Origin of the sequence: Tatumella sp. JGM94 (genome assembly GCF_018257595.1) — a bacterium.
Taxonomy (GTDB): Bacteria; Pseudomonadota; Gammaproteobacteria; order Enterobacterales; family Enterobacteriaceae; genus Tatumella; species Tatumella punctata.
This window is the reverse complement of sequence record NZ_JAERJN010000001.1, coordinates 57,672-115,342: the sequence shown is the minus strand read 5'-3', so window position 1 is coordinate 115,342 and position 57,671 is coordinate 57,672. Positions and strand designations below refer to the sequence as shown.

General features: G+C 52.5%; 56 protein-coding genes and 3 pseudogenes (1 of these 59 only partly in view). 16 read left to right on the top strand and 43 right to left on the bottom strand.

Features of this window, described 5'->3' with window-relative positions; translation table 11 throughout:
* Positions 1–423: 423 nt before the first annotated feature.
* Positions 424–1,524, top strand: coding sequence for an ABC transporter substrate-binding protein (locus tag JK216_RS00535; RefSeq protein WP_212711688.1), 1,101 nt, complete (start codon positions 424–426; stop codon positions 1,522–1,524).
* An 11-nt stretch (positions 1,525–1,535) separates the two neighbouring features.
* On the opposite strand, the gene JK216_RS00530 is transcribed toward JK216_RS00535, so the two are convergent.
* The 3 genes from JK216_RS00530 to JK216_RS00520 form a co-directional block, all read right to left on the bottom strand.
* The gene (locus JK216_RS00530; protein WP_212711689.1) at positions 1,536–1,847 is read right to left on the bottom strand and encodes a hypothetical protein; all 312 of its coding nucleotides are present in this window, start codon (positions 1,845–1,847) and stop codon (positions 1,536–1,538) included.
* Between the two features lie 408 nt (positions 1,848–2,255).
* On the bottom strand, positions 2,256–3,722 hold the full coding sequence (locus JK216_RS00525) for an aspartate aminotransferase family protein (RefSeq protein ID WP_212711690.1): 1,467 nt from the start codon (positions 3,720–3,722) through the stop codon (positions 2,256–2,258).
* A gap of 13 nt (positions 3,723–3,735) precedes the next feature.
* Entirely contained in the window at positions 3,736–5,121 is a 1,386-nt protein-coding gene (locus JK216_RS00520; RefSeq protein ID WP_212710150.1) for a diaminobutyrate--2-oxoglutarate transaminase, read from the bottom strand.
* A 426-nt stretch (positions 5,122–5,547) separates the two neighbouring features.
* Between JK216_RS00520 and JK216_RS00515 the strand changes: the two genes are divergently transcribed.
* Positions 5,548–5,859 (top strand): cupin, encoded by a 312-nt coding sequence (locus JK216_RS00515; RefSeq protein ID WP_212706963.1) that lies wholly within the window; start codon positions 5,548–5,550, stop codon positions 5,857–5,859.
* 154 nt (positions 5,860–6,013) lie between these two features.
* Here the strand turns inward: JK216_RS00515 and tssD (JK216_RS00510) are convergent, their stop codons facing one another.
* The 8 genes and pseudogenes from tssD (JK216_RS00510) to JK216_RS00480 all read right to left on the bottom strand — a co-directional run.
* On the bottom strand, positions 6,014–6,493 hold the full coding sequence (tssD, locus tag JK216_RS00510) for a type VI secretion system tube protein TssD (RefSeq protein ID WP_212715372.1): 480 nt from the start codon (positions 6,491–6,493) through the stop codon (positions 6,014–6,016).
* A gap of 26 nt (positions 6,494–6,519) precedes the next feature.
* On the bottom strand, positions 6,520–6,726 hold the full coding sequence (locus tag JK216_RS17185; RefSeq protein WP_349290148.1) for a hypothetical protein: 207 nt from the start codon (positions 6,724–6,726) through the stop codon (positions 6,520–6,522).
* Between the two features lie 3 nt (positions 6,727–6,729).
* Positions 6,730–7,422, bottom strand: a complete 693-nt coding sequence (locus JK216_RS00505; protein ID WP_212706961.1) for a hypothetical protein — start codon at positions 7,420–7,422, stop codon at positions 6,730–6,732.
* Between the two features lie 38 nt (positions 7,423–7,460).
* Positions 7,461–7,942: pseudogene (locus tag JK216_RS16970) on the bottom strand (recombinase family protein); the annotation flags it as partial.
* Between the two features lie 264 nt (positions 7,943–8,206).
* Entirely contained in the window at positions 8,207–8,686 is a 480-nt protein-coding gene (tssD, locus tag JK216_RS00490; RefSeq protein ID WP_212711345.1) for a type VI secretion system tube protein TssD, read from the bottom strand.
* A gap of 47 nt (positions 8,687–8,733) precedes the next feature.
* On the bottom strand, positions 8,734–8,922 hold the full coding sequence (locus JK216_RS16965; RefSeq protein WP_249212940.1) for a hypothetical protein: 189 nt from the start codon (positions 8,920–8,922) through the stop codon (positions 8,734–8,736).
* 2 nt (positions 8,923–8,924) lie between these two features.
* Complete coding sequence (locus JK216_RS00485; protein ID WP_212710146.1) at positions 8,925–9,617, bottom strand: hypothetical protein; 693 nt, start codon at positions 9,615–9,617, stop codon at positions 8,925–8,927.
* Positions 9,618–9,655: 38 nt separating this feature from the next.
* Positions 9,656–9,986: pseudogene (locus JK216_RS00480) on the bottom strand (helix-turn-helix domain-containing protein); the annotation flags it as partial.
* A 2-nt stretch (positions 9,987–9,988) separates the two neighbouring features.
* Here JK216_RS00480 and JK216_RS00475 point away from each other — a divergent pair.
* Positions 9,989–10,213: pseudogene (locus tag JK216_RS00475) on the top strand (hypothetical protein); the annotation flags it as partial.
* A 252-nt stretch (positions 10,214–10,465) separates the two neighbouring features.
* Here the strand turns inward: JK216_RS00475 and JK216_RS00470 are convergent.
* The 4 genes from JK216_RS00470 to JK216_RS00455 form a co-directional block, all read right to left on the bottom strand.
* Entirely contained in the window at positions 10,466–11,206 is a 741-nt protein-coding gene (locus JK216_RS00470) for a carbonic anhydrase (RefSeq protein WP_212711344.1), read from the bottom strand.
* A gap of 444 nt (positions 11,207–11,650) precedes the next feature.
* Positions 11,651–12,793 (bottom strand): thiolase family protein, encoded by a 1,143-nt coding sequence (locus tag JK216_RS00465; RefSeq protein WP_212706959.1) that lies wholly within the window; start codon positions 12,791–12,793, stop codon positions 11,651–11,653.
* Positions 12,790–13,944 carry an AMP-binding protein gene (locus tag JK216_RS00460; RefSeq protein WP_212706958.1) on the bottom strand — a complete coding sequence of 385 codons (1,155 nt, stop codon included), beginning with the start codon at positions 13,942–13,944 and terminating at the stop codon, positions 12,790–12,792. Before JK216_RS00460 ends, JK216_RS00465 begins: the two co-directional genes overlap by 4 nt.
* Positions 13,941–14,645 (bottom strand): nitroreductase, encoded by a 705-nt coding sequence (locus tag JK216_RS00455; RefSeq protein ID WP_212710143.1) that lies wholly within the window; start codon positions 14,643–14,645, stop codon positions 13,941–13,943. Before JK216_RS00455 ends, JK216_RS00460 begins: the two co-directional genes overlap by 4 nt.
* Positions 14,646–14,765: 120 nt before the next feature.
* On the opposite strand from JK216_RS00455, the gene JK216_RS00450 reads away from it, so the two are divergent.
* Complete coding sequence (locus JK216_RS00450) at positions 14,766–15,665, top strand: EamA family transporter (protein WP_212706956.1); 900 nt, start codon at positions 14,766–14,768, stop codon at positions 15,663–15,665.
* 63 nt (positions 15,666–15,728) lie between these two features.
* Here the strand turns inward: JK216_RS00450 and JK216_RS00445 are convergent, their stop codons facing one another.
* The 4 genes from JK216_RS00445 to JK216_RS00430 form a co-directional block, all read right to left on the bottom strand.
* Positions 15,729–17,360, bottom strand: coding sequence for a GMC family oxidoreductase (locus JK216_RS00445; RefSeq protein WP_212711343.1), 1,632 nt, complete (start codon positions 17,358–17,360; stop codon positions 15,729–15,731).
* Positions 17,361–17,401: 41 nt separating this feature from the next.
* The gene (locus JK216_RS00440) at positions 17,402–18,889 is read right to left on the bottom strand and encodes a cytochrome c (protein WP_349290147.1); all 1,488 of its coding nucleotides are present in this window, start codon (positions 18,887–18,889) and stop codon (positions 17,402–17,404) included.
* Positions 18,890–19,002: 113 nt separating this feature from the next.
* Positions 19,003–19,596 (bottom strand): sugar dehydrogenase complex small subunit, encoded by a 594-nt coding sequence (locus JK216_RS00435; protein WP_212710141.1) that lies wholly within the window; start codon positions 19,594–19,596, stop codon positions 19,003–19,005.
* 509 nt (positions 19,597–20,105) lie between these two features.
* On the bottom strand, positions 20,106–21,128 hold the full coding sequence (locus tag JK216_RS00430) for an LLM class flavin-dependent oxidoreductase (RefSeq protein WP_212711342.1): 1,023 nt from the start codon (positions 21,126–21,128) through the stop codon (positions 20,106–20,108).
* 390 nt (positions 21,129–21,518) lie between these two features.
* Here JK216_RS00430 and JK216_RS00425 point away from each other — a divergent pair, with 390 nt between their 5' ends.
* Positions 21,519–21,968, top strand: a complete 450-nt coding sequence (locus JK216_RS00425) for an L-alanine exporter AlaE (protein WP_212711341.1) — start codon at positions 21,519–21,521, stop codon at positions 21,966–21,968.
* A gap of 190 nt (positions 21,969–22,158) precedes the next feature.
* Here the strand turns inward: JK216_RS00425 and JK216_RS00420 are convergent, their stop codons facing one another.
* Together JK216_RS00420 and JK216_RS00415 are read right to left on the bottom strand one after the other, a co-directional pair.
* Complete coding sequence (locus JK216_RS00420; protein WP_212711340.1) at positions 22,159–22,989, bottom strand: fumarylacetoacetate hydrolase family protein; 831 nt, start codon at positions 22,987–22,989, stop codon at positions 22,159–22,161.
* 243 nt (positions 22,990–23,232) lie between these two features.
* Positions 23,233–24,357: a succinylglutamate desuccinylase/aspartoacylase family protein gene (locus tag JK216_RS00415; RefSeq protein WP_212711339.1), complete on the bottom strand. Its 1,125-nt coding sequence runs from the start codon at positions 24,355–24,357 to the stop codon at positions 23,233–23,235.
* A gap of 257 nt (positions 24,358–24,614) precedes the next feature.
* Between JK216_RS00415 and JK216_RS00410 the strand changes: the two genes are divergently transcribed.
* Complete coding sequence (locus JK216_RS00410; RefSeq protein WP_212711338.1) at positions 24,615–26,024, top strand: MFS transporter; 1,410 nt, start codon at positions 24,615–24,617, stop codon at positions 26,022–26,024.
* 76 nt (positions 26,025–26,100) lie between these two features.
* Here JK216_RS00410 and JK216_RS00405 read toward each other — a convergent pair whose 3' ends face one another.
* The gene (locus JK216_RS00405) at positions 26,101–26,835 is read right to left on the bottom strand and encodes a glutamine amidotransferase (protein WP_212706948.1); all 735 of its coding nucleotides are present in this window, start codon (positions 26,833–26,835) and stop codon (positions 26,101–26,103) included.
* Positions 26,836–27,100: 265 nt separating this feature from the next.
* Here JK216_RS00405 and JK216_RS00400 point away from each other — a divergent pair, with 265 nt between their 5' ends.
* A complete protein-coding gene (locus JK216_RS00400; protein ID WP_212706947.1) occupies positions 27,101–27,736 on the top strand; it encodes a carbonic anhydrase in 636 nt (211 codons plus the stop codon).
* A gap of 225 nt (positions 27,737–27,961) precedes the next feature.
* The gene (locus tag JK216_RS00395; RefSeq protein ID WP_212711337.1) at positions 27,962–28,120 is read left to right on the top strand and encodes a hypothetical protein; all 159 of its coding nucleotides are present in this window, start codon (positions 27,962–27,964) and stop codon (positions 28,118–28,120) included.
* Positions 28,121–28,206: 86 nt separating this feature from the next.
* Here JK216_RS00395 and JK216_RS00390 read toward each other — a convergent pair whose 3' ends face one another.
* The 6 genes from JK216_RS00390 to JK216_RS00365 form a co-directional block, all read right to left on the bottom strand.
* Positions 28,207–28,383, bottom strand: a complete 177-nt coding sequence (locus JK216_RS00390) for a hypothetical protein (protein WP_212710132.1) — start codon at positions 28,381–28,383, stop codon at positions 28,207–28,209.
* 110 nt (positions 28,384–28,493) lie between these two features.
* Positions 28,494–29,135 (bottom strand): HTH-type transcriptional regulator RutR, encoded by a 642-nt coding sequence (gene rutR, locus JK216_RS00385; protein ID WP_212711336.1) that lies wholly within the window; start codon positions 29,133–29,135, stop codon positions 28,494–28,496.
* A gap of 179 nt (positions 29,136–29,314) precedes the next feature.
* Complete coding sequence (locus tag JK216_RS00380; protein WP_212711335.1) at positions 29,315–29,917, bottom strand: dienelactone hydrolase family protein; 603 nt, start codon at positions 29,915–29,917, stop codon at positions 29,315–29,317.
* A gap of 9 nt (positions 29,918–29,926) precedes the next feature.
* A complete protein-coding gene (locus JK216_RS00375; protein ID WP_212706943.1) occupies positions 29,927–30,868 on the bottom strand; it encodes a glutathione S-transferase family protein in 942 nt (313 codons plus the stop codon).
* Between the two features lie 13 nt (positions 30,869–30,881).
* Positions 30,882–31,286 (bottom strand): DoxX family protein, encoded by a 405-nt coding sequence (locus JK216_RS00370; protein WP_212711334.1) that lies wholly within the window; start codon positions 31,284–31,286, stop codon positions 30,882–30,884.
* Between the two features lie 103 nt (positions 31,287–31,389).
* Positions 31,390–32,301: a LysR family transcriptional regulator gene (locus JK216_RS00365; RefSeq protein WP_212706941.1), complete on the bottom strand. Its 912-nt coding sequence runs from the start codon at positions 32,299–32,301 to the stop codon at positions 31,390–31,392.
* Between the two features lie 450 nt (positions 32,302–32,751).
* Between JK216_RS00365 and JK216_RS00360 the strand changes: the two genes are divergently transcribed.
* The 4 genes from JK216_RS00360 (at position 32,752) to JK216_RS00345 (ending at position 35,481) form a co-directional block, all read left to right on the top strand.
* A complete protein-coding gene (locus JK216_RS00360; RefSeq protein WP_212706940.1) occupies positions 32,752–33,348 on the top strand; it encodes a TetR/AcrR family transcriptional regulator in 597 nt (198 codons plus the stop codon).
* Between the two features lie 103 nt (positions 33,349–33,451).
* The gene (locus JK216_RS00355; protein WP_212706939.1) at positions 33,452–34,489 is read left to right on the top strand and encodes an NADP-dependent oxidoreductase; all 1,038 of its coding nucleotides are present in this window, start codon (positions 33,452–33,454) and stop codon (positions 34,487–34,489) included.
* Between the two features lie 16 nt (positions 34,490–34,505).
* Positions 34,506–35,189 (top strand): type 1 glutamine amidotransferase domain-containing protein, encoded by a 684-nt coding sequence (locus JK216_RS00350; RefSeq protein ID WP_212711333.1) that lies wholly within the window; start codon positions 34,506–34,508, stop codon positions 35,187–35,189.
* Between the two features lies 1 nt (position 35,190).
* On the top strand, positions 35,191–35,481 hold the full coding sequence (locus JK216_RS00345) for a DUF1330 domain-containing protein (RefSeq protein WP_212706937.1): 291 nt from the start codon (positions 35,191–35,193) through the stop codon (positions 35,479–35,481).
* Between the two features lie 100 nt (positions 35,482–35,581).
* Here the strand turns inward: JK216_RS00345 and JK216_RS00340 are convergent, their stop codons facing one another.
* The 14 genes from JK216_RS00340 to JK216_RS00275 form a co-directional block, all read right to left on the bottom strand.
* Complete coding sequence (locus JK216_RS00340) at positions 35,582–36,076, bottom strand: Lrp/AsnC family transcriptional regulator (protein WP_212706936.1); 495 nt, start codon at positions 36,074–36,076, stop codon at positions 35,582–35,584.
* A gap of 102 nt (positions 36,077–36,178) precedes the next feature.
* A complete protein-coding gene (gene gabT, locus JK216_RS00335; RefSeq protein WP_212706935.1) occupies positions 36,179–37,480 on the bottom strand; it encodes a 4-aminobutyrate--2-oxoglutarate transaminase in 1,302 nt (433 codons plus the stop codon).
* 149 nt (positions 37,481–37,629) lie between these two features.
* On the bottom strand, positions 37,630–38,763 hold the full coding sequence (locus JK216_RS00330) for a M20 aminoacylase family protein (RefSeq protein ID WP_212711332.1): 1,134 nt from the start codon (positions 38,761–38,763) through the stop codon (positions 37,630–37,632).
* Positions 38,763–39,689, bottom strand: coding sequence for a glyoxylate/hydroxypyruvate reductase A (locus JK216_RS00325; protein ID WP_212706933.1), 927 nt, complete (start codon positions 39,687–39,689; stop codon positions 38,763–38,765). The genes JK216_RS00330 and JK216_RS00325 overlap by 1 nt, the downstream gene beginning before the upstream one ends.
* On the bottom strand, positions 39,689–40,543 hold the full coding sequence (locus JK216_RS00320) for a GNAT family N-acetyltransferase (RefSeq protein ID WP_212706932.1): 855 nt from the start codon (positions 40,541–40,543) through the stop codon (positions 39,689–39,691). Before JK216_RS00320 ends, JK216_RS00325 begins: the two co-directional genes overlap by 1 nt.
* A 10-nt stretch (positions 40,544–40,553) precedes the next feature.
* Complete coding sequence (locus JK216_RS00315; protein WP_212711331.1) at positions 40,554–41,885, bottom strand: FAD-binding oxidoreductase; 1,332 nt, start codon at positions 41,883–41,885, stop codon at positions 40,554–40,556.
* Between the two features lie 24 nt (positions 41,886–41,909).
* Positions 41,910–43,571 carry an ABC transporter ATP-binding protein gene (locus JK216_RS00310; RefSeq protein ID WP_212710126.1) on the bottom strand — a complete coding sequence of 554 codons (1,662 nt, stop codon included), beginning with the start codon at positions 43,569–43,571 and terminating at the stop codon, positions 41,910–41,912.
* On the bottom strand, positions 43,568–44,419 hold the full coding sequence (locus tag JK216_RS00305) for an ABC transporter permease (protein WP_212710122.1): 852 nt from the start codon (positions 44,417–44,419) through the stop codon (positions 43,568–43,570). The genes JK216_RS00310 and JK216_RS00305 overlap by 4 nt, the downstream gene beginning before the upstream one ends.
* A complete protein-coding gene (locus JK216_RS00300; protein WP_212711330.1) occupies positions 44,419–45,372 on the bottom strand; it encodes an ABC transporter permease in 954 nt (317 codons plus the stop codon). Before JK216_RS00300 ends, JK216_RS00305 begins: the two co-directional genes overlap by 1 nt.
* 14 nt (positions 45,373–45,386) lie before the next feature.
* Positions 45,387–46,991, bottom strand: a complete 1,605-nt coding sequence (locus JK216_RS00295; protein ID WP_212710116.1) for an ABC transporter substrate-binding protein — start codon at positions 46,989–46,991, stop codon at positions 45,387–45,389.
* Between the two features lie 30 nt (positions 46,992–47,021).
* Positions 47,022–48,299, bottom strand: a complete 1,278-nt coding sequence (locus JK216_RS00290) for an FAD-binding oxidoreductase (RefSeq protein WP_212711329.1) — start codon at positions 48,297–48,299, stop codon at positions 47,022–47,024.
* 16 nt (positions 48,300–48,315) lie between these two features.
* On the bottom strand, positions 48,316–48,984 hold the full coding sequence (locus JK216_RS00285; RefSeq protein WP_212710114.1) for a haloacid dehalogenase type II: 669 nt from the start codon (positions 48,982–48,984) through the stop codon (positions 48,316–48,318).
* A 26-nt stretch (positions 48,985–49,010) separates the two neighbouring features.
* Complete coding sequence (locus tag JK216_RS00280; RefSeq protein ID WP_212706925.1) at positions 49,011–50,483, bottom strand: aldehyde dehydrogenase family protein; 1,473 nt, start codon at positions 50,481–50,483, stop codon at positions 49,011–49,013.
* Positions 50,484–50,967: 484 nt separating this feature from the next.
* Entirely contained in the window at positions 50,968–51,501 is a 534-nt protein-coding gene (locus JK216_RS00275; protein WP_212711328.1) for a lysozyme inhibitor LprI family protein, read from the bottom strand.
* Positions 51,502–51,953: 452 nt separating this feature from the next.
* Here JK216_RS00275 and JK216_RS00270 point away from each other — a divergent pair, with 452 nt between their 5' ends.
* Positions 51,954–52,703 (top strand): transporter substrate-binding domain-containing protein, encoded by a 750-nt coding sequence (locus tag JK216_RS00270; RefSeq protein ID WP_249212954.1) that lies wholly within the window; start codon positions 51,954–51,956, stop codon positions 52,701–52,703.
* A gap of 48 nt (positions 52,704–52,751) precedes the next feature.
* Here JK216_RS00270 and JK216_RS00265 read toward each other — a convergent pair whose 3' ends face one another.
* Complete coding sequence (locus JK216_RS00265) at positions 52,752–53,927, bottom strand: M20 aminoacylase family protein (protein WP_212710111.1); 1,176 nt, start codon at positions 53,925–53,927, stop codon at positions 52,752–52,754.
* 533 nt (positions 53,928–54,460) lie between these two features.
* Between JK216_RS00265 and JK216_RS00260 the strand changes: the two genes are divergently transcribed.
* The 3 genes in view from JK216_RS00260 to JK216_RS00250 are tightly spaced (at most 50 nt apart) and all read left to right on the top strand, a layout consistent with a single transcriptional unit that may run on beyond the window.
* Complete coding sequence (locus JK216_RS00260; protein WP_212706922.1) at positions 54,461–54,964, top strand: sugar dehydrogenase complex small subunit; 504 nt, start codon at positions 54,461–54,463, stop codon at positions 54,962–54,964.
* 50 nt (positions 54,965–55,014) lie between these two features.
* On the top strand, positions 55,015–56,619 hold the full coding sequence (locus JK216_RS00255; RefSeq protein WP_212706921.1) for a GMC family oxidoreductase: 1,605 nt from the start codon (positions 55,015–55,017) through the stop codon (positions 56,617–56,619).
* Between the two features lie 11 nt (positions 56,620–56,630).
* On the top strand, positions 56,631–57,671 hold the 5' portion of the coding sequence (locus tag JK216_RS00250; protein ID WP_212710109.1) for a c-type cytochrome. Its footprint extends 315 nt past the window's final position; the window shows 1,041 of its 1,356 coding nt (coding positions 1–1,041); the start codon lies at positions 56,631–56,633; its stop codon lies off the right edge, out of view.

Sequence of the window (57,671 nt, the reverse complement as noted above, 5' to 3'; positions counted from 1 at the left end):
CATTTTTCATGAATATATTTAAATTGCGTTAGTTATCCGCCGTGGTTATCCCTGCTATCGCTATCTGCTCCGCGGATATTATGTTGGAATGGTAAAAATGTGATATTGAACAGCTTGTCCTGTGTGAAATCTGCAGGGTCAGACCCCTGCTTTTCTCTCAGAATTCACGTAGCGCACCCTCCCCCGGATTGCCGGTAATCTGTACAGTATGGCTTCGTTTCTCACTGAAATACCGTTTTGCGATACGGCTTATGTCTCTCACTTAAAGAAATCGCTGTGCGGTTGAGCGTACAAGCATCATAACTATTACCCGGGAGTCATCTGCAGGTATAATTCGCAATTTGAAGTTAATGGCGGCCGGGGTCTGATCGCTAATCACAATAAAGCGAACTGTCTGTGGCGGTTCACTTTACAGGAGTTTTAATGAGAGCAATAAAGAACCTATGCTTTTTGCTGGCACTGGTATTACCGGTTGCAGCACAGAGTAAAGTGCTGACGGACAGTTTGCAGCGACAAGTGACTGTTCCGGACAACCCGCAGCGGATTGTTATTGGCGAAAGCCGGATGATTTATACCCTGGCCCTGGTTGAAGACGGTAACCCGGTCAGGCGTGTTGTCGGCTGGCCGGCAGATTTAAGTCGTCTGGATAGTCAGACCCTGGACAGATACATTAAAGCGTATCCGGAAATTGCCGGTATTCCATTAATTGGTAATTCTAACTTTTCTCAGTTAAATCCGGAGAAGATTATCAGTCTGCGACCGGATCTGGTGATCCTGCCGGTATATGCCCGAACCCCGCCAGAGACTGATTCCTTTGTAAACAAATTGTCCGCGGCCCATATTCCGGTGCTGTTTCTTGATTTCCGGGTAGACCTGTTAGGCAATACGGTGAACAGTCTGAGAACTCTGGGACAGGCGCTGAATGATCAGGCAAAAACTGAACGTTTTATTGCTTTTTATCAGCAACATATGCAATTAATCCGTGATCGCCTCTCCGGCTGGCATGGGGCTAAGCCGCGGGTATTTTTACAATTAAATCTCGGGAAAAAAAATGTATGCTGCACGACCGTATCCCACGGTAATCTGGCCGAGCTTATTGCTTTCGCCGGAGGCGATAATATTGCGGCAGGCCGGTTTTCTTCCGTCTTTGGCCAGCTAAGCCCGGAGACGTTATTAGTCGAGAATCCTGATATATATATCGCCACCGGGTCTGCCGGGCCGGAAAAGGCAGGCCAGCTGCAACTGGGGTCGCAGGTGTCGGCCGTCCAGGCTAAAGCTTCATTTTCGGCGGTGCTGGACAGTGACAGCACCGCCAGATTATTACCGGCAGTCAGGAATCATCATGCTTCTGCCCTCTGGCAAAATTTTTATATGAGTCCATGGCATTTACTTGCTGTTGAATTTTTCGCCAAAAAATTTCATCCGCAATTATTTGCTGATCTCTCTCCGGAACAAACTCTGCACCAGATGAACCAGCAATTCCTGTCATTACCTGAAACGGGAACCTATTGGGTGAATAACTGAATCTTAACTGGTCAGCATCGGCGGCCTTTGGCGACGGATGCCGACCAGTTAAAGTCTTTTACTTCACTGGCCGCGAGTGACTGTGGTTTTTTCTTTCGGGCTGGTTTTTTTTGCGCCTTTTCAGCGGCTGCTTTTTCTCTGCTGACTTTCTGTGACATGATTTGTTGTCTGGCTTCAGCAGTAAACTCTTTTTCTTTTTTTACATCTGGCAGCCTGCCCGTGCGTTGCCGGTATTTTTCGATTAACTGGTGATAAAGTATCTGTATTGCTTGCCGATCCTCAGTATCGAACTGGTCGATGGAAATCATTTTTTTATCAGCCATAACCAAAAACCTCTTCTGAAGATGATAATTCAGCATAACATGGCTCCGTTTGGGAAACGGAAAATATTGTATACTGAGGCTGTTTTTCAACTATTCTCCCGATTTAAGCGTAGTTCTCAATCAATCACTATTCCCGGTACTATGACGGGTATTTTTCATGTCGATAGCACCTTCTTCCATGCCGGGTAATCTCCCCGAAAATGGGCTTGCGAAGGTGCGGAATACCATTTATACGGACATCAGATATGCTTCCGGTCCCCCGTTGATAACGATAAGGTTGCCGGAAATAATGATTAATTTCTGTGGCTGATGTTTTGCACCTGTCTATTAAAAGACATAATTGTATGTTGTAACTAACGTGTGTATAAAAAAACCGGTAACACTAAATTACCGGTTTTGACTGAGTGATCAGGCGTTAAATAACTCCGCACCACACTGCTGTACGCTGTTAAGCAGCACGTTTACATCCGCTAAATTAACCACCGGATTTAACAATGTTAGTTTCAGACAGGTAATACCATCGGCTTCAGTCACACCGACATTGGCACTCCCTGATGCCAGCAATGTATCGCCAATATGCTGATTCAGTAACCCTATAGCCGCATCGACGGTGCGATTTTGCGGAACATAACGGAATAACACACTGGCCAGCTGTGGCTCCATCACCAGTTGCAGATTTGGCTGCGTCTTAATACAGGCCGCAACCTGCTGTGCCAGAGACACCCCGTTATCGATAATTTCTGCATACTTCTTCTGGCCCAGCGCTTCCAGACCCATCCATAATTTCAGGGCATCAAAACGTCTGGTGGTTTGCAGTGATTTAGAGACCAGGTTTGGAACCCCCTGCTCTTCATCAAAATCGGAGTTCAGATAAGCCGCCTGATAGCGCATCAATTCATAATGGCGGGCATCTTTTAACAGGAACGCGCCACAACTGATTGTCTGGAAAAACTGCTTATGGAAGTCGAGAGTCACTGAGTCAGCCGCCTGCAGCCCCTGCAGGTAATGACGATACTTTTCAGAGAGCAGTAATGCCCCGCCCCAGGCTGCATCCACATGAACCCAGATATCCTGTTCTGCTGCCAGCGCCGTGATTTCAGTTAACGGATCGATAGCACCGGCATCGGTGGTTCCGGCGGTTGCAACTATCGCCAGTACCTGCTCACCGTCAGCCTTCGCCTGTGCCAGTTTCTGTTGCAGATCATTGATATCCATCCGCGAGAAGGCATCGGTTTTTACCAGAGTCACTGACCGGTAGCCCAGCCCCATCAGCGCCATATTTTTCTGTACCGAAAAGTGGGCGTGCTCGGAACAAAACACTTTAATTTTGCTCAGGTCGCCTGTCAGTCCTTGCTGTTGTACAGAATGTCCCTGGCGGGCAAAAAAGGCATCACGGGCCAGCATTAACCCCATCAGGTTACTCTGAGTACCGCCACTGGTGAACACTCCGGCATCACCGGCCGGAAACCCGACCCGTTCACGCAACCATTCAATCAGTCTGACTTCAATAATAGTCGCGGACGGGCTTTGATCCCAGGAATCCATACTCTGGTTCGTGGCGTTAATCAGGACTTCTGCCGCCTGGCTGATCACCAGACTCGGACAATGCAAATGTGCCACACACTGCGGATTATGAACCGACAGACTGTCCTTCAGGAAAAACTCGACGGCACGTTCAATGGCAGCCTGGTTACCCAGTCCCTGAGCCGTGAACTCAAGATTAATACGCTCACGTAATTGCCCGGCCGTTTTCCCCTGATACATCTCAGGCTGCTGTAACCACTGCACAACGGCCTGTGAACTCTGTTCGATAGCCGCCTGGTAGGCAGCTATACTTTCGGCCGATCCGCAAAGGATCGGATTAATATCTGACATATTATGACTCCGCTTAGGCTGGCTGAACGCCGGCACTCAGCAATGCACGCTCAAATTTTTCCAGGAAAATGTCCAGCTCATCGTTAGTGATCAGCAGCGACGGCAGCAGACGTAATACGCAACCATGGCGGCCACCGCGTTCCAGAATCAGCCCTTCTTCAAAGCAGGTTTTCTGCAGCAGGCCTGCCAGCTCACCATCTGCCGGGTAGCAGCCCATAGCGTCCTGAGGCAGCTGAGGGTTAACGATTTCAATACCAATCATCAGTCCCGGGCCACGAACCTGCCCAATCACCGGATAACGTTTCTGCAACTCCTGTAACCTGCCCGTCAGCCATTCTCCCTGAGCAGCCACTTTCGCGGCAATATTCTCTTCTTTCAGGATTTTCAGGGTTGTCAAACCGGTGGCCATCGCCATCTGGTTACCGCGGAACGTCCCTGTGTGGTGGCCGGGTGACCAGACATCAATATCTTTCTTAATGCCCAGCACCGCCAGAGGCAGGCTTCCGCCGACCGCTTTAGACATCACGATAATATCCGGCTCAATTCCCGCATGTTCGAAGGCAAACAGTTTACCGGTCCGGGCAAAACCAGCCTGCACTTCATCAATAATCAGCACAATGCCATGTTCACGGGTAACTTTACGGATACGCTGCAGCCACTCAACCGGCGCAGGGTTAACACCACCTTCACCCTGCACTGCTTCCAGAATTACCGCCGCAGGTTTGCGGACACCACTTTCAACATCGTTGATCAGGTTTTCGAAGTAATAACCCAGCGCTTGCGTACCGGCTTCACCGCCGATACCCAGCGGGCAACGGTACTGGTTCGGATAAGGCATAAACTGTACTTCCGGCATCAGGCCGTCGACAGCTTCTTTAGGTGACAGGTTGCCGGTCACTGATAATGCGCCATGGGTCATACCATGGTAACCACCGGAGAAACTGATGATTCCGCTACGGCCGGTCGCTTTTTTGGCCAGCTTAAGAGCAGCTTCTACTGCATCAGCCCCGGAAGGACCGGTAAACTGCAGGCAATATTCTTTACCTTCACCCGGCAACAGCGACAGCAGATAGGCTGAGAATTCGTCTTTTAACGGTGTGGTCAGATCAAGCGTATGTAACGGTAAGCCGCTGGAAATAACACTTTGGATGCTGTGAAGCACTTCCGGATGATTGTGGCCCAGTGCCAGTGTTCCGGCCCCGGCAAGGCAGTCAAGATACTGTTTATTGTCTGCATCGGTGATCCATACGCCCTGCGCTTTGGTGATCGCCAGCGGCAGTTTACGTGGATAACTCCTGACATTCGATTCGAATCCGGCTTGTCTGGACAGAAGGCTTTCATTGCTTTGTGGTAATGAATTAGCACTCAAAGTATTAATACGGACTTTATCCGTCATCATATCACTCCTACAACCCGGACCACGCACTGGCCGGATTGAAAATAGTTAAAAAAAAGGATGTATATAAAGCGCGGCTAATATAGTTTTTTTTACCCGCCGGCTCAATAGTTAATTTGTGCGAAAAATCAGGAGATATCCTTAAGAATCAACAATAAAAGACAGGTTAATCCGGGAAAGGAGTGCTGGCTGCATTATAATTAATCAGCCGGTGTGCTGATGCCTGATTATCATGCAGAAAATCAGGCAGATAAATGTGCCTGCCCGCATCAGGAACGGGGATGGGTGATAAGAATATCGATATTAAGGTTGTTTATATACTCTGCTGACCGGGACATAAATGCGCCCATAATGGAGTTCTACGCCGGAAATTTCGGCGGTTCCGGCGTAGAACTCCTAACAAAATTTGTTTAATGTGAGTCTAAAGCCATGAAATTTATTCGAAGTAAGGATTTCGAAAGTAACAAGCCATGGGGGTCTTTACCTATTGCCATGTTTGACCAAACTAGCGTGAAATTACACTGGACTGATAGTCCTTACAAATGGCATATCAACGATGGGCAAGAGGTTTTTGCTGTTATGGACGGAGTTGTTGATATGCACTACAAAATCGGGAATGAAATTAAGGTAAAAACACTTCATGTTGGTGATATTTTTTATGCTAGTGAAGGAACTGAACATGTCGCACACCCTCAAGTTGCTAGTAGGGTTTTAGTAATCGAACAGCAAGGTTCGGTCTAAAGTCCCATCGAGGGAAAGCCAGGCTTATGGCTTGGGAATTCGGGTAAGGGTGTTATTTAATCTGTTCCGACCTTTCACGAGATACCCCGAGCCGGCATTGTCTCTCCTCAGTTGTGTCAGAGGAGGCATCCACCTCCTCTGATTTCCTTCGTTATCAGGCACAACAACGATCGTTCCATGAATCACGATAGATAATATTTCCTTCCGTATACTTCCAGGTAATCGCCTCATAACGCAATTCGAGCGTTTCAAGGTGAGTACTACTCATACCGTTAGGTGACAGGTATGGTGCAACTGTAGTGAACTTAACGTTTTCCAGAATGATATTGAAATACTCAGCCTCAATGCCCGATTCCAGAATACGGTACATCTTGATTGTCGCTTTCTTCATGGTCCGGCCTTCGCAGACAGCGCGATACAGAAGTGGCGTTGTCTGATCAAATTCTTTCACTATTGTGACAGGGCGGTGAACGCGCGTACCTGTAAGTTTTCCCCGGCTCGGGTCAACCGGAATAGTGACACCGTGAGAGAATGATTTTAACTCGATAGAACCCAGCCGAAGTGGCATCATGCAACTACCGACTACCGGAGAGCCGCTCTCATCTTCAAGCCATAAATGTGCGGGTGTAGACATATTATTTCCTTATAAATAAATTTACGTTAATGCCGGCGTTTGATCTTTACAATTTCACATATAGATAAAACAACCATCACAAAAACAAAAAATAAAGGGATGAGCCAGATCGGGCTGTCCGGGAATAAAAAACCCTGAACCAAAGCGAAAATTATTGTCAGCACTGCCGGGCCATAATACGAAATTAATGACCTGAATACCCGCCTGAAAAATCTTTTAATAAGATTCATCATGACTTACCGAATCATCCTGGTGATGATATCTGCAATACCATCATCCGATGCCGATTGTGCTTTAAATGCCTCAGCCCTCTCAAACAATGGTTCTATCAGGAAGTACATCATTTCCAGTTCTTGAGCATATAACGCTGAGTAGTACGCTGGATAAGTAATATGAAGACTATGCGCACTATCTGCCGCTTTCTGCACAACGCCATATACGCTAATAACCCCCGCAACACTTCCCGCTCTTCGCCCTGCTATTGCACTGAGTTCGAGACTTAGATTCATGCCTGCAGCAACAAATGATGCTGTTGCTAAAGCAAACCCCGCACTTGTGAGTGAACTTGCGGCAATATGGATATTAACAGCCATAAGCATTTTTTTGATATGCTCAAGCTGCTCTGAAGTTTTATATTTAAATATTTCCTCGAAATATATTTTTAGCATGTCATATGCAACATCACCATTTCGAAGAAGATAAACAACACCGTTTTTAAATCGAATATCTTCAGACTTTTGTTTCTGGCAGACATCCTGATATTCATCAGTAAAACAGGATGTATAATACAGCACACGCGTTGCACCTGCACCGATTGTATCAATCTGATTTGATACGGCTTTTCCTACCCCCGCTAATGCGTGGTCGAGTTTTAACGCAAGAATTTTATTAGCCTGCAAATAACTTATAACTTCATTTCTGTAGTACATAACTGCTCCTTGCTTATTTCATTAGATCCAATTTTCCATTATTTCCCACGGGAAAGCGTCCGATAGACCGTGGGACGGGAGACGGGAGACGGAGAATAATTCAGCCAGATCGCTGATAGAGTACTCGCCGCTTCCGTGCATCCTGCAAAGCTCTTTCTGCTGTTTATTTGACAGCTTCGGCTGCTTCCCCCGCAGTTTTCCTTTCGCCCGTGCAATGGCCATCCCTTCGCGCGTGCGGAGACGTATCAGATCGCCTTCAAACCCGGCAAACGTCGCCAGCACATTAAAGAACATCTTACCCATCGGATCTGTTGCCCAGAGCAAGCTTCACGCCACGGGTCTGAAGGGCATCAGCAATTTCTCTTGCATCCGGAACTGAACGGGCCAGCCTGTCCAGTTTCGGTACGACCAGCGTGCCTCCCTGGCGAACAGCCGCCAGAGCCTGATCCAGACCGGACCGCTGGCGATTTGAACCGGTCAGTCCCTTATCGGTATAAATCCGGTCCGGGGAAACGCCCAGATGATGCGTTAGAGATCTCTGAATCGATTGAAGTATAAGGTTGCCAGGGCTGCAACAGCAGCGCTGTGCCAAGAAGGGTTTTAGTAATCGAACAGCAAGGTTCGGTCTAAAGTCCCATCGAGGGAAAGCCAGGCTTATGGCTTGGGAATTCGGGTAAGGGTGTTATTTAATCTGTTCCGACCTTTCACGAGATACCCCGAGCCGGCATTGTCTCTCCTCAGTTGTGTCAGAGGAGGCATCCACCTCCTCTGATTTCCTTCGTTATCAGGCACAACAACGATCGTTCCATGAATCACGATAGATAATATTTCCTTCCGTATACTTCCAGGTAATCGCCTCATAACGCAATTCGAGCGTTTCAAGGTGAGTACTACTCATACCGTTAGGTGACAGGTATGGTGCAACTGTAGTGAACTTAACGTTTTCCAGAATGATATTGAAATACTCAGCCTCAATGCCCGATTCCAGAATATGGTACATCTTGATTGTCGCTTTCTTCATGGTCCGGCCTTCGCAGACAGCGCGATACAGAAGTGGCGTTGTCTGATCAAATTCTTTCACTATTGTGACAGGGCGGTGAACGCGCGTACCTGTAAGTTTTCCCCGGCTCGGATCAACCGGAATCGTTACACCGTGGGAAAACGATTTTAACTCGATAGAGCCCAGTCGCAGTGGCATTAAACAGTTGCCAACAATCGGAGAACCATTTTCATCTTCAAGCCATAAATGTGCGGGTGTAGACATAGCATTTCCTTATAGATAAATTATTAAATAATGCTAACTTTTGACGATTACCATTTCACATATCGATAAAAAATAACGATCACGAAAATGAAGAATATGGGGACAGGCCATATTGGTCCGTCAGGGAAAATTTGAAAAAGGACAACTGCAAATAAAAGCGTCAATATGGCAGGGCCGTACATCGATATCAATGACCTGAATATCCGTCTGAAAAACCTTTTAATAAGATTCATCATGATTATCGAATCATCCTGGTGATGATGTCTGCAATTTCACCATCCGATACCCGTTGTGCATTAAACGCCTCAGCTCGTTCAAACAATGGCTCTATCAGGAAGTACATCATTTCCAGCTCTTGTGCATATAGCGCCGAGTAGTACGCTGGATAAGTCATGTGAAGACGATGCGCACTATCTGCTGCTTTCTGGACTACACCGTATATGCCAATAGCTCCTACAACCCCGCCCGCTCTTCGCCCTGCCAGTGCACTGAGTTCGAGACTTAGATTCATGCCTGCAGCAACAAATGATGCTGTTGCTAAAGCAAATCCTGTGTTTGTGAGTGAGCTTGCGGCAATATGAATATTTACTGCCATTAACAGTTGTTTGATGTGCTCTAGTTGATCGGACGTTTTGTACCGGAATACTTCTTCAAAGTAAATTTTAAGCATGTTATACACAACATCTCCATGCCTTATAATATGATAAACGCCTTTAGTAAATCGAATATCTTCGTTTTTTTGTTTCTGGCAGACATCCTGATATTCATCAGTAAAGCAGGATGTATAATACAGCACACGCGTTGCACCTGCACCGATTGTATCAATCTGATTTGATACGGCTTTTCCTACCCCCGCTAATGCGTGGTCGAGTTTTAACGCAAGAATTTTATTAGCCTGCAAATAACTTATAACTTCATTTCTGTAGTACATAACTGCTCCTTGCTTATTTCATTAGATCCAATTTTCCATTATTTCCCACGGGAAAGCGTCCGATAGACCGTGGGACGGGAGACGGAGAATAATTCAGCCAGATCGCTGATAGAGTACTCGCCGCTTCCGTGCATCCTGCAAAGCTCTTTCTGCTGTTTATTTGACAGCTTCGGCTGCTTCCCCCGCAGTTTTCCTTTCGCCCGTGCAATGGCCATCCCTTCGCGCGTGCGAAGACGTATCAGATCGCCTTCAAACCCGGCAAACGTCGCCAGCACATTAAAAAACATCTTACCCATCGGATCTGTTGCCCAGAGCAAGCTTCACGCCACGGGTCTGAAGGGCATCAGCAATTTCTCTTGCATTCGGAACTTACCATTTACGATCTACGTAACCTGAAGCCTGAGCAGTCCCGCCTTTACCTTCTGTGTTATGCCTGTATCCGCTATCGCCAGTTCAGCGGCAACCTGGTGGATGCGATGTTTTTCCATATGAAGCCGCTTGAGGATGAGAGCCGCAGCAGGGCTAAACCGCTTATGGCAGACGTGCAGGAAAAACACCGGCGTGAAACGTCTAAAATTGGACGTCTGCTTTCGCTTTAAGCAGGTTGGGTTACTGTGATAAAAATGACGCTGACCCCTGGTATAACAGAGCCGGCTATCGCCAGCGTACAGGTGACAAATGCACAGGAAAGTCATTACTGCCAGCACCGAGTGAATAACGCTCAGTTATTATCCGGCTATAATTCGCGACAAAAGGTGTGTATATAAACTTAATAACATAAGGCAAGTAACGGCATAAGCGTTGTTTCTTTATATCCCTGCCTTCGGTTAAATCAGCAGCGGATATCGTCAGACGTCGAAGATTTCCACCCGCCCGCCAATCAGATGGTACATCCCGCCAATAATCTTAATTTTTCCTTCCTGCTCCATGGAATTCAGTACCGGGCTATTTTTACGGATATTACCGATAGTCAGTTCTGTATTTTTCCGGGAAACTGCATCAACAAAATCATAATTACTTCCTTTTCGTTCTCCCTGATAGACGGTCTGGCTAATCGCGGGTTTAATTTCGTTTAACAAGCCAGTCAGATTACCCAGTTCGGCATTATCTATCGCACCGCGGACAGCCCCGCAGCGGGTATGACCTAATACAAACACAACTTTTGCCCCTGCAATAGCACAGGAATATTCCATACTGCCCAGAATATCACGGTTACTGATATTACCTGCCACCCGGGAATTAAATACTTCACCGATCCCTGTATCCAGTACAATTTCAGCCGGGGCTCGCGAATCAATACAACTCAGTATCACTGCAGCAGGATATTGTCCTGATGATGTTCTGCGTTTTTGCGCCAGGTAATCATGCTCCATCGGCTTATTCTGACGGAATCTGATATTACCCTGTCTGAAATGTTCAATAATCTCATCAGGGGTCATTTTATCACGCTCTTCCTTACTCAGGATATCGCTGAACGCCATTGCCGGCAACGGAATAGCCGCTGCGCCTGTGACTGATATCAGTGACAAGGCAAAGGTTTTTTTCAATACGTCACGGCGCGATGACTGCAACGGGTGATTATCTTTCATGTACATCTCCTGAAGGTGGATTGGAAAAATTAATACAAACAACATAGTTAATTAACAACAGACAAAAAAATGAATAACAGAATATAAACTTATAAGCACACAGAGTATTTACCGACTGACAGAGATAAACGGAGTGGAGTTTATTTACATAAAAATAAACTATTTACATAAAAACGTTTATCGTAGTCTTACTGGTGTAAAAATTAATAGTTTAATTATACGAATTAAAAAGCATAATGCTGAAGTCGCCTGTTTATAATTCGCGAAATGCTATCACAGGGTTGTTTTTTTCGTCCATGTACAAAAATTAACCATTCGTTTTTTTCCGGACGGGAAATATATCCGCGCTATTATTTCCCACCCGATATAATATGCCACCGCCACAGGAGGGCTCTGCCCCTTCAGATTCAGTAAGCCAATAACGCCATAAACCGGGAACCGGGCTTATGGCAACCCCGTCATGGATGATATCGCCGGTCTGTTCCAGCGGCTCAGCAGCATGGCCGACCCAATTCCGCCGGCTGCCGCTATTGCACATACCCCCTGTTGCTGCCGGTGACGGCGGAGTTCATGGAATAAACGACACAGCAGAATAGTCCCTGAGGCACCGATCGGGTGGCCCCTGGCAAGCGCGCCGCCGCCCAGATTTACATTCGCGGCAGTCAGCCCGCTTTCCCGGATACATACTATCGCCTGTGCCGCATAGGCCTCCATCATCTCTGTCACACAGAGACGCGGATCAAACTGCGGATAACGCTCAAATAAGCGGCGGATCACCGTAACCGGCGCGGCTCCGGGTAAACGGCTGTCAGCACCGGCAGTCTGATATCCGTTGCAGGTCAGGGCAAAGGCTGGCTGAAGTCTTGCTGCCACCTGCTCTGACACCACAACACAAAGCGCAGCGCCATCTGCTTCAACGGCGGTGGAAACCAGACTGACCGATCCTGCCAGTAACGGTGCCCGCTGCGCCAGACGTGGCGAAAGGGCCCTGCTGTATACGTCAGACGTTACACCGGCAACCGGCACAATCTCACGCCCTAACTCACTGGCCGCCAGCAGTGCCTTACGATGACTTTCCAGCGCATAATTATCCTGCTCACGACGGGTGATATGATACTTATCGGCCAGGGCGCTGGCCGCTTCGGTCATATCCGGATCGGTGTCGGCCTGCGGGGTAAATGCTGGCCGGGTATAAAATTCGGCGGGCCGCTGGTCCGGGAATGTTCTGGCCCGTAGTGGCCGCCGGGAATAACTTTCTGCACCACCAGCCATCACAATATCAGCCATCCCCGAGTCCACCAGCGAGCAGGCCAGGGCGACCGCATCCAGCCCTCCGGCACACTGGGTATCAATACTGATCCCGGACACCTGATCCAGCCCCGCCGCCAGCGCTGTCACCCGCGCCGGATTGCCCCCGGCACCGAGGGAGTTTGCCAGAATAAGCTGCGAAACCTCACCGCGGGCGATCCCTGCCTGGGTTAATAAGGCCTCAGCCACAGGTGCCGCCAGCTGATGTGGCTGTAACTGGTTAAATGCACCGCCGCGCGGAACGACTGCGGTACGTAATGCTGCAATAATAACACTCACGTATTCAGCGATGCCTCCAGACGTTGCAGATCAGGTTTACCGCCACTCAGTAACGGAAAGTCAGCGATAAAATGAAACCAGCGGGGTACCCTTTCTTTGCCCAGCTGCTGACTGATATCGGCGCGTAGTTGTTTTTCCAGCAACGGATCCGCCTGACCCTGAATAAACGCATGCAGGACATGCCCGCGCAGAGGGTCAGCGCAGGCAATAACCGCCACAGCCCCCTGCTCCAGTCGCTGGCTGATAATCGCTTCTGCGGCTTCCGGGAAAACATTCTGATCGGCGATGGTCACCATTCGGCTGCGCCGGCCAGCGAGCCATAAATAGCCTTGTTCATCCAGCCAGCCCAGTTCGCCGACGGTGATAAAATCGCCGTCAATACGGGTTTCAGCACTGCCTCCTGCGGCGTAACCATCGAACAGGTAAGGACTGCTTACCCAGACTTCACCGGCACCGTCCCGCGGATGCCGGATATCAATACGGACTCCGGGATAAGCTTTGCCCACTGAACCTTCGGGGGTCTGATCATCCGCCAGAGTGATAAAACTGGTCTCTGAAGCACCGTAAAACTCATGGATTTGCGCAGAAGGAAAACATTCCATTGCCCGCTGACGGGTTTTCGTATCCAGCTTACCGCCGCCACACAGGATCAACCGGACATCAGGTAATCGCTGTCCGCTACTGGTCAGTAAACGCAACTGGGTCGGCGTAATATAAAGAATCGTTACCGCAAACTCTGCCAGTAAAGCAATCTGATTACGTGGCCGCATGCCTCCGGTAACATGCAGAGGGATCCCCAGGTGTAACGACTCACAGACACCATACAGTGACAGTGAATGGTTTAATCCGCCAAATACCGCACTGCGATCATGATGATTAAGTGCGAATAGCTGCTGATTGATATCAAAAGTACGTTGCCAGGATAAACGATGACGACGAATAACTTTCGGCGCGCCACTACTGCCACAGGTAGTACATTCAATATGATCGTTATCGGCCACCGTTTCGATCCACGGTGCCTGACTGACTGCACGAAAACTTTTTCCCCGGCCGTAACGTTCAGTCAGCAGGCGTAATGCCTCCGCCTGCTCTCCCCGAGCCGTCGCAAGAGGCCGTCCGTGGTAAGAAATCGCCGGTTGTGACTGACTCATTGCCCTTGCTCTCCTTGATTAAAGCCATGTAATACAGAAAACTCATCCAGTGCCGCCCTGTCGGTACGGAACTGATTCACCGCAGCCAGGGGGTCCGGCCGCCCCAGCGCAATGCCACACACCACCAGCTGATCGTCAGGAAGATCCAGTAGCTGATGCAGACCGCGTCCGTAATTTGCCAGCGCCCCGATACCGCAACAGCCGTAGCCAAGATGACCGGCGGTCAGAAACAGATTCATCAGCGCCATACCGAGGTCCATATAACAGCCTGCCCCCATATCCCGCTGAATTGTCACAACCATACCAACCGGTGCATCGAAGAAGCGATAGTTAGCAGCAAATTGACCTTTTCGTCCGGCAATATCACGCTTTTCGATACCCAGCGCCCGATACAGTGCATAACCGGCCGCCCGTTGCCGTTGTTTCAGTACCGCAGACATCGGCCGGGGAAAATAACTGTAAAGCTCCTCTTCGGGCGGCGTTGTCTCAGCAATTTTCGATAAGCGGCGGGTTAGCGTCTGCAGGGGTTGTCCGGTAAATACATGGAAAGCCCCTGGTTGCAGGTTTGCGCCGCTCGGGGCGCTGCGGGCCGCGGTAAGCATAGTCTGTATATCCGTCAGGGGAACGGCATCGGTTAAAAAAGCACGGCAGGAATGGCGATCAGCCAGAAAATCCGGCAGCGGGTGTTCTGAAGTCTGCATTAAGGGGACAACCTGAAGTAGCAATACAATATCTGCTGGCAGGATACCGGACACTTGCACTGTAGTGAAGAGTCTCTTTATAATCGTAAACTTTATTTTCAACTACAGGTTTACAAGTCTGTGTGGTATCTCGCGATCGTTACCTTTCTCTGGGGCTCTTCTTTTAGCCTGACCGGCCATTTTCTGGCGGGCCAGGTTGACAGTTACTTTGCCGTATTTATCCGTACCCTTGCAGGTACCCTTATTTTTCTGCCGTTTATGGTGTGGCGGAACCTGCCGTCACGGCTTATTGCCGGTCTCTGGGCCGCAGGTGCGCTGCAATTTGGTATCACCTATGCCCTGTCCTATCAAAGCTACACTCTGCTGACCGTGCCGGAAATGCTGTTATTTACCACCCAGACACCGTTATATATCAGCCTGATCAATAATGCCCTGGAACGGCGTTTTAATCCATGGACGCTGCTGGCGGCAATGTTTGCCGTTTCCGGCGGAATAGTGATCCACTATCATCCCCTGACAGGACACTTCTGGAAAGGCTTCTGGCTTTTACAGTTGGCTAACCTGACGTTTGCCGCCGGGCAGGTGTTGTGCCGCCGGCTGTTACTGAAATATAAACCGGATGTCGCCCTGCCACGACTATTTGGTCATTTCTTCCTTGGCGCTATCTGTATTACCGGTCCCCTGTACTATTTTTTCGGGCAGCAGGGACATTTACCCCAGTCCGGGGCCCAATGGTCAGTGCTTATTTATCTGAGTGTGGTTGCTACCGCGCTGGGCAGTTACTGGCTGGCAAAAGGCAGCACTCTGGTTTCAGTGGCTACCCTGTCGGTTTTCAACGAATTGCATGTGCCCGTCGGGCTGATTATTAATATGCTGCTGTGGGGTAACGATGTTCCCCTGCTGAGACTGTTTGCCGGTTGCTGCCTGATCGCTGTCGCCATCGGGATCAATTACAGCCGTCCTTCCCGCCCCTTATCACCCTCGCGGGCCGGGGAATCGGCTTCATCATCCTCCCTGTGACCTCCTCACAAATAAATCAGGCCCCGTCGCGGGGCCTGTCATCATACCTGAAACAATGAACAATTAACCGTGTTGCAGGTCGCGCTTAATACTGTCACAGGCACGCAGTGACAAAGCAACCATACTCAGGGTTGAGTTCACAGTACCCGCTGCCGCCATAACCCCGCCGGAAGCGATATACAGGTTCTGGTGATCGTGGGTACGCATCCAGCCATCCACCACCGAGTCTTTCGGATCATGACCGCCGATGGTGCCCCCCATAATATGGTTATTCGGGTTAAAGTAAGGGGTCATTTCAATCTCGGTCGCGCCAAACAACCTGGCGATAGTCATCAGGTGCTGGCGGGAAGAAACCGCAGCCTTACGGACATAATCACCCACATCATAGGTCACATGCGGATAAGGAATGCCCAGCTTATCTTTATATTCTGTACTCAGGGTCAGACGGTTATCCGGGTTCGCCAGAATGTCATGGTTAACATAGATATCCATTCCACATGCCGCACGACGACGAATTTCCTCATCCAGCTTTTTACCCACCAGCCCCATCTGCAGTGCTTTAACACCGGCTTTATGGTTTTGTGAGGTATTATTCATGCCGATCTGAATTGCCGAATGTTCACGACGGAAGTCTCCGTCACGGAAGTTGGTGATAGAACTCATCTGCACCGACCCCCCCCCTGTCCAGACCGGTTCTGCCGCCTGGAAGCTCATCAGGATCCCCGGATGGTCCATCATATTACGGCCGACCATATCGGAACTGTTAGCAATACCTTTCGGGTTACGATCGTTGGCCGCCATCAGCAACAGCTTCGGCGTTTCAATCCCGTTTCCTGCCAGCACAAACGTACGTGCAGTCACACGGTGTGAATTTTTATCCGGGTCGTAGTAATACAGCGCGGTAATATTATTATTCTCGTCCGTATCAAATTTATAGACCACCGCATTTGGCAGTACTTTGGCTCCGGCTTTTTCCGCTTTAATAATACTGTGAATACCGTTATACATCGCCCCGATCGGACAAATAGGCATACAGTTGTTATTACCACAACATTGCGGACGACCATCATAAGGCCGGCTGTTACGGCCCTGAGGCACCGGTGTATTATCATAGCCTGCCGTGGCAACCACTTTGGTAAACAGACGGTCAGCCGGGCCATAAGGCATAGGTTCCATCGGGAATGGTTTTTTACGCGGTGCAACATATTTCAGGGAAGTATCGTTCGGCCCATTAACCCCGATCAGGACTTCCGCACGGTAGTAATAATCTTCCAGCTCATCGTAAGTCACTACCCAGTCACGGCCAACACCATAGGTTGAATACAGTTGTAAGTCATGAGGCAGAAAACGCCAGCAGGAGGCTGCCCAGTGCCAGGTGGTGCCACCGACCCCTTTAATCATTCCCTGACGGAAAGCGCTCGCATCCGGGCCGGTCACCTGAGGATAATTATTATAGGGGTTCAGCTGCGGATGAACCGCCCAGGGCTCTGCAGGGTAAGGTGTCGCATAATCAGATTCGGCTTTATTCACCGGCGGCATATTACGCCAGTTCTCAACCACTTCACCCCTTTCCCAGCGCGGACCAGCATCCAGCACTAATACGGATAACCCGGCTTCCGCCAGTTCTTTTGCTACAGTACCACCACAGATGCCGCCACCAACCACTACCACATCTGCGCTATATTGTTCAGACATAACCACCTCTAAATACTACAAATTCAATAAGTCCCGGTATCTCAGCGACGTTTACGTGAAACCCGTACAATAATTAAAATAATAATCAGCAGCAGAATAATTCCGCCTGCCACCGAGCCGGCAGCCGCGTATTTCGCCAGGAAAGGCTGAGCTCCCCCTTCACGCAAGGTTTTCACCTGATCCGCGGTAACCGAAAGCTGTGGGTTGCCAAACTGTTTAAAGATATAATTACTGAGTTTCGCAACCTGCTGATCATTTAATGACTGAACATCAGATCCTGGTCCGAAAGCCGGCATCAGCACTTGCTTACCTTTCACTTCACGCTGTACACCGAACAGAATGGCCGAAACCAGGTTGTTCGGTGTATTCCCCCCGGTCGCGGTATTATTGAATAACGACGGATAGAAATGATCTTCGGTACCGGCACCGGAAGACTGGTGACAGCTGGCACAGGTGGTATCGTAAAGTGCCTCTCCGCTCATATCCTCAGGCAGCGCTGATCCCATCGGCTGGGTGCCACGTACCGCAGAGTCCGGATTGGCACCCGCCGATGTCCCGAAATCACCGGTAGGTTTCGCCTGATGAGGCTGGCTGACCGCCGGCAGACTTTGCAGATAGGTCACAATGGCCCCGATATCTTTATCATCAAGATATTGCAGGCTGTTGGTAATCGCTTCGGCCATCGGTCCGGCGGCCTGGGCTTTGCCGGTCACATGACCGGTTTTCAGGTAAGTCATTAACTGATCACGCTGCCAGCTGCCCAGGCCGCTGAGACGATCTGATGTCAGGTTAGGTGCATACCAGCTGCCTAACGCGGCACCGCTATACTCAGCATTCCCGGTTTCGGTACCCATCATGATATTACGCGGCGTATGACACTCACCGCAGTGCTCAAGGTTAGCTACCAGATATTTACCGCGGTTCCAGTCAGCACTCTGTGACGGATCATCACGATAAGGTTTCTGGTTCAGGAACAACAGGTTCCAGCCCCACATCGCCTGACGGATATTAAACGGGAAACCGAGGTTAGTTGGCCGGTTTGCCTGCTCCACCGGCTGTACCGCGTGGGTAAAGTAGTAATACAGGGCATGGACATCTTTATCTGTCAGCCCGGCATAAGAGGTATAAGGCATCGCCGGGTACAGATGGCTGCCATCGGCACGGATACCGTGACGTACTGCCTGTTCGAACTGTGCTTCTGTATAATTACCAATCCCGTACTGCTTCGACGGCGTGATATTGGTCGAATAAATGATGCCCATCGGGGAGTGAATAGCATAACCACCGGCAAAGGTTTTCTTCGTCTCTGGATCAGTATGACAAGCCGCACAGTCAGCGGCTATCGCCAGGTAATGCCCTTGCTTAAGTAAGGCATCGGCGCTGTTATCTACCGCGGGCTGACTGACAGGAACCTGCTCCGCGGCAAATGCCGGCAGTGCCCCTAATGCGCTGACCCCGAGACAGACACTCAGCAGCGTTCGGCGAAAACCGGCTGCTTTTTTTGCATGTATCGCTTTCTGATATTTCACATTAACTCCGGAAAAATTTCTGCTATCAGACCTTTGTTACGGGTAACAACAGCAGACAATAAAAAGCCACAGTCGGACGGTATACCGCGACCGTGAAGTTTGTTGTGTTCTGTTTAAAAGGTCAGCAGACGATCGACCGGAGGCGGATCGGCAGTCCAGTAATCGGGACCATTATGTGCGTAGGTAGGAATCACCATCCCGTCTCTTGGCACCTGATACATCAGGGCATTCTGGTAGCCGTAAACTTTTGCATGGTGACTGTCATCAGTCACTCCCAGATACCAGCCTTTAATCACTGACATCATCAGGTCATGTAGCGGTTGCCCCTGTAACTGACTCTGCAGGGCTTCGACATCTGCGGGCTGTTTATCGGCTATCCATTGGTTCAGTGCCGCCAGCTGAGTTGTGAACTGCGGATTTTTATCTGCAAAGGCAACATACAAACGCTCACCCATAGTCAGATCAAGACTGTGGTGTCCGGTCAGAAAACGTGATGTTTTCATAAACTGGTTCAGGGTCCGGGTATCCGGGGCTGCCGGTGCAGGTGCAGGTGCTGCGGTTGCGCTGTTACTGAGTGTTGCGCCGGCCACTGCCGAACCTATGGCAAACGTCGCCACCAGCCCGCTGGTCTGGCCAAGCAACCGGCGACGACGCAGGCCTTGCTCGCTCAGCTGCTGCCGTTGATCAGGCTTATTGTTGTTATTCATAAATTTCCTTGATACGTATTAGACACATCTGTCCGCGACGACAGTACTCACGCCCTGTGATTCTATCTCTCAGCAGCAGAATAAATCTCAAAAAGTAACCATAAATTTACACTTTCATAAATTAAATTACAGTTTAAGTTAATAGTATTTTGTGAATGTGAATTGGTGGTTGCAATAAAGGAAATCGAAAAGTCCTGGAGATTAATTTAACTTGTTATTTTAAAAGGAATTAATAATTAATGGCTTTTCGGAATGTTAAAATCAGTTCACATAGTCGCCGGTCATGGCTGTCCGTTAACAGAGTAAGGCAATTATTGTTAAACCGGGATGACGAAGAGGTCTCTGATAATATCGATTACAAAGGCTAATGATTCTTATTAACAGTTATAATACCAGGGATAATCACCGTTTTTGCATTTTTTTTAAACAAAAATGACCGGAATACGGGGTACTGTATATATATACAGTTTCTCCCATTCCGGTCAGTTGCGGGGAGCTTTTCGCCGGTTTTACCGCCAGCCCAGCGCCGGAGCCACCTCCCTGAGGAGGGTATCCATGAGATGCACACAGTAATCAACGCCCAGCTGATTCGGTATGGTCAGCAGTAAAGTATCGGCCAGCGCAACCGCTTCATCAGCCGCCAGTTGTTCGATCAGTTTGTCAGGCTCTGCGGCATAGCTGCGACCAAAGATAGCGCGGGTGTGTTCATCCAGATAGCCAATCTGATCTCCGCCCTGAGCCATCCCGCCAAAAAAATCCCGGTCCTGCTGGCTGGTAATAGCAAAGATACTGCGGCTGACCGAAACCCGCGGACTACGGGTATGACCAGCTTGCGCCCAGGCCTGATGGTAGGTCCGAATTTGCTCTGCCTGCTGAACGTGGAACGGTTCTCCTGTTTCATCATCTTTAAGGGTCGAACTCTGCAAGTTCATCCCCTGCTCCGCGGCCCAGCGCGCGGTGCCGTTAGAACCGGAACCCCACCAGATTCGCTCACGCAATCCTTCGGAAAACGGTTCCGGCCGCAACAGTCCCGGAGGATTGGGAAACATCGGCCGCGGATTTGGTCTGGCAAATCCCTCACCACCTAAGACATCAAGAAAAGTGCCGGTATGACGACGCCCCATATCAGCGTCCGATTCCCCCTGCTGCGGGCGATAACCAAAGTAACTCCAGCCATCAATAACCTGTTCACCGGATCCCCTGCTGATCCCCAGCTGTAACCGGCCCCCGCTAATCAAATCTGTCGCCGCTGCCTGTTCGGCCATATACAGCGGGTTTTCATAACGCATATCGATAACTCCGGTACCAATTTCTATTTTACGGGTCCGGGCACCGATAGCGGCCAGTAACGGAAAAGGGGCGCTCAGTTGTCTGGCAAAATGGTGAACCCTGAAATATGCACCATCTACCCCCGCCTCTTCAGCCGCCACGGCCAGTTCAATCGACTGAGTCAGGGCATCTGCGGCACTGACTGTGGCCGAGCGGGAAGAAGGCGTCCAGTGGCCGAAGGATAAAAAACCAATTTTTTTCATGATATACCGCCTGAGAATAGTATGCTGTTTACCCGTCCATGGCCCGCTAGCCACGACAGTTGTTTGCCACCAGCATAGTCATTTATCCCGTCAGATAAACGACAACCGCACAATCAGACACTAGCCGCGTACCTGACCCGCAAAAACATAAAATCTATCTGATTGAATTTATTAAAAATAAACAAACAGGAAGCATAAAAGTAGCGTGGCAGGCAAAAAGTCTGTGATTACAGAGAACTTTATCGACAAAAAGTCGATAAATAAAAATTTTCAGCTAGTTGCCATTTCAATGGCAGGGATATACTCTGCACGCCATAAAATACACCACAAAAATCTCTGCCATTCGGCGATTTTTACGGCATTACTGACTATATCCCGGGGAATACAACCATGTACTCTGCGCAGTCCCGCTTGCGTCATGCGGTAGCAGACACCTTTGCGATGGTGGTGTACTGCACCGTCGTTAATATGATGATAGAGATTTTCCTTTCGGGGATGAGTTTCGAACAATCATTATCGTCAAGACTGGTCGCTATTCCGGTAAATATTATTATTGCGGTGCCCTATGGCCTGTACCGCGACTGGATTATCCGGAAGTCATTAACTATCAGAAAATCAGGCTGGATGAAAAGCAGTTCTGATGTTTTCAGTTATGTCACTTTCCAGTCACCGGTCTACGTCACTATTTTATGGTTTGTCGGCGCTGACTGGCACCAGATTAGCGCTGCCGTCAGCTCCAATATCCTGGTCTCTGTGATGATGGGTGCGCTGTACGGCTACTTCCTCGATTACTGTCGCCGCCTGTTCCGCGTCAGTCACTGCCAGCCAGTAAAAGCCTGACCCTCCGGCGGCCGGTGACGGTCGTCTCTGCGCCAGCCGTTATTCTGCGGGTAAAAAATCAGTGTTCACTGACCGGCAGTATTCTGATTAGCGGGATATTGCGCCCTGACGGACGAAGAAAAGAGTATCGAAGGCGGAAAACAGACGGCAGACGCAATCACTGCGTACTGCCGCAAGGGAGGGGGCTGTATCAGGCGATAGTATGAGCCAGTTCGCCAATCTGACTGATCTCGACAGAGATTTTATCTCCCGGGAACATAAACAGCTGCGGAGTCCTTGATTTACCTACACCGCCCGGTGAACCGGTAATAATTACATCTCCCGGGGCCAGCGGCGTAAAACAGGCTACATAAGCAATAATATTCGCCACCGTATGGATCATATTGGCCGTCGAATCATGCTGTACCTGCTGACCGTTTAAAAAGGTCTTAATATCCAGTTGCTGCGGATCCGCGATTTCATCACTGGTGGTCATACAGGGACCAAATCCACCGGTCGCCGGCCAGTTTTTACCGGCGGTAAACCAGGTAAATTGCATATCGCGTACCGTGGCATCCATAAAACAGCTGTATCCGGCAACATACTGCAGGGCATCTTCCGCAGCCACCTGATGTGCAGGTTTACCGATAATTACCGCCAGTTCGCCTTCATAATCGAACTGCTCACTGCTGGCCGGTTTCTGTAATGGCATCTGATGCGCAGTCAGGGTATCGGCAAAGCGGACAAACAGGGTCGGTGCCGGGTTAGTTTCACCGAACTCTTTGCGTTTTTCTGAATAATTCATGCCGACACACAGGATTTTTCCCGGTGTTTCAATTACCGGTAAAAAGGTAATTTCATCAAGGGAATAATCCACAGGGCGGTCAGCGAGTCCATTTAGCTCATCTAAGGCCTGAGCAGTCAGAACTGCTTTCAGATCTGCATAGTCAAGATATTTTCCGGCATCGGTAACACCGTTGTCTCTGATGATGCCAAAACTATGGTGTCCGGTGGCTTTAAGTTTAAAACTACATAACTGCATGAATTGAATTTTCTTATCTTTGTCAGGGTGGAGGAAATTATTACACTTACCTGTCAGCAGATGCCGACAGGAAAATGCTGTGCGGCGAATATGTTAACATTAAGCTTGCGATAAATATCACATTATTTTTTAAGGTATTAAAAAGTAAATGCTTTAATTCATCTTCCTCTGCGGATCATCTGATAACCATCACCGGACAACTATCAGCCTCCCCGCCTGCCTGCGGACGGGCTTTACGTCAACTCAGTCAGATAATAAGGTCCCGCCGCGGCGGTCATTATGCGGCTGATACCCCGCCAGCATACCAATATTCTGTCCCTGGCGGACGTAACTGATCAGTGGCCGGGTTACCAGCCGGCCATCCTGCGGGCTCAGTACCGGCAAACGGTTATTTTCTTCTGCCCCGCTCAGGATGACCACCTCTGCCAGTAAGTCTCCGGCAACCACTTTGTCCCCCGGCTGTCGTTGCCAGCTAATAATCCCTTCGGCCGGTGCCTGCAAATAGCTGACACCTTCTAACGGGTAGCAGACCACCTGGCTGCAGTCGGGGGCTTCCGTTTGCCGGGCCGCGACTATCCCTTCTGTTTCCAGAAAGCGCAGCAGTGCTTCTGCATCTCTGGCTGCCAGCAGGTCACTGACATCGGCCTGGCCCCGCAACTCCACAGTGACCGTAAACGGGATATCCTCCGCCGCCAGTCCTTTATGTTCAGCAAACCATTGCCAGCAACGTAATACCGACTCATCAAACGGCTGGCCACCGGCAAGTTGTTCTTCAATAATGACTTCCGCCCCCAGCGAGGCTGCCAGGTTCACTGCCCGCAGATGATGACAACGGTTAGTGTACAGGTGCAGAATTGCCGACTGATCACAATGTAAATCGATGACCACATCATGCTGCAAAGCCTCGCTCAGCAGACTGTGCTTTATGGCGGAGACCGTATCTGCCGGCCTTACGTCACCCAGCAGGCGGGTGATATATGCCCGGCAATCCTGCCGTGCATTACTGTTGAGCGTCTGTGCGCCATCACGGGTCAGTACTGCCTGAAGATCGGCAAAATTACGATTGAAGTTCTCCCCGTTAGCCAGATGATAACGGCCGGTAACATGACCGGAGACGTTTTGCATCAGCCCGACCGGATTGGCGACAGGAATGATCACTACTCCCCCAGACAATCGCCCTTCCCGCTCACATTGCACCAGTAGCTGCTTCAGATGCTGTAACACCAGTAATCCGGGGTGTTCATCAGCATGCAATCCTGCCTGAAAATACGCCGTTCTGCCGGCGCACACATCACCAAAAGTATATTTGGTTAATTGCAGGGTCATGCCCGGCGCGGGAGAAGGGAGATCGATAAATTCGCTATACATAACAAGGCTCCACCATCGGTAATGTTTTCCGGAAAATACCGGCCGGTTCATCCTAACCTGACTGCCGGACGGATACAGCGTTTTTCTGCAGCAGTTCATATACTGAAATAACTGACTGCTTGCGGCAGAGCGTCATCAAGCTAATATACTGTTTTTAAAGCATCAGTCAGTTACGGATCCCCGGCCTGCCCCCTTCTGCTGCGATAAAAGAACGTCATTATTCTATTTTTACAGGACCGCCTGCGGAGTTATAAAGCATGCTATTTTCAGATTTACCGGGTGATGAAGGCTTACCCGGCCGGCCGCGACGGCTGGCAATGATTGCGGTAATGATGACCACCGCCATGTCCGTCTTTGACGGCTCTATGGTAAATATCGCCTTACCACAGATAGCCAGAGCTATGGGCGTACCTGCCTCAGAAGTGGTCTGGGTCTCAAATGGCTACCTGCTGGCGGCGGCTATGACGCTGGCTATTTTTGCAGCCCTGGCCACCCGTATCGGCTTCAGGCACTTATTTGCCGCAGGTCAGATCATTTTCACCTTGTCTTCACTGGGCTGCGCCCTGTCAGCGGATCCTCATACCCTGATCGGGATGCGTATTTTACAGGGAATTGGCGGGGCGGCGACACTCAGCATTGGCCCCGCGATACTGCGTTCCGTATTTCCAAACCGGCTGCTGGGACGTATTCTCGGGATGAATGCTCTGCTGGTTGCATCAGGCACTGCCATTGCGCCGATACTCGGCGGATCAATACTGTCGGTCATGAGCTGGCAATGGCTGTTTGCGATTAACCTTCCACCGGGGATCATTGCAGTGATACTGACATTACGGGTATTACCGGGCCGTTCACAGAAAATATCACTGCCTTTCGACATGACAGGCGCAGTATTATCGGCCATTATCCCCGGCGCGCTGATTATGGCCGCCGACAGTCTCGCTGCGTCCGGCAGTCCGGGGCTTTCCGGCCATGACCTGTTGCTGGCAGCGGGTTACGGCTTACTGGCGTTAGTTGCAGGACTGGCATTTATCGCGGTTGAACGCAACGCTGCTGCCCCCCTGTTGCCCCTGAATATTTTTTCGTCTGCACGCTTTTCTCTGGCCGCCATCACCTCAATGGCCTCATTTGTCAGCCAGGGAATCACTTTTATTGCGTTACCGTTTCTGTTCCAGAATATCTACGGACACAGCGCCTTCTTTTCGGCACTGTTGTTTACTCCCTGGCCCCTCGGTATTATCCTCGCGGCTCCCCACGCCGGACGCCTTTCCGACCGTATCCCTCCGGCCATTATCTCGACCCTCGGGCTGGGAATATTTGTCACCGGATTGATCCTGCTGGCCCTGTTACCGGACAATGCCGCAGCGTGGGATATCTGCTTACGCAGTCTGGTCTGTGGCATCGGCTTCGGCTGCTTTCAGAGTCCGAATAACCGTGAAATGCTGTCTAATGTCGCCAGAGAACACAGCAGTTATGCTTCCGGGGTGCTGGCAATAATGCGCATGTTCGGACAGTGTCTGGGAACCGCGATTGTCGGAGTGATCCTCGCCCTGTCCGGTCAGCACAGCCTGCTGCAGGAATACCACGGCGTACAGACTGCGTTATGGCTGGCAGTATTGTCCGGCGGCCTGGCGGTGATGCTCAGTATCAGCCGGCTAAAGAAACAATAATCCGCCACAGGACTACACATTTGCCGCAGCCCCGGCCGGAAACAGCAGCAGGCAGCATACCCTGTTACACTGTCTGCTATTGTGGCCGGTATCCGGCCACGTACTGAGCAATAAATGCGGTTAACAGCCGGGTTGCCTCGGGGGTCTGGGTGATGCCATCAATGATCGCCTGAGTATCGCGCCCTTCGGCGGCAAATATTTCACTGTTACGTGCAGTCATGGCTCTGGCGGCAGCCACCGTAAATTCCGGGTGAAACTGGGTCGAAACAGCATTTGGCCCGTAACGCACAATCTGGTGTCCGTCAGCCGCAGAATCCGCCAGAACTTTAGCCCCCTGCGGGGCACGGCTGACAGTTTGCATATGTGTCAGGTGTGCGGGAAAGCTGTCCGGCAGTGTACCTACTAAAGGATCATTCTTTGCCGCTTCCCTGAGGCTGACGGACAGGCAGCCGGTTTCGCGAACAGAATCCAGATAGCGGACTTCGCCCCCCAGAGCATAAGCCATCAACTGGTGTCCGTAACAAACCCCGAACAGGGGCATACTGACTGCCATAGCACTGCGGATCCACGCTGCGGTTTTTTCACTCCACGGCAGTTTTTCGGTCACCATCGCCCAGGAACCGGTAATAATCGCCAGCCGCCGGGGATCCGGTGCCGGCAGCTCGTCGCCGTCAAACACACGGACCACCAGTATCTCCTTCAGGGGGACGCCAATCGCCTGGCTGAACCAGTCTGGCAGGTCACCATACTGCTGGCGAATATCCTCCGGCGGAGTGCCGGTTTGTACAATAATAATCTGAGGCTGATGCATTGTAATTTCCTGGTTTTCTGACCATCACCGGCCGGATAATCCCGATAAGACAATCAGTAATAGCTTTAAATCGCGGTCGAAACAAGTATCAAAATATACTGCCTGCCGGTGATTATCTTCCGCCACGATTGCTGTCAGCAGGTGGCTGATAAGTGACAACGTCACTAAGAACCGGCCGATTAATAATAGCTTTTAGCGCGGGGACTTCCCCCTGCCGGACATTCGTTCTATGATTAAGCCGATTTTTTTATCATTTGGGCGAGTTATGAAAACAATTATTCAAGGGTTTCTGAACTTTCAGACCGAAGTATATCCTGAGCGAAAAGAATTATTCCATAGCCTGGCAGACAGTCAGAATCCTAAGGCCTTGTTTATTTCCTGCTCAGACAGCCGTCTGGTCCCGGAACTGGTGACCCAGCAGGAACCTGGTCAGTTATTTGTGATCCGTAACGCAGGCAATATCGTTCCGTCTTTCGGCCCGGAGCCGGGCGGCGTCTCTGCCACCATCGAATATGCTGTTGTCGCGCTGGGCGTAAAAGACATTATCATCTGTGGCCACTCTAACTGTGGTGCAATGGGCGCTATCGCCAAATGCCAGTGCATGGATACTATGCCTGCTGTCGAACACTGGCTGCGTTATGCCGATGCAGCGAAAGCCGTTGTCGAGAAAAACAGTTATCCGGACGAAGAACATAAAGTCAGCGCCATGGTACGTGAAAACGTTATTGCTCAGCTGAATAACATGAAAACCCATCCGTCCGTCGCCGTCGCCCTGCGCAATAATCAGATCCACCTGCATGGCTGGGTGTTTGATATTGAAAGCGGCCAGGTACAGGCACTGGATAGCGACGGTAAAACCTTCGTGCCACTGGCTGATAACCCGCACGTCTGTTTTGAATAACCCCCGGTAACCGGCTCTGTCCGGTACCGCCTCCTGCAGTCTTTGCTGCAGGAGATTCTGTTACCCCTGTCACTGGTCGCTATTTTCAGCATAATTACCCGCACCCCTGATGTCCGGGGCACAAAGGCTGACTGGTTGTGTGTATTCGGAGGTAACGATGCCTCCCCCTGTTGAGCAGTCCGCACTTAATTTATGATGGCTGCCCGCGTGCCGGATGTCGGTCTCATGGCCGGGCTTGATGCGCAAATAATCAATGCCACTTTTTTAATTAAAGGCAGTGACTGGCGGGTAAATATGCCGGTGAATCCGGGCTACAGTGACAGCAGTAAGTTACACAGCCGTCTGCCACGGCTGGATTTTGATGATGCCTGCCGGTTTTCCTGACAGCCAGTCTCCGGTCACTGGCCGTGGACGCCCCGTAGCACAGCTCATTCCAGTAGGTCACCCGTAACAAGCGATGATGATGATGACTATTCATCATTATGTGCCTGCCGGTAATCAAGATGGCCGGGCCCGATACCATATAAACCAAGGATCGGGATCATCGATTCCAGTAACAGATGACTGTCTTTTACCCTGTCAGCCGCCGGGCTGCGTTTTATCAGGCCGCGAATCCGTGCCAGCTGTTGCCGTAATTGTCGTATCATGCTCATTTCCCCGCTGAGTGCCCGTCTGTACAGTTCAGCCTGAAACCCGCCAAAAGGGAAATATCAATTCCGGGACTGTAACGCCAAAAAAAGCAATAGCCGCAGCACAGTCATGCCTGCTGCGGGCACAACCCCCTGCCAATAACCGTCTGAATATTTTGCAGGGTATCGGAAAAAAATTGAGGATCCTGCAGCGATTTCCCGGTCACTGAGCGTATCTGAACCGCAAAATCCGCATAATGCTGGGTGACTGACCATAACATAAAAATCAGCTGCCGCGGGTCGACCTCTGCCAGCTGCCCCGCAGAAATCCAGTGCCGGATAAGTGCGGCTTTTTCATCCACCAGCTCACGTAAATTACCTTCCAGTTCCTTATGTAAGACCGGAGCTCCCTGCAGGATTTCCAGACAAAACAGCCGCGATGCCTGCGGATGATCTCTGGAAACTTCCAGTTTCAGACGAATATAGTGGTTAATGGCTTGCAGCGGTTGCTGATCTGCATGTAACGCCCGTAAGGGAGCCAGCCAGATCGCCAGAATATCCTGCAACACCGCCAGATAAAGTTGTTCTTTTGAAGGGAAGTAGTACAGCAGATTGGTTTTTGATACAGCAGCCAGAGCAGCAACCTGCTCGATGCGAGTGCCATGTAAACCATACTGTGAAAATAAAGACAGTGCGGCATTCACAATGGCTGTGCGTTTCGCAGCAACCGCCTGTGAACGTCGCCCGGGGGATTTTTCACGTCCTTTCACCTGTCACCTCCTGTATTTCAGTCTGCAGCATCATAACAGACCGCAGACAGAATATGATATTCAGCGGCAACAGTTTTTCCCACAACTGACTGTAAAACAGCAGATTTTATCCGAAAGACCGCTGATTGCCGGCCAACAGCGTAACAACCGTTTGTTGTCCGGCGACAGGTTAACCCCGGTTACAGGCCAAAACGCTGACGGATAAACTCTCCGCCGTGAGCAATACCCTGAGCAGAAATCGTGTGGGGTAAACCCGGTTCAGGGATAAAGGTTGCTGCGGCCCCGGCATCTGCCAGTTGCTGCTGTGCATCACGGCTTTCAGTCCACGGGATCACCGGATCTGCCTGGCCGTGGATCAACAGAACCCCGGTGCCGTTCGCCGGATAGAACGGCGGCGGGGAAGCCAGCCGCCCCGAAAATGCAACTACTCCGGCCAGCGGCAGTGCATCACGAACCACCGCATCCAGCGACATAATGCTGCCCTGTGAAAACCCGGTCAGTATCACCTGATCTTCGGCAGTTATCTGATGCCGGTCCAGAATAGCCCGGATAACAGCATCAAAAGATTCACGGGCAGCGACCACCCGCTGTGGCCGGTTATGTTCTGTCACACCATTAACACTAAACCATTGATAACCGCTACCCATATCACAATGCTGCGGCGCGTCAGGGGCCACAAAAATCACTTCCGGCATTGATGCCTGCCAGAAATCCCCCAGCCCTTGTAAGTCGGCACCGTTACTGCCGACACCGTGCAGCAGGATCACTATTTTCTTGCTCATATCACCCTCTTATAGTCCCAGTCCGCTTAAGTCAGGCCCGGCCGGGACAATCCCCGTCGGGTTAAGTGCCTTAATAGAGTAGTATCCCTGTTTTATATGGTCGATATTTACCGTCTCGCGGACGCCCGGCAGCTGCAAAATACGCCGGGTATAGGCATACAGTGACCGAAAGGCCGTCAGAGGATACTGATTACACTTGAACAGACCGAAATAGGCTGCATCAAAACGGATCAGTGTCACAAACAGCCGGATATCCGCCTCGGTAAAGCGGTCACCGAGCAGAAAATGACGGCCATCACTCATTCGTTGTTCCAGCCGATCGAGCATCGAGAAAACATCGCTGAAAGCCTGCTGATAACTGTGGCGGGTTGTCGCGAAACCGGCCCGGTAGACACCGTTATTCAGTGCCGGATAGATTTCATCGTTCAGCGCATCAATCTCCGCCTGCAAATCCGGTGGATACAAATCAATCGTATTCTCCGCTAATGCACCAAAGCCGCTGTTCAGCATACGCAGGATATCTGCTGACTCATTGTTCACAATCGTCGCCGTTTTTTTGTCCCACAATACCGGTACCGTCGCACGGCCGGTATACTGCGGGTCTGCCCGCGTATAAATTTCATGGAGCCAGCGGCTATGATTCACATGATCTGCCACAGACCCCGGATAATCCCCGAAGTGCCAGCCCTGGTCCAGCAACCAGGGCTCGACCACCGACACAGTGATCACCTGCTCCAGCCCTTTCAGTTTACGGGCCATCAGGGTGCGTGACGCCCAGGGGCAAATAAATGCCACATACAGATGATAGCGCCCCGCCTCTGCCTGAAAACCGTCCTTACCGTCAGGCGTGATCTGGTGGCGAAACCCGGACACCTGGCGGACAAAGCCGCCCTGTTTATCGACTGCCTGTACCGGATGCCAGTCGGCGCTCCATTGTCCATTGACTAACATAATGCCCTCCGGCTCAGTGACGGAATGTTGGTTTTAACGCGTACTTACCATCACCGCTTAATGCCAGCACCAGCAGAACTATAATCCAGAAAGCAGGGAACTCCCAGCCACCGTTGGCATCAGTAAAGAAGAATCCTGCCGGACCATGTACCGTAACAATAGTGCCCAGTAACAAAGGGATTAACACCACCGCGGCAATACGCGCGTATACCCCGAGAATTAATGCCAGCCCGCCCGCCAGCTCCAGCAACATGACCAGATACGCCAGCCCGCCGGGCAGTCCCAGTGACTGAAAGTATTGCGCCGTTCCCGACGGGGTAAAGACAAATAACTTCAGCCCGAGGTGAGCCAGAAACAGCACTCCGAGGGTAACGCGTAGCAGCAGAACAGCATAAGGGGCAGTACGATGATCGGTCATGATTATTTCCTCAATAAGGTGTTGTTGCTAACAAGACTACCTTATCGGGGCCACACTGATTAGCCGCCCACAGGGCGCATCTTAATTTCCATAATGGAAATAATCACCAGCCCTGATCCCAGTCCGGTATCGCTGTAAAGGTCTCTGCCAGATAATCAATCATCGCCCTGGATTTATGCGCCAGATATTTTGCCGGCGGATAAAGGGCAAATAATCCCAGAGGTGCGGGGGCATAATCGTCCAGTACCGTAACAACCTGCTGCCGTTTCAGGGCATCTCCGGCCACAAAAGTCGGCAAACGGGCAATTCCCAGACCGGCTGTGACTGCCTGCAGACAGACTTCGGCGTTGGAAAATTTCAGACGCCCGCTGACCGCCTGTTCCTGCAGGCCCCCGGCAGGTGCAGAAAATGGCCAGCGAAAAGGGTCGCGAAAATTGGTATCGATAATACAGTCATGGTGTTCCAGCGCAGACCAGTGTTGCGGTGTTCCGCGGCGTGCCAGATACTGCGGCGAAGCGACAAGTAAGATCCTGATATCACATAATTTACGGGCCATCAGGCTGCTGTCCGGCAGAGAGCCTATCCTCAGCGCCAGATCAAAACCTTCATCAATAATATTTACCAGCCGGTCGGCATAACTGACATCCAGTTCAATATCCGGATAGCGACCGGCAAAATCGATCAGCCGCGGGGTTAACTGCGTGGTACCAAAAGTGACAGGTGCCGAAATACGTAACCGGCCCGCCGGGGCTTCAGAAGTATGGCGGATGGCATCATTCAGTGCATCGTATTCATCAATCAGTGCGCGGACCCGCTGATAATAGGCCAGCCCGACCTCAGTGACCGCCAGTGAACGGGTACTGCGGCGAAACAGCTGAACACCGAGAATATGTTCCAGTCTGGAAATTAATTTCGAGGCCTGGCCGTGGCTGGTATGCAGCCGCCGGGCTGCAGCGGTAAAACTGCCTGCTTCCACCACCGCAATAAACATCCGGTCACATTCCAGTCGTTCCATACTGCCCGTCCCCTGTGCGATAAAATGACAGTACCGCCCGGGGCGGTACTTTAAACAGCGCCGGATAATCCCCGGCTGCGGGGCTATAATACAAAAATATTCACAGAAGTCAGTACTCTGTAGCGTTGATCCCCTGAGGGTGACTGCCAGCCCGCTGGCCGGCAAGCGATCAGACAACCATTAGCGCGCAATAATAGTGACACTGTCACTATTGCTTCCGGCCATTCCGCAGCGAGCATCGTTATAATATTAACCACCGCAGAATACGGAGCGCGCGGCAGCGTGATCTGTGGCCGGCGCGGTACGGCAAAACCCGCGGATATTGCGGACCCGCGGTATTCCGCACAGAGGGGTGGCTGAGGGAATCGCCGCTGTTTATACTGTTATTTCCTCCGGTTTCCGGCATCTGAGCCTGCATCCGCCATTTAAAATACGAGGCCCGTTCAGCAGATGAACATATCACCGTCAGTCAATGAAAACCGGCAGCGGGTGTTGCAGGTTGCAAAAGAAATCATTACCCGCAAAGGGTTCTCCGCCGTTGGCCTGAATGAAATTCTGACCGCGGCCGGTATCCCGAAAGGATCTTTCTATTACTATTTTTCGTCCAAAGAAGAGTTTGGCAGCGCGATGCTGGAAGATTATTTTTGCGGGTATATGGCAGAAATGGATCGTTTAATCACTACCGGCACCTGTGCCGCGGATACGCTGATGCGCTACTGGCAAGGCTGGCTGGAGACAGACAACCAGCAGGTTCCGAAAGGCCATAAATGCCTGGCCGTCAAGCTGGGTGCCGAGGTCAGTGACTTATCTGACCGGATGCGTGCGGTACTGAACCAGGGGACCGGGCAGATTATCGGCCGGCTGGCTACCCTGATAGACCAGCTGGCCGCACAGGATAATTTTCAGATCCCGCCGGAAGGCAGTGAAGCATTTGCCCGTAACCTTTACCAGCTGTGGCTTGGTGCCAGTCTGCTGGGCAAAATATCCGGTGAGCGACTGTCACTGGAGGCGGCAATGATCCTGACAAAACGGCTACTGGGACTATAATTCAGTTTGCCATTATGTGCGTTTACTGACTTATCCCCTTACCCTGAATGTTGTTTTTACATACCATCTAGACGACTGGTCTAATTTAATTACGGGAGATATTATGCCACAGACAGAACACACCAACCGCCGCTGGGTACTGGCTTCCCGTCCCGATGGCTGTCCGGCCTCTGATAATTTCCGCCTCGAAAATGCGGAGATCCCTGCGCCGGATGAAGGACAGATCCTGCTGCGCACCGTCTATTTATCTCTCGACCCTTATATGCGTGGCCGGATGAGTGATGCCCCTTCCTACGCTCCGCCGGTGGCTATCGGTGAGGTTATGGTGGGCGGAACCATCAGCCGGGTTATCCGTTCCCGTCACCCGGAATTTAAAAAAGACGACTGGGTCATGGCCTGGTCAGGCTGGCAGGATTACGCCCTGTCTGACGGCCAGGGGGTGGTCAGTCTGGGAAGCAACCCTGAACACCCTTCCCTGTCATTAGGCGTGGCCGGCATGCCGGGCTTCACCGCCTGGATGGGGCTGACAGATATTGGTCAGCCGGTGGCCGGTGAAACCCTGGTGGTTGCTGCCGCAACCGGGCCGGTCGGCAGCACCGTCGGACAGATAGGTAAGCTGAAAGGCTGCCGTGTGGTCGGCATTGCCGGCAGTGATGAAAAATGCCGTGATGCGGTGGTCAATGCCGGGTTTGATCTCTGCCTGAATCACCGTGCACCCGACTTTCGGCAACAATTACAGGCCGCCTGCCCGGACGGAATTGATATTTACTTCGAAAACGTTGGCGGAGCGGTGTTCGATGCGGTGCTGCCGTTACTCAATAGCAAAGCAAGGATCCCCCTGTGTGGTGTGGTCGCCCATTACAACGACAATACAGCCGCCGCCGGTCCCGACCGTCTGCCGCAGTTTATCGGTACACTGTTGAAAAAACGTATCCGTATTCAGGGATTTATCATTTTTGACGACTACGCCCCCCATTTCCCTGCCTTCCGGACCCTGATGAGCGACTGGCTGCGGCAGAAAAAGATTTATTACCGTGAAGATATTGTTGAGGGGCTGGAACAGGCCCCGCAGGCTTTCAGCGGCATGTTACAGGGTAACAACTACGGCAAGCTGGTGATCCGTGTCGCCGGTGACCACTAACCCCGGAGAAAAATTGATGAATATTTTAATTGTACTGACTTCCCACGATAAACTGGGTAACAGCGGTGAAAAAACAGGATTCTGGCTTGAAGAGCTGGCTGCGCCTTATTATGTCTTTAAAGATGCCGGGGCCACACTGACCCTCAGTTCTCCGGCCGGCGGACAACCACCGCTGGATCCGAAAAGCAACCTGCCTGATTTCCGGACAGACGACACCCGGCGTTTCGAAAAAGACGCCGAAGCAACCGCACAGCTGGCCACCACCCTCAGGCTGTCTGAGGTCAACGCCAGCGACTATGATGCGGTCTTCTATCCGGGCGGTCATGGTCCGTTATGGGATCTGGCCGAAGATACCCGCTCAGTCAGTATTATCGAAACATTACTGGCAGCCGGCCGGCCGGTGGCTGCGGTCTGCCACGCGCCGGGGGTGCTGCGTCATGCAAAACAAGCCAATGGCCAGCCGCTGGTTAAAGGACTGCGGGCCACCGGTTTCAGTAACAGTGAAGAAGATGCCGTGCAGCTTAGCGATGTGGTGCCCTTCCTGGTCGAAGATATGCTGAAACAGAAGGGAGCCGAATACAGTAAAGGCCCGGACTGGGCATCTTATGTGGTACGTGACGGTCTGCTGATCACCGGGCAGAACCCGGGCTCTTCTGCCGAAACCGCCCGTGAATTAATCAAAGCGATTAAAGGGCAATAAGATGAGCGCCTATATTGTATTTATCCGTGATCAGACCTGCGACCAGGCAGAAATGGATATCTATGCCGAAAAAGCCAGCGCTGCCCGCGGAGATCATCCTCTGACGCCGCTGGCATTTTACGGTGCCGCAGAAAGCCTCGAAGGTGCAGACACTGAAGGTGTCGTGATACTGAAATTTCCCGACACTGCTGCGGCCCGTGACTGGTACCACAGCCCTGCTTATCAGGCGGCGAAGCTGCACCGGCTGAAAGGGGCCCGCTACCGGGTGGTGCTGACCGAAGGTCTGGACTGATTTACCCGGCCGATCGCTGACACTCTGCCACAATTACCGGGGGACTGAGCGGTCTTCCGGTGTTTTGTTGCCCTGACCATCAGGCCAGACAGTCCGGGGGCTATTCACTTTTTTCCAGCAGGCTGTACAGGGGAACACTCTTTTTGAGGATCGGTGATTTAATCACAATATAACTGAAGTATTTGCCGATGCCGATATTCTCGTCCAGCAGCCCCTCAATTACCTCCTGGTAATGCTCAATACTGCGGGTCAGAAACCGCAGCAGATAGTCATATCCTCCGGTGATCAGGTGGCATTCCATCAGTTCGTCAGTCTGGCTCAGACAGTGTTCGAAACGCTGAAAGTCTTCACGCCGGTGACCATTCAGTGTCACTTCGGTAAACACACTGACAGATTCGGTAATTTTGGCCAGATTCAGGCTGGCTTCATATCCGCCAATAAATCCGGCCGCCTCCAGACGTTTCACCCTCTGCAGACAAGGGCTTGGCGATAAGCCGACCGCCTCCGCCAGGTTCACATTGCTGATCCGGCCGTCTTTCTGCAGATGGGCAAGAATACTGATATCCAGTCTATCCAGTTTTAGCAGACCATTCATAATACCCTCTGAGATCAACGAAACTTAATTAACTGATATACCACGCCTTAATAGCAAATGGCTACGTCTGTGGCGTGGTTTATCAGATAAAATTTTTCGTCATCAAATCCGGCCGGTCCCTTTCGCCAGCGCGATATCAAAAATATGTAAGGCTTCCTCCAGCTGAGAATCGGTGGTCACCAGCGGTGCCAGAAAACGGATCACATTACGCTGCAACCCGCATTTAATCAGCAGCAGTCCTTCGCTGAATGCCGCCTGCAGAATTGCCTGCGTCAGGGCCGGGTCTTCTTTTCCGCTGTCCGGATCAATAATTTCCACCGCCTGCATAAAACCGACCCCGCGCGCCTCACCAATACAGGCATATTTACCGGCCAGCTGTTCCAGCCGCTGGCGGAGCATCTGCCCGAGGCGGAGACTGCGGGCCAGTAAATCTTCCTGTTCTATTACATCCAGTACCGCCAGGGCGGCCGCACAGGCCAGCGCATTTCCGCCGTAGGTCCCTCCCAGCCCGCCGGGCAGAGGGGCATTCATTATTTCAGTACGGCCGGTCACCCCGGAAATGGGCAGCCCGCCGCCGAGACTTTTGGCAACCGTGACCAGGTCCGGCATAATGTCTGCGTGTTCGAAGGCGAACATTTTGCCCGTCCGCCCGAATCCGGTCTGAACTTCATCACAAATCAGTAAGATGCCGTGTTTTTCGGTAATTTTACGCAATGCCTGCATAAAAGCCGGCGGTGCCGGCAGAAAACCACCGTCCCCCTGCACCGGTTCCAGTAATATCGCCGCCACCTGCTCCGGCACGATCTGTGCCGAAAACAGCATCTCCAGCGCATTCAGACAATGCTGCCAGCTGATGTCACGATACGGATTCGGGTACGGCAAACGATAGATGGCAGAAGCAAAAGGGCCGAAGTTTTGTTTATACGGCTGGCTCATACCGGTCAGGCTGGTACCGAGCAGTGTACGGCCATGAAAGGCACCATCAAAGGCGATAATCCCCGGCCGTCCCGTCGCCGCCCGCGCAATTTTTACTGCATTCTCAACCGCTTCTGCGCCGCTGGTAAAAAACACACTCTGGCACTCCGTGTCTTTGCCCACCAGCTGATTCAGGCGTTCTGCCAGACTGATATACCCCGGATAGGCGGCGACCTGGAAGCAGGCATGAGACACCTTCGACAGCTGACGGGTGACCGCCGCGCTAACCGCCGGGTGATTATGCCCGACATTCAGTACCCCGATACCGCCGACAAAATCCAGGTAACGGTTACCCTCCGTATCCCAGACTTCGCTGCCGCTGGCTCTTTCCACCACCAGAGGATGTGCCGTGACTATCCCGCGGGGGACATGCCTGTGACGCCGATCCAGCCAGACATCATTATGGGTTACCGCTGTTATATCGCTCATAGTAGATTCCTGTGATTAGTGGGGTTGTTGTGGCCCATTGATGCGACCACCTGCCGTCCGGCAGAACTGCCCGCCGGTAACGAGATAACACGCTTTCTTTTCTGGCGAAATATTACTGCTGCGGACACGGGCTGTAATGGCCGCCCTGACTACAGCCCGTCATTTTCCCCGTACACCACTTCACACAGCCAGCGCACCCCGTAAGGGATTGCCTGATCATTAAAGTCAAAACAGGGATGATGTAACGGATAACCGGGACCGGATCCCAGCCAGACATAGGCCCCGGGTTTTTCCTGCAACATAAAAGAAAAATCTTCGGAGGTCAGGGCCGGATAATCGGCCTGCTGAGCAATCAGACCGGCCCGTTCTGCGGCTGCCAGGGCCAGCCGGGTTTCACGCGGACTGTTACAGGTTGCCGGGTAATAGCGGTGGTAACGGATCTCTGCATGCAGCCCGCTGGCGGCGCTGATATGTTCCGTTTTCAGCCGCAGCTGCCGCTCAAGGGTATCCCTTGCCTGCGGACTAAAGGTCCGGACCGTGCCTGTGATGGTGGCCGCTGCCGGGATCATATTGTGCGAAGTACCGCCGTGTATTTGGGTCACTGTCAGTAATGCCGCCTCATGGGGGTTCAGCGTTCTGGGGACCAGACTGTTCAGGGCCACCACCAGTTCACTGGTTGCCAGCAGAGTATCCGGGCTCAGATGCGGCTGAGCCGCATGGCCGCCACCGCCGGATAAGGTAATATCAAAACGATCAGCGGCCGCCATCATCGGCCCCGGCCGGGTACGTAACTCTCCGAGGGGTAATTCAGGCCAGTTATGGATAGCGTATACTGCATCGCAGGGATAACGGCTGAATAAGCCGTCATCTATCATCGCCCTCGCCCCCGCCAGACCCTCTTCTGCCGGCTGAAAAATAAAGCACACACTGCCGGAAAAATCCGGGTTTCTGGCCAGAGTTTCGGCACAGGCCAGCAACATCACAATGTGGCCGTCATGCCCGCAGGCATGGGCAACCCCGGCAGTGCTACTCGCCCAGGCGCTGCTGCCCTGCTCCTGCATTGGCAGGGCATCCATATCCGCCCGCAGGCCGATCATCCGCTGGCCGGGGCGTTTACCCTGTAATAGCCCGACCACGCCGGTTTTACCGATCCCTTGTTCGACGGAGATCCCCATCGTGCGCAGAGACTCTGCTATCCGTGCCGCCGTTTTTTCCTCAGCAAACCCCGTTTCCGGATGCTGGTGCAGCTGACGGCGGACGCTGGTCCATTTCTGAATATCCATCAGTACCCCCGTTGTTTATCAATAACACCCTTCATCGGCTTACCCTGCTGGTGGTTACGGATATTGTCCAGTAACACTTTTACCGCGCTTTCTGCATGAGTTTCGCTGGCAATATGCGGTGTCAGCCAGATCTTCGGATGCAGCCAGAACGGATGTCCGGCCGGCAGTGGTTCCGGTTCAGTCACATCAATAACCGCACGGCTCAGTTTGCCGCTGTCGAGGGCCTCCAGCAGATGCTGATGGTTAAGCTGTTTCCCCCGCCCGGCATGTACCAGGCAGGCCCCGTCCGGTAACTGTGAAAATAGCGCCTGGCTGAGTATGCCGCGGGTCTGATCTGTCAGCGGCAATAAACACACCAGTATCTGACATTGCCGCAGGAACTCGCCCAGTTGCGGGTCACCGTGATAACTGGTCACACCCGCGACTGACTTGGGCGTACGGCTCCAGCCGGCACAGGAATACCCCAGTGTGTTCAGCACCCGGGCGGCAGCCTGCCCCAGATTTCCCAGCCCGAGAATACCGACACGGCAGTCCGCCGCGGCCGGCGCAGGGTGTTTAAGCCATTGCTGCTGGCGCTGCTGTTCAAGATAACGGGGCATTCCGCGGTGCAGTGCCACCACCGAGAAGGTAATATAAGCCGCCATATCATCCATCAGACCGGGTTCAATCATCCGTACAATACTGACCCCGGGCGGCACCGCCTCTGAGGTAAACTGGTCGGCCCCGGCACCCACCGAGAAAATAACCTGCAGATTCGGGAAACGCTGAGCCAGATTATCCGGAATATCCCAGCTCACCAGATAGCGGACCTGTTGCGGATCACCGGTCTCCGGCCACTGATAAAAGGGCAGATCGGCGGCATGTTCTGCCAGCCACGCCTGCCAGATTTGCCCGCGTTGCGGCGCGGAACGGTAAACAATACTCATCAGCCCATCGCCTGTGACATAAAACTGAAATCAGCCATCGCCTCTGGCTTACGTTGCCAGGGCGTGCCCCGCACCATCATCAGTGGCGCATCCACCACCGGTAACCCACACTCTGACAGCCAGTCAGAAAACGCTGTATTACCGTAAGTATCAATACGGACAAACTGACCGGTCAGCTGTGCCGCCGCATAACCAAATAATTTTCTGGCGCTGGATTCATCCGCCGCCAGCATAGGGCCGATAACATGGCCACGACCAAATTTACGTATCACCATATATCCCAGCGGCCGGGCCGGGTTTTCCAGCACCAGCAGCGCGTCGGCACTCTGTAACAAATCCTGCCACAATGCCGGACGATACAGGCCATGGGCCTGATAATCCTGTTCGATCAGTGCCGGTAACTCCTCCCTGCGCAGCGGACGGACAGTTTCCCCGGCGGTGGCATCAGGCCGGGGAGCGCTGATTTCCGGCAGCTGTGCGGTCTGGTGCTGAAAAACACTGCACTGCACGACAAAACCGTATTTCTGATACAGACCTTTACCCATTTCGGTGGCATGCAGCCGGACATTTCCGCCAGCGGCTTTTTCCAGTAATGCCTGCATCAGCTGCTTGCCGATCCCCTGCCCCTGGCAAGCCGGGTCTACAATCACCAGCCCGAGTGTGCTGCGCGCTTCACCCCACTGCCACAGTAGCGCACAGCCAACCACCCCATGCTGATTTTCAGCCACCACCCCTTCGCCCAGAGAAAGCGCCTGTTGCCAGTCCTGATAACGGTGTGGCCAGCTGACCTGCTGGCTCAGCCGGAACCCCTGAGCTAAATCTGTTTCCTGCATGCTACGTAGTTCAATTGTCATTCTCTTTTCCTTACATCATTCCCGGGGTATTCAGTCCGCTGCCGTCAACTAAGCGTGAATAACGGTAGGGTGTCGGATCAACGACCGGCGGCGCATCGGTGGCTAAATCTGCCGCCAGCCGTCCGGCACCCGGCCCGAGACCAAATCCGTGACCACTATAGCCTGCGGAGACAATCAAACCCGGAAGTTTTTCGACCGGTGAAATCACCGGGATAGCGTCCGGGGTACTGTCTATCATCCCGCCCCAGCTCTGGGCGACCTGAATCCCTTGCAGCTGTGGAAACTCGCGCACCATCGCCGTCAGCCCCTGTTGAACCATCGCCTGGTCGGCAGCCGGATCGAGGATCCTTACTTTTTCAAACGGGGAAACACCCTCCATTGACCAGCGGGCCAGGGCCTCAGGCCCGCGGATAAACGGCATAATTCCGGGACTGACCGTCAGATTGTGGCGCCGTGCGTTGAAAGTACTGTAGAACTGACGGGCATATTTCAGCCCCTGGAAGCCCGGTTCAAGACGGCCGCGCCCCGAAACGGAGACGGTATAACCGCCATCCAGCTGCGGACGGCAGGCGAAGCTGTCCGTATAAAACGGGACACTGATCACCGGCTTTACCGGCAAAGTGCGGAAAGCACTGCCAATCACATTCCCCAGCGGTAAATCAATGCCATGACGGCGACAAAACATGGATGTCCAGGTCCCGGCGGCACAGATAACACGCGAGGTTGTTATTATTCCGCGCTCAGTCACTACACCACTGACCCGCCCGGCGCTGATATCCAGTCCACGCACGGCACATTGCTGAAAAACCTGAGCCCCTTTTCTGATGGCCGCACGTACCAGCCCCGGGGCCGCCATCGAGGGCTCTGCATGACCATCGTCGGGGGAATGAACCCCGCCTTTCCAGTCGGTGGTACTGCCCGGGGTCAGCGCTCTGGCCTGTGAGGCATTGAGGATCTGACTGCGAATATCATAGCTTTTCGCCATTTTCCCCCAGTTATCCCAGGCCGCAATATCCTGTTCATTACGGGTGGCATACACCAGACCGGTTTTACGGAACCCCAGCTCTTCACCGGTTTCCTGGTTCAGTTGCTGCCAGCGTTGCAATGCATGAATAATCAGCGGTAATTCACGTTCATCGCGGTTCTGCTGACGGCACCAGCCCCAGTTACGGCTCGACTGCTCAGCACCGATCAAGCCTTTTTCCAGCAGTACGACATTGACCCCCTGGCGGGCCAGTTCCCAGCAGGCTGCCGCCCCGGCAATACCGCCACCGATAATCACCACATCAGCCGACGACGGCAGATACAGACTGTCCTGAACGTATTGAATAAGCGCAGGCATAAAGACCATCCTCTGTTAATTATTTTATTCCGCTTTCAGCGTATCCCGGTGTTCATCCAGCCAGCCGCAGCGTAACTCAGGTACCGCCCGTTTCAGGCGCTCAAAGTACAGTTCGCCGGAAGGCTTGTCATAATCGTCACTGGCCAGTTGCGTGACAATCCGGCCCTGTTTCATCACCACAATCTCATCACAGACCGCGCGGATCGCATGCATATCGTGGCTGATAAACAATACCGATAATTTCAGCTTGCGCCGCAGCTCGGAAATCAGGTCAAGGATTGCCGCAGCGACGACCGTATCCAGCGCGGAGGTGACCTCATCACAGATAATAATTTCCGGCCGGGCCGCCAGCGCCCGCGCGAGGCTGACCCGTTGTTTCTGCCCGCCGGACAAGGATGCCGGTTTACGGTGACGCAGTGTGGCAGGAAGTTTTACCAGTGCCAGTAAGGCGATAATCTCGCTCTCCAGCGCGTCTCCGTGTAACTGCCGGAAATATGTCAGGGGACGGCCAAGGATCTCGCCGACCGTGTGGGCCGGATTCAGTGCCGTATCTGCCATCTGGAAAACATACTGGATCTGCCGTAACTCCTGCGGCTGGCGCTGCTGCAGATCCGTGGAAATATAGTGGTGATTAAATAACAGATGACCATTCCAGGCAGGATTCAGCCCGGCAATCGCATGGGCAAGGGTTGTTTTTCCGGAACCCGACTCACCGATAATGCCAATCGCCTGGCCGCGCCATAACTGCAGGTTGATCTGCTCCAGAATACGGATTTTCGGCAACCCCTGTTTATTCCTCGCCCCGTAGCCCACGGCCAGGTCACGGACTTCCAGCAAGGGATGGATATCCCTGCTGTCGCGCTGCCAGTGGCCCGGCCGGGGGTGATGCCGCGCGGCATCCATTAACTGGTGAGTATAGGGTTCGCTGGCATGGCCCAGCAGCCGTGCGGTCGGGCCGGACTCAATCATTCGGCCCTGCTGCAATACCATAATCTGGTCTGCCATCTGCGCCACCACCGCCAGATCATGGCTGACATAAACTGCCGTCATACCGCGGCGGGCCACCACATTACGCAGCACTTTCAGTACTTCGACCTGAGTGGTGACATCCAGTGCGGTGGTCGGTTCATCGAGGATAATTACCTGAGGATCAGCCATCAGCGCCATTGCGGTCATCAGCCGCTGTAACTGCCCGCCTGATACCTGATGGGGATAACCTTCACCGATAGTCTCTGGCCGGGGTAATGCCAGTTCGCGGAACAGGGCGATGGCTTTCTGTCTGGCCTGCTGGCGGGACATCAGCCGGTGGATCAGTACCGGCTCAGTCACCTGATCGATAATCTTCATCCCCGGGTTAAAGGACGATGCGGCACTCTGGGCAATATACGCGATATCGTTACCGCGGAACTGGCGCAGCTGCGGGGCACTCATGGCCCGCACATCCCGGCCCGCCACATGAATATTGCCGCCGGTGATCCTGCAGCCGTGGCGGGCATATCCCATCAGTGCCATGGCGATCGTTGTTTTTCCCGATCCTGATTCACCAATCAGTGCCAGAACTTCACCTTTCTTCACCGATAAATGAATATCACTGACCAGTACGGTTTCAGTCCCCTGACTGAATGCACTGACCTGCAGGCCGTCGGCCATAATCAGCGGTGTCGCCGGATACACAGTCACTGTCATACTCCCTCCTGAACCCGCACTAACGGACGCATATTTTGCAGGCTGTCAATAAACAGGTTGACGCCGATGGTCAGGCTGGCAATGGCCAGCGCAGGCATCAGGATCGCCGGAGAACCGTCAAACAGCCCCTGCAGATTTTCACGTACCAGGCTGCCCCAGTCGGCCTGAGGCGGCTGCACACCCAGCCCGAGAAAGCTCAGACCACTGAGCAACAGCACGATATAGACAAAACGTAAGCCGAAGTCGGTCAGCATCGGATGGATCATATTCGGTAAAATTTCATGGATTGCCAGATACCAGCGACTTTCGCCGCGCAATGCCGAGGCCCGCACATAGTCCATATTGCGCAACTGGCTGGCCAGTGCAAAAGCTATCCGGTACGCCCCCGGCCAGTAGGTAAAGACGGCGGTAATAATCAGCATTGGCAGTGAAGAACCAAACACTGCCACGATCATCAGGGACATCACTTTACCCGGCAGCACCAGCAGCGCATCGTTAATCCGGCCAAGGATTTCCTCCAGCCAGCTGCCGGAAACTGCCGCCAGCAGGGCCAGTAAGGTGCCGATCACGCTGGCCAGTATTGCGGAAGTCAGGGCCAGCCCGATGGAGTAACGGCTGCCGGCGATAATGCGGCTTAAGATATCGCGACCCAGGTAGTCGGTACCCAGCCAGTAATGGGCTGACATACCGCCGAACAGAGGGCCGGCGCCGATATCATTCACCGGATACGGGGCCAGTGCCTGTCCGGCAATCGCGATCACTACCCAGAATAATGACACCAGTAGCCCCAGACGGCCTGCCGGTGTTAAGGCGACAAAAAAATGCCACGCTGCGCTTAAATATCTCATCAGCCCCTCCATTTCGGGTTAAACGCGATAGTGACAATGTCCGCCAGCAGCAATAACAACAGGTAGCAACCGGCAAACAGCATCACACAGATTTGTACCACCGGCAGGTCACGGTTACTGACCGCATCCACCAGCTGGCTGGCCAGCCCCGGATAGTTGAAAATGTTTTCGATAATGATCACCCCGCCAAACAGGTAGGACAGGCTCAGGGAGATGGCATTGGCGATGGCACCGGCCGCATTAGGTAAAGCATGGCGCATAACGGCGCGTACCGGGGAGACGCCTTTCAGTATCGCCATTTCTATATAAGGACTGTCCAGCTGACTGATAATGGCGGCACGGGTCATGCGGGCCATCTGTGCCGTCAGTACACAGCACAGGGTCAGCACCGGCAGTGCATAGGTTTTAATAAAACTGAGCATGCCCGGCTCAGGGCTGCCGAACGACATCGCAGGGACCCAGTGCAGACGCACCGCAAAAATCATCACCGCCACGGTGGCAATCAGAAATTCCGGGACCGCCACGGTCGCCATCGTGCCGCTGACCAGCAGTTTATCCGGCCACTTATCCCGTTGCATGGCGGCGGTAATGCCGATAAACAGGGCCAGCGGCACCGACACCAGGCTGGTGGTCGCGGCCAGTTCCAGGGTCGCCGGGATACGGGCGGCGATCAGCTGTGGCACCGGGATACGGCTGGCAAACGATATGCCGAAATTGCCGGAGAACAGACCGGTAAACCAGTGGTAATAGCGGACCAGTAATGGCTGGTCCAGGCCAAGTTGGTGACGCAATGCAGCAACCGTCTGCGGTGTGGCATTTTGCCCGAGGATCATCTGAGCGGCATCGCCCGGTAATAAACTGGTGATAAAAAACACCACCATCGAAACAATAACCAGTGTCAGCAGTCCCGCCCCGATACGCCGGGCAATCAGCAACAACATATAACGGTTCATCGCACACTCCTTACTCAGGCAGACAGCCAGACATTCTCATGGAAGCGGTAACCCATCATCATTCCCGCAGGCCATGCTTTCAGCCCCTGAACCTTGCTGCTGTAGCCATCCAGTGAACTGACAAACATCGGGATCAGCGTACCGCAGTGGTCATAAATCAGCGTCTGCATATCGTCGTACATCTGTTTGCGTTTGACCGGATCCTGCACCCCGCGCGCTGCAACCACTAACTGGTCAAATTGCGGATTTTTCCATTTTGATTCGTTATTGGCCGACCCTGACAGGTAGAACTGGGAAAACGAGAGATCCAGCGTCGGGCGCGGGTTAATCGACCCATAGCCGACAGGATCTTTCATCCAGTGGGCCGACCAGTAACCTTCATAAGGCACCCGCCGTACATTCAGGTTCAGTCCGGCCTGCTGTGCGATGTTTTGCATCATCAGGCCGCCTTCGATGGCACCGTCGAGGGTCGGCGCGGTAATAACCTCCACCCTGGCCCCTTCCATACCCGCTTTTTTCAGGTAAAAACGGGCTTTATCTGTATCGACCGGCCGGGGTTTCAGATCAGCGTTATACAGGGGGTGCCACGGCGGAACCGGGGTATCATTGGCGACCGTGCCGTATCCCTGCAGGGCCGTTTTCACCATCATTTCGCGCGGCTGCAGATACTTCATCGCCATCACAAAATCAGGATTGCTGCCCGGTGCCGTATCGGTACGGATAATCAGATCCGTATACATCCCGGACTTACTCTCCAGAATTTTGCACTGCCCGCCGCTGGCATTCAGCTGTCGGGCATAGCCGGGACTGATGGCTGAACAGATATGCAGGTCACCGGACATCAGGCCATTTACCCGCGCCGCCTGGTCAGACACCCCCAGCAGTTCCAGCTGGTCAAGGTGTGGCAGGCCGGGTTTCCAGTAATCCGGGTTACGGGTACCAATTGTATGCATGCCCGGGACAAAGGTCTGGCAGACAAAAGGTCCGGTGCCAATCCCTTTACTGAAGTCCGTGGTATTCGCCGGCACAATCAGGAATGATGGCAATGCCAGCATCAGCGGCAAATCAAAATTAGCGCCTTCCAGCACAATCGAGACTTGCTGAGGGTTAACCGCCGAAATAGTTTTAAATTGCTGTGCCAGGGCAAACACATTCGACGCCACCGCCGGGTCTTTATGGCGGGCCAGCGACCAGACCACATCGTCTGCGGTCAGGGATTTTCCGTGGTGGAAACTGACCCCCGGCCGCAGGGTAATCTGCCAGCTGATGCCGTCATCAGAATGCACCGATGATGCCAGTGCCGGTTTTGCCACCAGCTGATCATCAATTTCGGTCAGGGCGTTGTAAAACATAAACTGGCGGGTGTAATCGGCACTGTTATTGGCTTTGGCCGGGTCCAGAGTATCAGTGGCCGATGAGTTGGACATGGCCGCACGCATTTTACCGCCTTTTAGCGGAGCGCTTTCGGCGATGGCCAGTTCAGGAAAACCAATAATTCCGCTGCTGAGTACCGCCCCGGCAGATAACATTTTCAGCAGACTACGCCGCGATAAAGACCCCTTTTGCAGCAGGCTATTCAGCTGAACATGACTCAGGGACTGTCCGTTATCTTTTTTCATCCGATCCTCTCCACATCACGATTTTTGTTGTCAGAACAGGCGATCTTTCGTTTGGTAATACAGTCCGGTCAGGGGCAGAAACCAGGGCTTGCCAAAATACCCCGGCACCGCCGGCCAGCCATGGCTTTGCCATGGGTTGTTGTCAGAGGCGCCGCTGATCAGGTCTGCCATCACTTTTCCCATCAATACGGACATCTGAGTGCCGTGTCCGCTATAACCCATGGTGTAAAACAGTCCGTCATGCTCACCCGCATGGGGCAGCCGATCGGCGCTCATATCCACCATCCCGCCCCAGCAATAGTCGACAGGCGTATCTGCCAGTTGCGGAAACAGACGTTGCATTGAGGTGCGCAGGATGTCGCCGCTGCGCTGGTCCTGTGCGGGATTACTGACAGAGAAACGGGCCCGGCCACCAAACACCAGCCGCCGGTCAGCGGTGGTACGGAAATAATTACCGATATTCATCGAGGTGACATAAGTGCGGTCTTTTGGCAACAGACGCTGTAAGGTCTGTGCCGCCAGGGGGGCTGTAGTGATAATAAAACTGCCGACCGGCACAATCCGCCGCTGAAACCACGGGAAAGGCCCCTGGTTTGAACAGCCGGAGGTCAGCAGGACTTTATCGGCAACAATACTGCCGTGCGCCGTAGTCACCCGGTGCTGATAACCTGCCAGCCGGGTCAGTCCGGTGACTTCGTGCTGTTCAAAAATCCGGGCCCCGGCGCTGGCGGCAGACTCTGCCAGCCCGGTCCCGAATTTGCCCATATGCATCTGCCCGCCACGCCTTTGCAGTAATCCCCCGTGGAAAGCATCACTGCCGACTTCATCGCGGATCTCACTGGCAGAGAGTAATTCCACCTCCGGATCGACGGTTTTGCGCATCAGTTCGGCGGCTGACTGCAGGGAGGCGAAATGGCCGGGTTTACTCGCCAGTTTTATTTTGCCGCACAGGCGGAAATCACAATCGATAGACTCTTCGCTGATCAGGGATTGCACATAACTGACCGCATCATCGTAAGCACGGTAAAATCTGGTGGCGGTCTCCAGTCCTTTCTTTGCTACCAGTGCCGCAAAATTCTGTGCCACGCCACTGTTACAGTGGCCGCCGTTCCGCCCGGAAGCCTGGCTCATCACCTGCTCCCTTTCCAGCACCACCACCTCCAGTCCCTGGCGGGCGAGCTGACGGGCCGCTGAGATGCCACTGAACCCGGCACCGATCACCACCACATCCGCCCTGGCGGGTAACGGTTGCTGACATCCCCCGTGAAATTCCGGGGCGGTGTGTTGCCAGAATGATTCCAGTTTCATGGGGATTACACTCCTGTCACAGACCGACGATTGCGGGCAGTTCGCTGATATCCTGAATTTCACTGTAACCATATTCAGGACAGCCGGGTTCATGACCGCGGTTAACGAAGACTTTATGGGTGATCCCCAGATCATGGGCGGTCATCAGGTCGTAACGCAGGCTGGAGGAAACATGCAGGATCTGGTCCGGTCCGCAGCCCAGTTTGTCGAGCATATATTCAAAACCACGCATCGCCGGCTTGTAAGCGCCGGTCTCCTCGGCGGTGATGGTCATATATATCGGTGCCCCCAGCCGCGGTACATGGTGGGGTATCAAATCGTTCATAGAGTTGGTCAGCAGTACTAACGGGATCTCAGAGGCAATTTTTTGCAGCCCGCCGGGCACATCCGGATGTGCAGTCCAGGTTTTACAGTCGGCATAAATAAAATCACTGTCGGCCGGTTGCCATTCGGCTTTCCATTTATGACAGGATCTTTGCAGGGCATTACTGACCACCTCATAGTAAGGTTTCCAGGCTCCCAGCACTTCATCTAACCGAAAACGGGCAAAGTCGCTGATAAAGGCCGGCATAACATCTGCCCCGACCCGGTCGGCAAAACAGCGGCGTGCGGCACCTGCCATATCAAAATTAATCAGGGTGCCGTAGCAGTCAAAGGTAATAAACTTCGGGGTAAACACAGGCATAGCGTGGTCTCCGTTAACAGACAGAACTAAAAATCGATCAGTACACTTTTCTGGCGCTGACAGGCCTGGAAAGCCTGACGTCCCAGATCTTTACCGATACCCGACCCCATAAATCCGCCGGTCGGAATAATAAAGTCACCACTGCGGCCATAACGGTTAATCCATACGGTGCCCGCATTCAGCGACTGCATGGCCCGCATCGCCACCGGTAAACTGAGGGTATGTACTCCGGCACACAGGCCATAGGTTTCATGCTGTGCCAGGGCGATCCCTTCATCTTCGTCATCGAAATACTGCACCGTCAGTACCGGACCAAAAATCTCTTCCTGTACCGCACAATTATCCGCTGCCACGCCGCTCAGCAGGGTTGGCTGCCAGAACCAGCCCTGTTCTGTCCCGGCAAAGCGCTGGCCGCCGGTCAGAATTTCCCCGCCCTGTTCACAACACTGCTGCACCAGACGCTGCACTTTCTCGCCCTGACGCTGGTCGATTAACGGGGAGTATTGGCAGGATCCCTGCCAGGTATTGGCGGGACGGAATGACTGACATAACTGCAGCAGATGATCGATCAGTGCCGGGGCGATACCACGCTGCACAACCAGCCGTGTTCCGGCAACACAGGCCTGGCCGCCATTGGCGGTAAATCCGCGCAGGATCCGCGCGGCCACCTCTGCCGGGTCACCGGCATCGTTAAAGACCAGTTGCGGGCTTTTACCGCCCAGTTCGAGGGTGACAGGCTTCATACCATTAAATCCGGCGTCACTCATGATTTGCGCCCCGGTCGCCGTCGAACCGGTAAAGGAAACCTTGCGGACCTGCGGATGTTTCACCAGTGCACTGCCGGTATGCCTGCCGCTGCCCTGAACAATATTCAGTACCCCGGCAGGCAGGCCGGCCTGTACTGCCAATTCGGCCAGCCGCAGGGTGGAAAATGGCGTCAGTTCTGAAGGTTTCAGCACCACCCCGTTGCCCGCCGCCAGCGCCGGTCCGCATTTCCACGACGCCATCGATAACGGGAAGTTCCACGGAGTAATCGCCCCGACCACCCCGTAAGGTTCAGGCACCAGCATCCCGAGGCTGTCTTTACGGGTCGGTAACAGGTCACCGCTGTATTTATCCGCACACTCGCCGTAAAAACGGATCGCTTCTGCCGTAAAGGGAATTTCGTGATGAATCACGTCGCTGATCGGCCGTGTTGATCCCAGAGCTTCGAGCTGGCCAAGATAAGGCGCATCGGCTTCAATTAAATCGGCCCAGCGGCGTAATACTGCCCCGCGCTGACGTGGCGATGCTTCTGACCAGCCGCTGCGGATACGTTGCTGTTCCGCTATTTCAACCGCCTGAGCAACCACCTGTGCACCGCTTTCCGGAATATCGGCATAGCTTTGTCCGTCAGATGGCCGGTGTACCGGAATCTGCCCCTGGTTTTTATGACAATACTGTCCGTCAATATAATTCCCGGTGCTGAACTCAACCTTATTCGGGTCGAAACTTAACATAGACACACCTTATTCAGTCATGCAGTACAAACAATGAAAATACCGTCTGACTGGATAATGCAGAATGCGTGCCAGATATTTTGCGAAATAAAATGCGTTTAACGGGGACGGAAAAAAATTTCCTGCCGAACAGACGATAAATTTGAAATCAATCGCAAAGAATAAATATAACCTGCTGTTTTTAAATGATTTGATAAAAACACCAAAATAATGCAACCGCAGAAGGAATGCACTAAAAAGAAGCTGTCCGGGTTCTGGCCGGAAAACGGAAAACATCCTGCGTTAAGGGTGTTTTTTAGACAGAATGGAGTGCTATGCATGTGAAGCACTCCGCTCAAGACCCGCAGGCATAACAAGGTCCAACATTTTTTCCCAATGGGAGCGAAGCTGCAAAATACGACATTTTACAAAAAGAGCGGGATATGGAAGTTAAAAACATAAAAAAGGATCTCAGAAAGACCCTTTTAAAATTTATTTCCATAGCTTACATGTTGCCAGAAAGCTCAGCCAACTCTTCCCCTCTGGTTTCTGACATTTTTGCAACACACTGATTGACGGTCGTTTGATATGCCGGGCTTTTGTTATCTATCTGGAATGAGTATAACTTACAATCAGAATCCCTGAATTTAATCCAATCCCTCTGGGACGTTTTAATGTTGTTTACTAACGCCTGCTTTAAAGATTCATCATTTATATATGCAGAATTAACAGTACTTACATGATCACGAGCAGCAACGCCTTTAAGTCCTGCGCATTTTGATATTTTAACAGCCTGAGGGTTAGGTATGCCTGATGCAATCATATCATTATATACATCGTTCTCAGTACGCCCCCCCATATCATAACCACGACCAAGTGTTACGCCTGAAAGATCATTACCCGGCCAGTGAATAACCCGGCTATCATATAGAGATGATGAAATATCATTTCCTTCAGCGTTGTAAGTCAACTTACCTTCTAAAGTTTTAACCTGAGATTTGTGCACATACTGCCGCCCGTTGCCGGGATTTATCCACATACGCCTTCAGGTGCTGCCCGTCAGCCACCCTGAACAGCGTGCTGTCCTGCTGCGGGTAAGCCAGCCAGGGCACAGGTGTATATACAGGGTATAAAAAGTCAGCCCGCTCTCTGCCGTTTCGCCTGGCTGAACACGGTGGCGAATAAGTGCAAAGCGCACGAGCGTATTCCTGGCAGTCTGTTCCGCAGGGCAAAACGCACTCAGGCGGCACGTTGTCTATGCGGGGATTTACCGCTCATATTTATTGCGTCAGCCGATGCTCTCCCCCTGTTCTGATTGCGCTTAATCCCTGTTGACCGTTACTTTCTGTTCTGTTATTGAAATACAGGTTGCAGAGGACAGACTGCAGCAGAATTAAGAATACAGGGCCGGGTAACCTCCGGTTGCCGGATAACAGGGTATTATAATTAATAAGGTAATCATCAGTGAAAAAAATCATTTCTGCCTGTGGGCTGGCCGGTTTGTTAGGTATCAGCGGTATTGCCAGCGCTGCTGACGTATTGCGCTTTGCCGTGGATCCCACCTTTCCGCCCTTTGAATTTAAAACAGCAGAAGGCAAATTACAGGGATTCGATATTGATCTCGGTAACGCTATCTGTAAACAGGCACAGGTGACCTGCCAATGGACAGAGCTCAGCTTCGACGGTTTGATTCCGGCACTGCAAGCGAAAAAATTTGATGCCATCCTCTCTTCTATGTCCCGTACCGAGAAACGCCAGCAACAAATTGCTTTCTCGGACATGATTTATCATACACCGAATGCACTGGTGGTGGCTGACGGTAGCCATATCACCGATGACCTGGCAACGCTGAAAGGAAAAACTATCGGGGTTGCCCAGGGAACCACCCAGGAAGCCTGGGCGAAAGCAAAATGGGCCCCGGCCGGGGTACAGGTCGTCTCCTATCCTAATCAGGATGCAATCTACCCAGATCTGGTGGCCGGCCGGCTGGACGGCACCCTGACAGATGCCGTCACCGCAGATAACGGTTTTCTGAAAACACCGCAGGGGAAAGGTTATTCTGTCAGTGCACAGCCGGAAGATAAGGTGTTTTTCGGGCAGGGTTCCGGGATCGGCTTACGTCAAGGTGATACTGCCCGTCTGACCTTAATTAATAATGCTATCGCCGCGATCCATAAAAGCGGTGAATATGCGCGTATCGAAAAAAAGTATTTTACCTTCAGCGTCTATCCGCCACAGTAAGTCTTTCCCCGGTATCCGTACCGGGGAGAGCCCTTATCGGCTTACCTCTCAGCAGCAATGCCGTTGTACCAGCCTGACGAAGAAAGACGCCCCCGCAGAAATAATCTGGTCATTAAAGTCATACCCCGGGTTATGCAGTGAACAGCCCTGCCCCTGCGGGCTGTCATTTCCCAGCAGAAAATAACACCCCGGACGTTTTTCCAGCATAAAGGAAAAGTCTTCGCTGCCGGTGGATGGAATAATATTGTCTTCCACGGCATCGCGGCCAAAGACTTCAATCGCCAGCGCTTTAGCGTCAGCCGTGTGCTGCGCACTATTGGTCAGTACCGGGTAAGACTCACAGACCTGCAGGGTCGCCCTGGCACCGTAGCTCCGGGCTGTCAGTTCACTGATTTCATGAATACGGCGGATCAGCAGTTCCCTGACCTCCGGTTTCATTGCCCGAACCGTCAGTTCCATCTCCGCAGTTTCGGGAATAACATTGGACGCCACTCCCGCATGCAACATCCCGACGGTGACAATCGCCGTCTCTCCCGGAGTGACATTACGCGAGACAATGGTCTGTAATGACATAATCAGCGCGGCGGCGGCCACCAGCGGGTCGACGGTGTTTTCCGGGTGAGCCCCGTGCCCGCCTTTACCGTGCAGAGTGATCTTTACCGTATCAGCCGAGGCCATAAAATGACCGGCATAGAAACCAAATTTTCCGGCCGGCAGCCCGGGACGGTTATGTAATGCATAGATAGCATCGCAGGGGAAACGCTCAAACAATCCGTCCTGAATCATCAAATCAGCGCCGCCAATCGCTTCTTCCGCAGGCTGAAAAATCACATGTACCGTACCATCAAACCGGCATTCATCACTGGCCAGATATCTGGCTGCGGACAGTAAAATGGTAGTATGGCCATCATGACCACAGGCATGCATCTTACCGGGATGCTGACTGGCATAACTCAGTCCGGTGGTTTCCTGGATCGGCAAGGCATCCATATCAGCACGCAGGCCGATAGATTTCGCCGAATGCCCTTTGCTCAGCGTCCCCACCAGCCCGGTTTTACCTATTTCCCGCGTCACCCGGTAGCCCCATTCCGTCAGTTTTTCAGCGACAAACTGGCTGGTCTCAAATTCCTGCAGACTGAGTTCCGGGTGAGCGTGCAGATGACGACGGATAGCGATCATCTCCTCTTCATACTGTTTAATCGCCGGGATAACAACATCAGACATAGTGTATCTCTCTTTTTATAGGTTGTGTTTGCATCATCAACAGCATATCAGGGCCCGATAAATACTTAATCATAATTAACTTTCAGATCACTGACAGTCCGTCGATGAAAGTCATGATTCTGATGACCGGCTCATCGCCAGATACCGGCTGACAGCAAGACAATGTTACCGGTAACCTTAAAAAGAGTATTACTTTGTTACATTACTCTTTATCAGGCCAATGCAGTAAAATTAACATAAATGAAACATTTTTGTTTTTTGGTTCAGAAATATACAACATCTTGATTTGACTTTTTATTTTTATTAACCCTGATAAAACATCGAGTGTAAACGCTACCACAAAAAGATAATCCCGTCCGGTAACGCTGCCGGACACTCTCCGACACCTGTTAAATATCCTGTACATAATAGTTAACCAGATGATTATACTTACCGGCGTTATCATTGTGATGATCACTATTTTTTGTCACTGGAATAACAATGTCGTGGTTACACCCTTTGCTGAACACTATAAATAACATCAGGAAATGTGAATGATTGATATGTTTAATAAGATATCGCGCAGGCGAATATTGCAGGGAATGGGCGCGCTGGCTGCCACATCACTGCTACCGTCAGCGATACTACCGGCTTTCGCCGACACACCTGACAATAGCGACTTTAGTGATATCTCCATGCTGTTAACCGGCCGTAACACTCTGCCTGCAGAATACAGTCGCGCGCTGTTTGCTGCTTTCAGCCACATTGATAGCCAGTTCCCGCAACGTCTGTCACGTCTGAAACAGTGGGTCACTCAGAATTCAGTCCCTGCAGCGGCCCTGAAAACGCGGCTGGCCGCCGACAGTCGTGTGACCGATCTGGCTGACTTACCGGCGCTGATCCTGACGGGCTGGTACCTGGGGATTGCCGGAAGCGGTGATAAAGCCATTTGTGTGGCGTACGTTGATGACCTGGCAAACCAGCAGGTTGCCGCGGTGCTTAACCCCCCGACTTACGCCTATGGCGCTTATGGTAGCTGGGCGGCCAGACCTTTTTAACCGGCCCTGCCGGTGAACTGTTAAATTTTATCCTGTGAGAAGTGATCAGAATGTCTGAAACTATTTCTGCCGATATCGTTGTGGTCGGCTCCGGTGTTGTCGGTTCCCTGACCGCCCGAAAACTGGCGCTGGCCGGTCGCAAGGTCCTGATGCTGGAAGCCGGCCCGCGCATCCAGCGTGATCAAATCGTCAATAATTTTCGCCACTCGGCCCGTAAAGACGATTTTATCGCCCCTTACCCGAATTCAGAAATCGCCCCGTTCCCCGACTATAAACCGGAAGATAACGGCTACCTGGACCAGACCGGGCCGAAAGCTTATAAGCCGGAATATCTGAGGGTGGTCGGCGGTACCAGCTGGCACTGGGCAGCACAAGCCTGGCGCTTGTTACCCAACGATTTCCGTCTGAAATCCCTGTACGGCGTCGGCCGCGACTGGCCGATCAGTTACGAGGACCTGGAACCCTACTATTACGAAGCGGAACTGCTGTGGGGAGTCTCCGGCCCGGACGCTATGGCTAAATATTCACCACGCCGGCACCCTTACCCGATGCCGGGCGTTACCATGTCTTACCTTGAACAGCGGGTGACCGCACGTCTGGCCCCCCGTTACGAAGTGCTGACCAATACCACCGGCCGTAATTCGGTTCCTTATGATGGCCGTCCCCAGTGTTGCGGTAACAACAACTGTATGCCGGTTTGCCCGATTGATGCACAGTATCACGGGGGGATCGCCGCCACAGCGGCAGAAATAGCCGGAGTAGAGCTGATTCCGCAGGCGGTGGTCTATAAACTTGAACACAACGGTCACGGCAAAATCACCGCGCTGCATTACTACGACTGGAATAAACAATCCCATCGGGTGACCGCGGACGTTTTTGTGATGGCCGCAAATGCGATAGAAATACCGCGTATCCTGATGCTGTCGGCAGATGATAAAAACCCCCGGGGTCTGTGTAATAACTATGATCAGCTGGGGCGTAACCTGATGGATCATCCCTCAAACTCTGCCACCTTTTATGTGGATGAGCCACTCTGGCCGGGCCGGGGCCCGATGAGCCCGTCATCTATTCAGCAATTACGTGACGGTGCATTCCGTTCCGAATCAGCCGCATTCCGTATTGATATTTCTAACTCATCACGGGTTGCCGGAGTCACTGCCGGGGCAATTAAAGAAGGACTGACCGGCGCAGACCTCGATAATGCCATTGTCTACCGTGCATCCCATGAACTGAGTATTAAAAACGTGCTCGAACAATTACCAGATCCTGATAACCGCACCATGCTCAGTACCCGTAAAAAAGATGCTCTGGGCTTACCGGTACCGGCATTCTCTTATTCCTATGACGGGTATATCGAAAGAGGTATGCAGCACTCCCTGAAAGTGTACGCAGAAATTGCCAGTCTGCTGGGTGCCACGGATGTCCGCTATTCACCGCCCGGAGTTTACAGTAATAACCAGCATATTACCGGCACCCTGGCCATGGGCCACGATGAAAAAACCTCAGTGACTGACCCGACAGGAAAAGCCTGGGAATTCGATAATCTGTACATGGTTTCTACCGGGGTGATGCCGACAGTGGCAACAGCCAACTCAACGCTGACTGCCTGTGCGCTCGGTTTACGTACTGCTGACGCCATTCTTGGCAAACTCTGAGGGGATCGCCGATGAAAAGATTGCTTTCTCTGAGCATTGCGGCTGCGCTCAGCGGGCTGGTGCTGACCAGCACCGCCTTTGCGGAAGATAGTGCCGGACAACGGCTGGTTGAAAAAGGGCAATATTTGGCTGTCGCCGGGGACTGTGCCGCTTGTCACACGACCGATGGCGGTAAGCCTTTTGCCGGCGGGCTGGCGATAGCCACCCCGATCGGTAAAATTATATCGACCAATATCACCCCGTCGAAAACTGACGGTATCGGTGACTATTCACTGGCCGATTTCGAAAAAGCAGTGCGCCAGGGCATCAGAAAAGACGGTGCCCGCCTGTACCCGGCTATGCCTTATACCTCTTATGCCAGAATCACCGATCAGGATATGCAGGCCCTGTATGCATACTTTATGCAGGCTGTGGCTCCGGTCGATCAAAAAACCCGGGCCACCGACTTGCCGTTCCCGTTCAATATCCGTTTTTCCATGGCCGGGTGGAATCTGCTGTTTGCGGGGGACAAGCCTTATACTGAGGACAGCAGTCAGTCTGCGGCCTGGAACCGCGGGGCTTACCTGGTACAGGGACTGGCCCACTGTTCAACCTGCCATACCCCGCGCAATGCCCTGATGGCCGAGAAACAGGGTCAGGCGCTGGCCGGTGCTTCGCTCGGTACCTGGTTTGCCCCGAATATCACCCCGGATATGCATGCCGGTATCGGTCACTGGTCTGCCAGTGATTTGGCCAGCTATCTGTCTGCCGGCCATTCACCGACCGGTTCACAGGCGGGTGGTCCGATGCTGGAAGCGATTAATAAAAGCTTTAGCCGACTGTCAGCCAGCGATATTAATGCCATCGTGACCTATATTCGCGCCACTACACCTCAGCCGGAGAATGCCGCGCCGGGCCGGTTACCTGCCAGCCCGCCGCGAGTCTCTGAGCTGGCGCTGATGAACGACAGTGCCTCACCGGGGGCTCAGCTTTATTCAGAACACTGTGCAACCTGCCATCAGTTATCGGGCCAGGGCAGCCGCGGATTGCCGGCGCTGTACGGCAATGCGGCG

Coding starts and splice junctions, on each gene's coding strand:
- JK216_RS00485 (WP_212710146.1), bottom strand. CDS start 9,617: ATGTACTACAGAAATGAAGTTATAAGTTATTTGCAGGCTAATAAAATT.
- gabT (WP_212706935.1), bottom strand. CDS start 37,480: ATGAGCGATATAACAGCGGTAACCCATAATGATGTCTGGCTGGATCGG.
- JK216_RS00455 (WP_212710143.1), bottom strand. CDS start 14,645: ATGCAGACTTCAGAACACCCGCTGCCGGATTTTCTGGCTGATCGCCAT.
- JK216_RS00520 (WP_212710150.1), bottom strand. CDS start 5,121: ATGATGACGGATAAAGTCCGTATTAATACTTTGAGTGCTAATTCATTA.
- JK216_RS00305 (WP_212710122.1), bottom strand. CDS start 44,419: ATGAGATATTTAAGCGCAGCGTGGCATTTTTTTGTCGCCTTAACACCG.
- JK216_RS00310 (WP_212710126.1), bottom strand. CDS start 43,571: ATGACAGTGACTGTGTATCCGGCGACACCGCTGATTATGGCCGACGGC.
- JK216_RS00360 (WP_212706940.1), top strand. CDS start 32,752: ATGAACATATCACCGTCAGTCAATGAAAACCGGCAGCGGGTGTTGCAG.
- JK216_RS00410 (WP_212711338.1), top strand. CDS start 24,615: ATGCTATTTTCAGATTTACCGGGTGATGAAGGCTTACCCGGCCGGCCG.
- JK216_RS00415 (WP_212711339.1), bottom strand. CDS start 24,357: ATGTATAGCGAATTTATCGATCTCCCTTCTCCCGCGCCGGGCATGACC.
- JK216_RS00280 (WP_212706925.1), bottom strand. CDS start 50,483: ATGTTAAGTTTCGACCCGAATAAGGTTGAGTTCAGCACCGGGAATTAT.
- JK216_RS00265 (WP_212710111.1), bottom strand. CDS start 53,927: ATGTCTGATGTTGTTATCCCGGCGATTAAACAGTATGAAGAGGAGATG.
- JK216_RS00505 (WP_212706961.1), bottom strand. CDS start 7,422: ATGTACTACAGAAATGAAGTTATAAGTTATTTGCAGGCTAATAAAATT.
- JK216_RS00535 (WP_212711688.1), top strand. CDS start 424: ATGAGAGCAATAAAGAACCTATGCTTTTTGCTGGCACTGGTATTACCG.
- JK216_RS00390 (WP_212710132.1), bottom strand. CDS start 28,383: ATGATACGACAATTACGGCAACAGCTGGCACGGATTCGCGGCCTGATA.
- JK216_RS00320 (WP_212706932.1), bottom strand. CDS start 40,543: ATGACAATTGAACTACGTAGCATGCAGGAAACAGATTTAGCTCAGGGG.
- JK216_RS17185 (WP_349290148.1), bottom strand. CDS start 6,726: ATGATGAATCTTATTAAAAGATTTTTCAGGCGGGTATTCAGGTCATTA.
- JK216_RS00380 (WP_212711335.1), bottom strand. CDS start 29,917: ATGAGCAAGAAAATAGTGATCCTGCTGCACGGTGTCGGCAGTAACGGT.
- JK216_RS16965 (WP_249212940.1), bottom strand. CDS start 8,922: ATGATGAATCTTATTAAAAGGTTTTTCAGACGGATATTCAGGTCATTG.
- JK216_RS00460 (WP_212706958.1), bottom strand. CDS start 13,944: ATGAGTCAGTCACAACCGGCGATTTCTTACCACGGACGGCCTCTTGCG.
- JK216_RS00425 (WP_212711341.1), top strand. CDS start 21,519: ATGTACTCTGCGCAGTCCCGCTTGCGTCATGCGGTAGCAGACACCTTT.
- JK216_RS00255 (WP_212706921.1), top strand. CDS start 55,015: ATGTCTGAAACTATTTCTGCCGATATCGTTGTGGTCGGCTCCGGTGTT.
- JK216_RS00370 (WP_212711334.1), bottom strand. CDS start 31,286: ATGACCGATCATCGTACTGCCCCTTATGCTGTTCTGCTGCTACGCGTT.
- JK216_RS00435 (WP_212710141.1), bottom strand. CDS start 19,596: ATGAATAACAACAATAAGCCTGATCAACGGCAGCAGCTGAGCGAGCAA.
- JK216_RS00395 (WP_212711337.1), top strand. CDS start 27,962: ATGGCCGGGCTTGATGCGCAAATAATCAATGCCACTTTTTTAATTAAA.
- JK216_RS00355 (WP_212706939.1), top strand. CDS start 33,452: ATGCCACAGACAGAACACACCAACCGCCGCTGGGTACTGGCTTCCCGT.
- JK216_RS00365 (WP_212706941.1), bottom strand. CDS start 32,301: ATGGAACGACTGGAATGTGACCGGATGTTTATTGCGGTGGTGGAAGCA.
- JK216_RS00420 (WP_212711340.1), bottom strand. CDS start 22,989: ATGCAGTTATGTAGTTTTAAACTTAAAGCCACCGGACACCATAGTTTT.
- JK216_RS00290 (WP_212711329.1), bottom strand. CDS start 48,299: ATGAAACTGGAATCATTCTGGCAACACACCGCCCCGGAATTTCACGGG.
- tssD (WP_212711345.1), bottom strand. CDS start 8,686: ATGTCTACACCCGCACATTTATGGCTTGAAGATGAAAATGGTTCTCCG.
- JK216_RS00330 (WP_212711332.1), bottom strand. CDS start 38,763: ATGGATATTCAGAAATGGACCAGCGTCCGCCGTCAGCTGCACCAGCAT.
- JK216_RS00345 (WP_212706937.1), top strand. CDS start 35,191: ATGAGCGCCTATATTGTATTTATCCGTGATCAGACCTGCGACCAGGCA.
- JK216_RS00300 (WP_212711330.1), bottom strand. CDS start 45,372: ATGAACCGTTATATGTTGTTGCTGATTGCCCGGCGTATCGGGGCGGGA.
- JK216_RS00260 (WP_212706922.1), top strand. CDS start 54,461: ATGATTGATATGTTTAATAAGATATCGCGCAGGCGAATATTGCAGGGA.
- JK216_RS00515 (WP_212706963.1), top strand. CDS start 5,548: ATGAAATTTATTCGAAGTAAGGATTTCGAAAGTAACAAGCCATGGGGG.
- JK216_RS00530 (WP_212711689.1), bottom strand. CDS start 1,847: ATGGCTGATAAAAAAATGATTTCCATCGACCAGTTCGATACTGAGGAT.
- tssD (WP_212715372.1), bottom strand. CDS start 6,493: ATGTCTACACCCGCACATTTATGGCTTGAAGATGAGAGCGGCTCTCCG.
- JK216_RS00315 (WP_212711331.1), bottom strand. CDS start 41,885: ATGCCTGCGCTTATTCAATACGTTCAGGACAGTCTGTATCTGCCGTCG.
- JK216_RS00350 (WP_212711333.1), top strand. CDS start 34,506: ATGAATATTTTAATTGTACTGACTTCCCACGATAAACTGGGTAACAGC.
- JK216_RS00340 (WP_212706936.1), bottom strand. CDS start 36,076: ATGAATGGTCTGCTAAAACTGGATAGACTGGATATCAGTATTCTTGCC.
- JK216_RS00375 (WP_212706943.1), bottom strand. CDS start 30,868: ATGTTAGTCAATGGACAATGGAGCGCCGACTGGCATCCGGTACAGGCA.
- JK216_RS00445 (WP_212711343.1), bottom strand. CDS start 17,360: ATGTCTGAACAATATAGCGCAGATGTGGTAGTGGTTGGTGGCGGCATC.
- JK216_RS00470 (WP_212711344.1), bottom strand. CDS start 11,206: ATGAAAGATAATCACCCGTTGCAGTCATCGCGCCGTGACGTATTGAAA.
- JK216_RS00430 (WP_212711342.1), bottom strand. CDS start 21,128: ATGAAAAAAATTGGTTTTTTATCCTTCGGCCACTGGACGCCTTCTTCC.
- JK216_RS00295 (WP_212710116.1), bottom strand. CDS start 46,991: ATGAAAAAAGATAACGGACAGTCCCTGAGTCATGTTCAGCTGAATAGC.
- JK216_RS00405 (WP_212706948.1), bottom strand. CDS start 26,835: ATGCATCAGCCTCAGATTATTATTGTACAAACCGGCACTCCGCCGGAG.
- JK216_RS00525 (WP_212711690.1), bottom strand. CDS start 3,722: ATGTCAGATATTAATCCGATCCTTTGCGGATCGGCCGAAAGTATAGCT.
- JK216_RS00285 (WP_212710114.1), bottom strand. CDS start 48,984: ATGCCTGTGTTTACCCCGAAGTTTATTACCTTTGACTGCTACGGCACC.
- JK216_RS00400 (WP_212706947.1), top strand. CDS start 27,101: ATGAAAACAATTATTCAAGGGTTTCTGAACTTTCAGACCGAAGTATAT.
- JK216_RS00325 (WP_212706933.1), bottom strand. CDS start 39,689: ATGAGTATTGTTTACCGTTCCGCGCCGCAACGCGGGCAAATCTGGCAG.
- JK216_RS00275 (WP_212711328.1), bottom strand. CDS start 51,501: ATGTGGATAAATCCCGGCAACGGGCGGCAGTATGTGCACAAATCTCAG.